Annotated in this window: 60 protein-coding genes (1 of these 60 running past the window's edge); 24 read left to right on the forward strand and 36 right to left on the reverse strand. The window is 70.8% G+C overall.

Annotation, left to right across the window (positions count from 1 at the left end):
* Positions 1 to 89: 89 nt before the first annotated feature.
* Positions 90 to 1016 carry an EamA family transporter gene (locus DEI96_RS01140; protein ID WP_111024031.1) on the forward strand — a complete coding sequence of 309 codons (927 nt, stop codon included), beginning with the start codon at positions 90 to 92 and terminating at the stop codon, positions 1014 to 1016.
* A 4-nt stretch (positions 1017 to 1020) separates the two neighbouring features.
* Here DEI96_RS01140 and DEI96_RS01145 read toward each other — a convergent pair whose 3' ends face one another.
* Positions 1021 to 1692, reverse strand: a complete 672-nt coding sequence (locus DEI96_RS01145) for an HAD family hydrolase (protein WP_111024032.1) — start codon at positions 1690 to 1692, stop codon at positions 1021 to 1023.
* On the reverse strand, positions 1689 to 2636 hold the full coding sequence (locus tag DEI96_RS01150) for an NADP-dependent oxidoreductase (protein ID WP_111024033.1): 948 nt from the start codon (positions 2634 to 2636) through the stop codon (positions 1689 to 1691). The genes DEI96_RS01145 and DEI96_RS01150 overlap by 4 nt, the downstream gene beginning before the upstream one ends.
* A 206-nt stretch (positions 2637 to 2842) precedes the next feature.
* On the opposite strand from DEI96_RS01150, the gene DEI96_RS01155 reads away from it, so the two are divergent.
* The 9 genes from DEI96_RS01155 (at position 2843) to DEI96_RS01195 (ending at position 10609) form a co-directional block, all read left to right on the forward strand.
* Positions 2843 to 3433, forward strand: coding sequence for an AAA family ATPase (locus tag DEI96_RS01155; RefSeq protein ID WP_071404742.1), 591 nt, complete (start codon positions 2843 to 2845; stop codon positions 3431 to 3433).
* A 32-nt stretch (positions 3434 to 3465) separates the two neighbouring features.
* Complete coding sequence (locus tag DEI96_RS01160) at positions 3466 to 4233, forward strand: ATP/GTP-binding protein (RefSeq protein WP_071404743.1); 768 nt, start codon at positions 3466 to 3468, stop codon at positions 4231 to 4233.
* Between the two features lie 37 nt (positions 4234 to 4270).
* Positions 4271 to 5749 carry an MFS transporter gene (locus DEI96_RS01165; protein WP_111024034.1) on the forward strand — a complete coding sequence of 493 codons (1479 nt, stop codon included), beginning with the start codon at positions 4271 to 4273 and terminating at the stop codon, positions 5747 to 5749.
* Positions 5750 to 5761: 12 nt separating this feature from the next.
* Positions 5762 to 6406: a thioesterase II family protein gene (locus DEI96_RS01170; protein ID WP_071404745.1), complete on the forward strand. Its 645-nt coding sequence runs from the start codon at positions 5762 to 5764 to the stop codon at positions 6404 to 6406.
* A gap of 45 nt (positions 6407 to 6451) precedes the next feature.
* A complete protein-coding gene (locus tag DEI96_RS01175; protein WP_071404746.1) occupies positions 6452 to 7300 on the forward strand; it encodes a helix-turn-helix transcriptional regulator in 849 nt (282 codons plus the stop codon).
* Positions 7297 to 8124 carry an MBL fold metallo-hydrolase gene (locus DEI96_RS01180; RefSeq protein ID WP_111024035.1) on the forward strand — a complete coding sequence of 276 codons (828 nt, stop codon included), beginning with the start codon at positions 7297 to 7299 and terminating at the stop codon, positions 8122 to 8124. The genes DEI96_RS01175 and DEI96_RS01180 overlap by 4 nt, the downstream gene beginning before the upstream one ends.
* A gap of 130 nt (positions 8125 to 8254) precedes the next feature.
* Positions 8255 to 9226, forward strand: a complete 972-nt coding sequence (locus DEI96_RS01185; protein WP_181440555.1) for an AvrD family protein — start codon at positions 8255 to 8257, stop codon at positions 9224 to 9226.
* Entirely contained in the window at positions 9223 to 10284 is a 1062-nt protein-coding gene (locus DEI96_RS01190; protein WP_084740770.1) for a beta-ketoacyl-ACP synthase III, read from the forward strand. Before DEI96_RS01185 ends, DEI96_RS01190 begins: the two co-directional genes overlap by 4 nt.
* 79 nt (positions 10285 to 10363) lie before the next feature.
* Complete coding sequence (locus DEI96_RS01195; protein WP_111024037.1) at positions 10364 to 10609, forward strand: acyl carrier protein; 246 nt, start codon at positions 10364 to 10366, stop codon at positions 10607 to 10609.
* A gap of 103 nt (positions 10610 to 10712) precedes the next feature.
* Here the strand turns inward: DEI96_RS01195 and DEI96_RS01200 are convergent, their stop codons facing one another.
* From DEI96_RS01200 to ppk2, 13 genes are all read right to left on the reverse strand, one after another.
* A complete protein-coding gene (locus DEI96_RS01200) occupies positions 10713 to 11426 on the reverse strand; it encodes an NADPH-dependent F420 reductase (protein ID WP_111024038.1) in 714 nt (237 codons plus the stop codon).
* A gap of 26 nt (positions 11427 to 11452) precedes the next feature.
* Entirely contained in the window at positions 11453 to 12073 is a 621-nt protein-coding gene (locus tag DEI96_RS01205) for a TetR/AcrR family transcriptional regulator (RefSeq protein ID WP_111024039.1), read from the reverse strand.
* A gap of 104 nt (positions 12074 to 12177) precedes the next feature.
* Positions 12178 to 12519, reverse strand: coding sequence for a hypothetical protein (locus DEI96_RS01210; RefSeq protein ID WP_071404752.1), 342 nt, complete (start codon positions 12517 to 12519; stop codon positions 12178 to 12180).
* A 49-nt stretch (positions 12520 to 12568) separates the two neighbouring features.
* Positions 12569 to 13099 carry a DUF6611 family protein gene (locus tag DEI96_RS01215; protein WP_111024040.1) on the reverse strand — a complete coding sequence of 177 codons (531 nt, stop codon included), beginning with the start codon at positions 13097 to 13099 and terminating at the stop codon, positions 12569 to 12571.
* Positions 13096 to 13677 carry a hypothetical protein gene (locus DEI96_RS01220; protein ID WP_146246927.1) on the reverse strand — a complete coding sequence of 194 codons (582 nt, stop codon included), beginning with the start codon at positions 13675 to 13677 and terminating at the stop codon, positions 13096 to 13098. Before DEI96_RS01220 ends, DEI96_RS01215 begins: the two co-directional genes overlap by 4 nt.
* A gap of 85 nt (positions 13678 to 13762) precedes the next feature.
* A complete protein-coding gene (locus DEI96_RS01225; RefSeq protein ID WP_111024042.1) occupies positions 13763 to 14356 on the reverse strand; it encodes a biotin transporter BioY in 594 nt (197 codons plus the stop codon).
* A gap of 30 nt (positions 14357 to 14386) precedes the next feature.
* Positions 14387 to 15079 (reverse strand): TetR/AcrR family transcriptional regulator, encoded by a 693-nt coding sequence (locus tag DEI96_RS01230; protein ID WP_111024043.1) that lies wholly within the window; start codon positions 15077 to 15079, stop codon positions 14387 to 14389.
* Between the two features lie 26 nt (positions 15080 to 15105).
* Positions 15106 to 16854 carry an allophanate hydrolase gene (locus DEI96_RS01235; RefSeq protein WP_284183623.1) on the reverse strand — a complete coding sequence of 583 codons (1749 nt, stop codon included), beginning with the start codon at positions 16852 to 16854 and terminating at the stop codon, positions 15106 to 15108.
* Positions 16851 to 20570, reverse strand: a complete 3720-nt coding sequence (gene uca, locus DEI96_RS01240) for an urea carboxylase (protein ID WP_502866289.1) — start codon at positions 20568 to 20570, stop codon at positions 16851 to 16853. The genes DEI96_RS01235 and uca overlap by 4 nt, the downstream gene beginning before the upstream one ends.
* Positions 20567 to 21271 carry an urea amidolyase associated protein UAAP2 gene (locus tag DEI96_RS01245; RefSeq protein ID WP_111024044.1) on the reverse strand — a complete coding sequence of 235 codons (705 nt, stop codon included), beginning with the start codon at positions 21269 to 21271 and terminating at the stop codon, positions 20567 to 20569. Before DEI96_RS01245 ends, uca begins: the two co-directional genes overlap by 4 nt.
* Positions 21271 to 22110 carry an urea amidolyase associated protein UAAP1 gene (locus tag DEI96_RS01250; RefSeq protein ID WP_071404759.1) on the reverse strand — a complete coding sequence of 280 codons (840 nt, stop codon included), beginning with the start codon at positions 22108 to 22110 and terminating at the stop codon, positions 21271 to 21273. Before DEI96_RS01250 ends, DEI96_RS01245 begins: the two co-directional genes overlap by 1 nt.
* Before the next feature lie 15 nt (positions 22111 to 22125).
* The gene (locus DEI96_RS01255; protein ID WP_111024045.1) at positions 22126 to 23754 is read right to left on the reverse strand and encodes an APC family permease; all 1629 of its coding nucleotides are present in this window, start codon (positions 23752 to 23754) and stop codon (positions 22126 to 22128) included.
* Between the two features lie 172 nt (positions 23755 to 23926).
* On the reverse strand, positions 23927 to 24835 hold the full coding sequence (ppk2, locus tag DEI96_RS01260; protein WP_027467245.1) for a polyphosphate kinase 2: 909 nt from the start codon (positions 24833 to 24835) through the stop codon (positions 23927 to 23929).
* 177 nt (positions 24836 to 25012) lie between these two features.
* Between ppk2 and DEI96_RS01265 the strand changes: the two genes are divergently transcribed.
* Positions 25013 to 25372: a UBP-type zinc finger domain-containing protein gene (locus DEI96_RS01265; RefSeq protein WP_071404761.1), complete on the forward strand. Its 360-nt coding sequence runs from the start codon at positions 25013 to 25015 to the stop codon at positions 25370 to 25372.
* Positions 25373 to 25390: 18 nt separating this feature from the next.
* Here DEI96_RS01265 and msrA read toward each other — a convergent pair whose 3' ends face one another.
* Complete coding sequence (gene msrA, locus DEI96_RS01270) at positions 25391 to 25912, reverse strand: peptide-methionine (S)-S-oxide reductase MsrA (protein WP_111024046.1); 522 nt, start codon at positions 25910 to 25912, stop codon at positions 25391 to 25393.
* Positions 25913 to 26094: 182 nt separating this feature from the next.
* Between msrA and DEI96_RS01275 the strand changes: the two genes are divergently transcribed.
* The 5 genes from DEI96_RS01275 (at position 26095) to DEI96_RS01295 (ending at position 28077) form a co-directional block, all read left to right on the forward strand.
* Entirely contained in the window at positions 26095 to 26229 is a 135-nt protein-coding gene (locus tag DEI96_RS01275) for a hypothetical protein (protein ID WP_258372871.1), read from the forward strand.
* Complete coding sequence (locus tag DEI96_RS01280; RefSeq protein ID WP_111024047.1) at positions 26229 to 26444, forward strand: hypothetical protein; 216 nt, start codon at positions 26229 to 26231, stop codon at positions 26442 to 26444. The genes DEI96_RS01275 and DEI96_RS01280 overlap by 1 nt, the downstream gene beginning before the upstream one ends.
* Before the next feature lie 136 nt (positions 26445 to 26580).
* Positions 26581 to 26952 (forward strand): hypothetical protein, encoded by a 372-nt coding sequence (locus DEI96_RS01285; RefSeq protein WP_111024048.1) that lies wholly within the window; start codon positions 26581 to 26583, stop codon positions 26950 to 26952.
* 43 nt (positions 26953 to 26995) lie between these two features.
* Positions 26996 to 27583: a HEAT repeat domain-containing protein gene (locus tag DEI96_RS01290; RefSeq protein WP_111024049.1), complete on the forward strand. Its 588-nt coding sequence runs from the start codon at positions 26996 to 26998 to the stop codon at positions 27581 to 27583.
* 32 nt (positions 27584 to 27615) lie between these two features.
* On the forward strand, positions 27616 to 28077 hold the full coding sequence (locus DEI96_RS01295) for a DUF4265 domain-containing protein (RefSeq protein ID WP_111024050.1): 462 nt from the start codon (positions 27616 to 27618) through the stop codon (positions 28075 to 28077).
* Positions 28078 to 28399: 322 nt separating this feature from the next.
* On the opposite strand, the gene DEI96_RS01300 is transcribed toward DEI96_RS01295, so the two are convergent.
* From DEI96_RS01300 to DEI96_RS01350, 11 genes are all read right to left on the reverse strand, one after another.
* Positions 28400 to 28618: a DUF2283 domain-containing protein gene (locus tag DEI96_RS01300; RefSeq protein ID WP_111024051.1), complete on the reverse strand. Its 219-nt coding sequence runs from the start codon at positions 28616 to 28618 to the stop codon at positions 28400 to 28402.
* 294 nt (positions 28619 to 28912) lie between these two features.
* Positions 28913 to 29077, reverse strand: a complete 165-nt coding sequence (locus DEI96_RS01305; RefSeq protein ID WP_181422590.1) for a hypothetical protein — start codon at positions 29075 to 29077, stop codon at positions 28913 to 28915.
* Between the two features lie 30 nt (positions 29078 to 29107).
* Entirely contained in the window at positions 29108 to 29266 is a 159-nt protein-coding gene (locus DEI96_RS01310; protein WP_181422589.1) for a hypothetical protein, read from the reverse strand.
* A 73-nt stretch (positions 29267 to 29339) separates the two neighbouring features.
* A complete protein-coding gene (locus tag DEI96_RS01315) occupies positions 29340 to 29507 on the reverse strand; it encodes a DUF4175 domain-containing protein (protein WP_146237639.1) in 168 nt (55 codons plus the stop codon).
* Positions 29507 to 29929: a hypothetical protein gene (locus tag DEI96_RS01320; RefSeq protein WP_110863537.1), complete on the reverse strand. Its 423-nt coding sequence runs from the start codon at positions 29927 to 29929 to the stop codon at positions 29507 to 29509. The genes DEI96_RS01315 and DEI96_RS01320 overlap by 1 nt, the downstream gene beginning before the upstream one ends.
* A gap of 173 nt (positions 29930 to 30102) precedes the next feature.
* The gene (locus DEI96_RS01325) at positions 30103 to 31917 is read right to left on the reverse strand and encodes an alpha/beta fold hydrolase (RefSeq protein WP_111024052.1); all 1815 of its coding nucleotides are present in this window, start codon (positions 31915 to 31917) and stop codon (positions 30103 to 30105) included.
* On the reverse strand, positions 31917 to 32648 hold the full coding sequence (locus tag DEI96_RS01330; protein WP_111024053.1) for a class I SAM-dependent methyltransferase: 732 nt from the start codon (positions 32646 to 32648) through the stop codon (positions 31917 to 31919). Before DEI96_RS01330 ends, DEI96_RS01325 begins: the two co-directional genes overlap by 1 nt.
* A gap of 94 nt (positions 32649 to 32742) precedes the next feature.
* Complete coding sequence (locus DEI96_RS01335) at positions 32743 to 32994, reverse strand: hypothetical protein (RefSeq protein WP_111024054.1); 252 nt, start codon at positions 32992 to 32994, stop codon at positions 32743 to 32745.
* 436 nt (positions 32995 to 33430) lie between these two features.
* Positions 33431 to 34252, reverse strand: coding sequence for an aldo/keto reductase (locus DEI96_RS01340; protein ID WP_111024055.1), 822 nt, complete (start codon positions 34250 to 34252; stop codon positions 33431 to 33433).
* Between the two features lie 201 nt (positions 34253 to 34453).
* Positions 34454 to 34915 (reverse strand): DUF4383 domain-containing protein, encoded by a 462-nt coding sequence (locus DEI96_RS01345; protein WP_027467234.1) that lies wholly within the window; start codon positions 34913 to 34915, stop codon positions 34454 to 34456.
* A gap of 78 nt (positions 34916 to 34993) precedes the next feature.
* Entirely contained in the window at positions 34994 to 35638 is a 645-nt protein-coding gene (locus DEI96_RS01350) for a TetR family transcriptional regulator (RefSeq protein WP_181440556.1), read from the reverse strand.
* Positions 35639 to 35726: 88 nt separating this feature from the next.
* Here DEI96_RS01350 and DEI96_RS01355 point away from each other — a divergent pair, with 88 nt between their 5' ends.
* Both DEI96_RS01355 and DEI96_RS01360 read left to right on the forward strand, forming a co-directional pair.
* Positions 35727 to 36341 (forward strand): GNAT family N-acetyltransferase, encoded by a 615-nt coding sequence (locus DEI96_RS01355; RefSeq protein WP_111024057.1) that lies wholly within the window; start codon positions 35727 to 35729, stop codon positions 36339 to 36341.
* Between the two features lie 84 nt (positions 36342 to 36425).
* Positions 36426 to 36782 carry a VOC family protein gene (locus tag DEI96_RS01360; RefSeq protein ID WP_110863529.1) on the forward strand — a complete coding sequence of 119 codons (357 nt, stop codon included), beginning with the start codon at positions 36426 to 36428 and terminating at the stop codon, positions 36780 to 36782.
* An 84-nt stretch (positions 36783 to 36866) separates the two neighbouring features.
* On the opposite strand, the gene DEI96_RS01365 is transcribed toward DEI96_RS01360, so the two are convergent.
* Positions 36867 to 37889, reverse strand: coding sequence for a LacI family DNA-binding transcriptional regulator (locus DEI96_RS01365; RefSeq protein ID WP_111024058.1), 1023 nt, complete (start codon positions 37887 to 37889; stop codon positions 36867 to 36869).
* Between the two features lie 215 nt (positions 37890 to 38104).
* Between DEI96_RS01365 and DEI96_RS01370 the strand changes: the two genes are divergently transcribed.
* The 4 genes from DEI96_RS01370 (at position 38105) to DEI96_RS01385 (ending at position 43396) form a co-directional block, all read left to right on the forward strand.
* Positions 38105 to 40138, forward strand: coding sequence for a beta-galactosidase (locus DEI96_RS01370; RefSeq protein WP_111024059.1), 2034 nt, complete (start codon positions 38105 to 38107; stop codon positions 40136 to 40138).
* A complete protein-coding gene (locus DEI96_RS01375; RefSeq protein ID WP_027467229.1) occupies positions 40135 to 41049 on the forward strand; it encodes a carbohydrate ABC transporter permease in 915 nt (304 codons plus the stop codon). Before DEI96_RS01370 ends, DEI96_RS01375 begins: the two co-directional genes overlap by 4 nt.
* Positions 41046 to 41996 (forward strand): carbohydrate ABC transporter permease, encoded by a 951-nt coding sequence (locus tag DEI96_RS01380; protein WP_258372873.1) that lies wholly within the window; start codon positions 41046 to 41048, stop codon positions 41994 to 41996. The genes DEI96_RS01375 and DEI96_RS01380 overlap by 4 nt, the downstream gene beginning before the upstream one ends.
* Positions 41997 to 42058: 62 nt before the next feature.
* Entirely contained in the window at positions 42059 to 43396 is a 1338-nt protein-coding gene (locus tag DEI96_RS01385; protein WP_111024060.1) for an ABC transporter substrate-binding protein, read from the forward strand.
* A gap of 142 nt (positions 43397 to 43538) precedes the next feature.
* On the opposite strand, the gene DEI96_RS01390 is transcribed toward DEI96_RS01385, so the two are convergent.
* From DEI96_RS01390 to aztB, 4 genes are read right to left on the reverse strand one after another with little or no spacing between them, the layout of a single operon-like run.
* On the reverse strand, positions 43539 to 44717 hold the full coding sequence (locus DEI96_RS01390; RefSeq protein ID WP_111024061.1) for a hypothetical protein: 1179 nt from the start codon (positions 44715 to 44717) through the stop codon (positions 43539 to 43541).
* Between the two features lie 26 nt (positions 44718 to 44743).
* Positions 44744 to 45646 carry a metal ABC transporter substrate-binding protein gene (locus DEI96_RS01395; RefSeq protein ID WP_258372874.1) on the reverse strand — a complete coding sequence of 301 codons (903 nt, stop codon included), beginning with the start codon at positions 45644 to 45646 and terminating at the stop codon, positions 44744 to 44746.
* On the reverse strand, positions 45643 to 46842 hold the full coding sequence (locus DEI96_RS01400) for a YncE family protein (protein ID WP_111024062.1): 1200 nt from the start codon (positions 46840 to 46842) through the stop codon (positions 45643 to 45645). Before DEI96_RS01400 ends, DEI96_RS01395 begins: the two co-directional genes overlap by 4 nt.
* The gene (gene aztB, locus DEI96_RS01405; protein WP_111024063.1) at positions 46839 to 47732 is read right to left on the reverse strand and encodes a zinc ABC transporter permease AztB; all 894 of its coding nucleotides are present in this window, start codon (positions 47730 to 47732) and stop codon (positions 46839 to 46841) included. The genes DEI96_RS01400 and aztB overlap by 4 nt, the downstream gene beginning before the upstream one ends.
* Positions 47733 to 47782: 50 nt before the next feature.
* Here aztB and DEI96_RS01410 point away from each other — a divergent pair, with 50 nt between their 5' ends.
* Positions 47783 to 48427: an ATP-binding cassette domain-containing protein gene (locus DEI96_RS01410; RefSeq protein ID WP_258372875.1), complete on the forward strand. Its 645-nt coding sequence runs from the start codon at positions 47783 to 47785 to the stop codon at positions 48425 to 48427.
* Between the two features lie 96 nt (positions 48428 to 48523).
* Here the strand turns inward: DEI96_RS01410 and DEI96_RS01415 are convergent, their stop codons facing one another.
* From DEI96_RS01415 to DEI96_RS01430, 4 genes are read right to left on the reverse strand one after another with little or no spacing between them, the layout of a single operon-like run.
* Positions 48524 to 49756, reverse strand: a complete 1233-nt coding sequence (locus tag DEI96_RS01415) for an MFS transporter (RefSeq protein ID WP_111024064.1) — start codon at positions 49754 to 49756, stop codon at positions 48524 to 48526.
* A 53-nt stretch (positions 49757 to 49809) separates the two neighbouring features.
* The gene (locus tag DEI96_RS01420; protein ID WP_111024065.1) at positions 49810 to 50547 is read right to left on the reverse strand and encodes a copper homeostasis protein CutC; all 738 of its coding nucleotides are present in this window, start codon (positions 50545 to 50547) and stop codon (positions 49810 to 49812) included.
* Positions 50544 to 52100 (reverse strand): M81 family metallopeptidase, encoded by a 1557-nt coding sequence (locus tag DEI96_RS01425; RefSeq protein ID WP_111024066.1) that lies wholly within the window; start codon positions 52098 to 52100, stop codon positions 50544 to 50546. Before DEI96_RS01425 ends, DEI96_RS01420 begins: the two co-directional genes overlap by 4 nt.
* Positions 52093 to 53277: an ROK family protein gene (locus DEI96_RS01430; protein ID WP_083404204.1), complete on the reverse strand. Its 1185-nt coding sequence runs from the start codon at positions 53275 to 53277 to the stop codon at positions 52093 to 52095. Before DEI96_RS01430 ends, DEI96_RS01425 begins: the two co-directional genes overlap by 8 nt.
* A 227-nt stretch (positions 53278 to 53504) precedes the next feature.
* On the opposite strand from DEI96_RS01430, the gene DEI96_RS01435 reads away from it, so the two are divergent.
* On the forward strand, positions 53505 to 54898 hold the 5' portion of the coding sequence (locus DEI96_RS01435; protein ID WP_111024067.1) for a peptide ABC transporter substrate-binding protein. Its footprint extends 400 nt past the window's final position; only the first 1394 of its 1794 coding nucleotides appear in the window; the start codon lies at positions 53505 to 53507; the stop codon falls past the right edge of the window.

The following is a 54898-nucleotide window of genomic DNA, read 5'->3' on the forward strand; positions in this document are numbered from 1 at the left end:
CTCCTTCACGCTGAACTGTTTGACGCGAGTCTATCGGGGCCTTAATGTCTCAACGTTGAGAAGTTCAGCATGAAGGAAACGAGGCTCCGATGACCGATCGCTCGCTGTCCACGTCGGCGGCGGCCGGCCTCACGCTCAGCGCGGCGGTGGCACCGATCGTGTGGGGGTCGACCTACGTGGTCACCACCGAGCTCCTGCCCGCCGATCACCCGATGACGGCGAGTGTCCTCCGTGCGCTCCCCGTCGGCCTGCTGCTGCTCGCGCTCCGGCCGGGAGTCCCACCGCGGGGCTGGCGCCTCCGGACGTTCGTGCTCGGCATGCTCAACATCGGGTGCTTCTTCCCGCTGCTGTTCGTCGCGGCCGACCGGTTGCCGGGTGGCCTGGCGGCCATCGTCGGTGCGCTCCAGCCGCTCGTCGTCGTGGCACTGACCCTGGCGCTGCGGTGGGGACGGCCCGCGATCACCCACGTGGTGTGGGGAGTCGTGGCCTTGGTGGGCGTCGCGCTCGTCTCCCTCAGCGGAGGTGCCGTGTTCGACGTGCTCGGGCTCGCGGCCGCGGCGCTCGGGACGGTGTCCATGGCACTGGGGCTCCTGCTCACTCGTCGGTGGGGCACCCCGGAGGGCACACACCCCCTGACCTCGACCGCATGGCAGCTCATCGTCGGGGGCGTGGTGATCGCCCCGCTCATCCCGATCGTCGACAGCGGGCCGTGGCAGCCGACCGCCGCCGGGTACGCGGGGTACGCCTGGCTCACGCTGGTCGGTGGAGCCCTGGCCTACAGCGTCTGGTTCCGAGGCGCACGGGCGCTGCCGTCGGCCCGGATTGCGTTGTTGGGCGTCCTCAGCCCGTTGACCGCTGCGGTGCTCGGGTGGGTCGTCCTCGGCCAGGCGCTGTCGCCGCTGCAGATCGTCGGCTTCGTCGTCGCGCTCCTCGGCTCCCTGGGTGGGCAGCTCGGACGAGCGGGCTCTCGGGGACCTTCTTCCGAGACGCTGAGCCGTCGAACGCCTCGGTCGTGATCCGTCAGTCGTCCAGGAGCAAAGTCGCCCAACCCCTTCGCTGTGCCAAGCGCCACTCGGTGCTGCCAGGCACGCCACAGATCACGGGCTCGCCGACGAGTTCCAGGAACGGCACGTCCGACAGGTGGTCGCCGTAGGCCGCCGACGCGGTCAGGTCGATGTGCTCCTCGTCCGCGAGCTGCTGGATGGCATCCGTCTTCCGGCTGCCGATCATCGGGACGTCAACGTCGCCGGTGAAGACCCCGCCGGCCACGGACATGCTGGTGGCGAGCACGTGGACAGCTCCGAGCTGCTCGGCGAGGTCGTCGAGCAGCAGCGGCACGGAGCCGCTGACGAAGACGACGAGGTCGCCTCGTTCACGGTGCCGATGCAGCTGCTCGAGCGTCGACCGGTGGAAGTACGCGGCTGCCCGTTGGGCACACCAGCGCGCGATGAGGTCCGCAAGCTGGTCGCGGGAGCGGCCGCGCCACCATGAGAAGTAGTGGCGGTTCGCCGCTTCGCGAGAGACGCCGTCCTCGACCTGCATCCGCCGGAGTGCGTCGATGAACTCGTCGGCACGCTCGCCGCTGCCCTGCTCGATGGCGTCGAAGTGCAGGAGGTCGAACATCGTGGTGGTGCGCGTGAGGGTGCCGTCGACGTCGAAGAACGCGGCACGACGCAGGAGCCGCTCGGTCACGCCAGGGCGGCGAAGTCGAGGACGATGCGCCCCCGGACCCCGCCCAGTCCGAGCCGCGTGTGGGCGTCGTGCGCTCGGTCAGCCGGGACGACGTCGGCGATGCGCGCGGTGAGCACGCCGGCGTCGATGTGTTCCGCGATCTGCCGCAGCTTCTCCGACTCCTGCGTGTAGTCCGAAACCATGATCGGGTGGGCGACGATCCCGCGCGGGATCGGTTCGTCCCACCCCCTGAGCGGGACGAAGTGTCCACCGTCGCGGATCGCGGGGAACACCGCGCTCGTCTGGACCGCAGCATCGACGACGGCGTCGACACCCTGGGGGACGAGTGCTCGCACCTCGGCGGCGAACTCGTCGCCGCGGGGGACGACGTAGTCAGCGCCGAGGGACTTGACCAACTCGACGTCCTCGCCGCGGGCGTCCGCGATCACGGTGAAGCCCTCGTGCTTCGCGAGCTGCACCGTGAAGCCGCCGGCCGCACCAGCCGCGCCGGTCACCGCGAGTGTTCCGTGGCGCAGCTCGGGCAGCGAGTCCAGCGCGAGTCGTGCCGTCAAGGCGTTCATCGGGACAGCCGCTGCTTCGTGCAGGCTCAGTCGTTCCGGGCACCGCGTCACCGACCGTGCGGGGACGACGACGAACTCGGCGTACGCGCCCGAGACCAGAGGGGCGTCGACCACCGCCATGACGCGATCTCCGGTGTTCCAGCCCACGACGGACTTGCCGACCGCGTCGATGATGCCGGCGGCGTCCATGCCGGGAACGAACGGCGGGGTGCGTTCCTGGAGGACCGCGCGGTAGAAACCTGCCCGGAACGCGAGGTCCGTGGGGTTGACGGCGGCCCCGTGCACGCGGATGCGCACTTCGTCCGCTGCGGGGTCCGGGCAGGGGACCTCGTGCAGTCCGAGGACCTCTGGTCCGCCAAAGGAAGTGGTGCCGACGAGCTTCATGCGTCCATCCAACCCGGGGAAGCCGCTCCGAACCAGGTGCTCTCACCACCAGTCGACGCGATCCGGGATGCATGAACCGGGTGGTTGCACACCCCGGATAACGCAGCCCTGTCGGGGGAGCGCGGAGGTCGTTGACCATCGGAGTGCGGACCGGCGAGGGGGCCGGTCCGCACCCACGACGATTCGACCTCGACGACAGGAAGTGCATGCGACTCGCGATCACCGGTGCGTACGGCTCGGGCAAGTCCACCCTGGCCAAGGCCGCCGCGGAGCGCTTCGGGCTCCAGGCCGAGGCACTGCCCCCGATGCAGGACCCGTTCGGCTCCCGCAAGGCGGCGACCGGCTGCAGCCCGGCACAGCTCGTCGAGCTGGTGGTGCGACGCCTGATCGAGCGCAGCGCACGCGAGTCCGGTGACCTCTGGGTCTCCGACGGGTCGCTGGTGCACGACTGGGTCTTCGCGAAGACGCTGCTCCTGCACGGGGTCGACCCGGATGCAGCACCGCGCCCGACGATCGCGGGTCGCGGTCTCGTCAACGGGCTCCTCGAGCCGTCCCGGCGAGCCGTGCGGTCCTCGCTGCACGATCGTTACGACGTCGTGGTGCACCTGCCGATCGAGTTCGCCATGACCGAGCCGGCACCTCCGGTGTCCGAGTCGTTCCGGACACGGTCGGAGGAGTACCTGGCCGAGGAGCTCGCTCTTGCGGGGCTGCGACCGAAGACCGTGACCGGCTCCGTCGAGGACCGCCTCGAGCAGATCGCGGCGCTCGTCGCCGTGCCCACCGCCACCGCCGCCTAGTCCGCATCCACCCCTCACCGAACGGAACCCTCATGCAAGAGAACCTGAAGCTCGCCATCTCCGGCACCTACTCGACCGGGAAGAGCACGACGACCGAGGCCCTGTCCATCGCGACGGGGCTGCCGAGGACCCATGCGATGACGTCCCGGGAGATCCTGATCGACCTCATCCCGGGCAAGACCGTGATGGACCTCAACGCCATGGAACTCATCAAGCTCGGGCTCCGGCGGTTCGAGGAGCGGGTCCACAACGAATCCGGACCCGGCCCGTTCATCTCCGACGGTGGGGTGTTCCACGAGTGGGTCTACTTCGAGGCACGCATGCGCGTCGGCATCAACCCCGGCGCACCGAAGTGGTTCCAGGCGGTGAAGAAGGTCACCGGCCTGCCCGTCAAGCACTTCTACCAGCGGTACACCGACACCCTCGGGGACGTCACCCGCTCCCGGGCGAAGCGGATCTACGACGCGTACGTGCACCTGCCCGTCGAGTTCGACATGCACAAGGACGGTCACCGCCCCGTCTCCGAACCCTTCCGTCGACTCTCCGACGATCTGCTCATCGAGGCCCTGCAGGACCTCGGGATCCCGTACCACGTGGTCGGTGGTCCGATCCCGGAGCGGGTGGACCGGATCATCGAGCTCTTCGACATGCCGCAGGTGGTTCCGACGGCCGAGGCGATCGAGCTCGCTCAGGCCCGGGTCCGCGCGGCGACCGACGTGCTGGAGCAGGACGCGCGCTTCCACGAGGCACAGCGGCAGAAGACCTTCGGACGCCAGCTCAAGTACGCCCTCCGCTACTGACACCGCCACCAGCTCGCACCCCTCGAAAGGACCGACCATGCTCACGACCGCGGAAACCGTCCGGAACGGCGCACGGGTGACGAGCCCGGCACTGCTGCTCGCACTCCTCGCCTTCGCTCAGCTCATCATCGCGCTCGACTACAACATCGTGTTCGTCGCCCTGCCCGTCATCGGAGAGGGACTGCACTTCTCGGAGTCCGCCCTGCAGTGGGTGGTGAGCGCGTACGCCGTCGCCTTCGGGGGGTTCCTGCTCCTGGGGGGCCGTCTCGCGGACCTCATCGGGAAGCGGCGGGCGTTCGTGATCGGCCTCGCGCTCTACGCCGTGGCGTCGCTGGTGGGTGCCGTCGCATCCGATCCACTCGTCCTCGTCATCGCGCGCGCGTTCCAAGGACTCGGCGGGGCGTTCCTGTCCCCGGCCACGCTGTCCCTGGTGACGACCAGCTTCCCGGAAGGGCGCTCCAGGAACACTGCGATGTCCGTCTGGGCCGCCGCCGGCAGCACCGGCATGGTCCTCGGCTCGCTGCTCGGCGGTGTCCTGACCGGCAGCCTCGGTTGGGAATCCGTCTTCACGGTCAACGTGGTCCTGGCCGTGGTCGCGATCGTGGGTGCGTTCCTGCTCATCCCCGCCGATCGGCGATCGGTGGCCGCTGGTCGGCCTCGGCTGGACGTCCCGGGTGCCGTCACCGGGACGATCGGTGTCCTCGCCGTCGTCTTCGCGCTGGTGCAGGCACCCGAGTCCGGGTGGGCGGCGCCGGTGACCTTCGGGCCGGGCGTGGTCGGCATCGTGTTCCTCGTGGCGTTCGTCCTGGTGCAGCGTTCGACGCGTGAGCCGCTGGTGCCCCTGACGCTGTTCCACTCGGGCAACCTCGGCGTCGGAACGTGGGTGACGTTCCTGTTCATGGCCACCTTCGGTGCCATCCCGTTCTTCCTGACGATCTACCTGCAGCAGCAGCTCGGTTTCTCGCCGCTGGTGACTGGGCTGGCGTTCATCATCCCTTCGGCGTGCGTGCTGATCGGGGCGACGTGGGCTGGTCGGCTCGGCAACTCCCATGCCCCCCGGTCCGTCCTCGCCGTGTCCTTCACAGTCGGTGCCGTCGGGACGGCGGCGCTGGCTGCCGGGTTCGCTGCGGGGCTGTCCCCGTACGTGCTCGTGGTGCCACTGGTCGTGCTCAGCATCGCCCAGGGCGTCGTCTTCACCACCATGTTCACCCTCGCGACGAGCGGCGTGCCCGGGGAACACCAGGGCACTGCGTCCGGAATCGCCACGGCTGGGCAGCAGGTCGGCGGCGCCGTCGGACTCGCGCTCCTCGTCCTCGGGTCGTCGGCCGTGGCTGACGGAGACCTGATGGGGCAGATCGTGGTCGCTACCTTCCTCATCGCCGCCGGGCTGGTGATCGGTGTACTCGTGTCGCTGACGGCGTCACGTCGACGGTCCGTGGTCGCGGCGGAGGACGCAGCCGCGGACGGCATCGCGGCTTCTCCGGTGACCGCGGGTGGACCCGCGGCCACCAGCTGAGGACGTCCGCACGTGGGGGCTGCGTCGGGCCGTTCACTGCTGTACTTCCACCACGCCGGCGGTCTGGCCACCGTGCCGAAGGGAGTCCGGGCAGCGGCGACCGCCGCCGGACTCGAGCAGGTCACCGCCGTCGGTTTCGAGCGCGCTGCCCTCGGCACGACCTGGGCGACGATCGAGATGCTGGCGGCGCTCTCGGTCCGCGCCGTGCAGGAGGCGCTTCCCGGCGCGCTCCTGTACGGCCATAGCATGGGCGGCCTGATTGCGTTCGAGGTCTGTCGGCAACTCGCCGCGGTCGGGTCACCGATGCCGTCCGCGCTCGTGCTCGGCGCGACCGCACCGCCTGGCGTGCTCCCCGCGACGAAGGACACGTGCTCGATCCTCGGGACCGAGTCGTCCGGTCGCGCGGCCAGCGTCCGGACCCGAGCCGGCATCGACCGGTCCCGCGCCTACGCACCACGGCCCGTACCGATCGGCGTCGCGGTGCACGTGGTCTGTGGGAGGGACGACGAGATCGTGACGCCGGAAGCCATGGAACGGTGGTCGGATCTGGGATGTGAGACGCTCGCCGTGCACGCGATCGACGGCGCCCACCTGTTCCATCAAGCCGCGCACGAGCAACTCACCGAGGTCCTCGTCGCGATCGCCCGATCCGGTTAGAGTTGCCCGTCGCAACACCATTCGTCGACCATCAGGGGGGTCTTCATGCAGGATGACGCGGGCGTGATCGTCGCGGAGAGTGAACACGGGCAGGGGCGACGGGCGTGGTTGGGGGAGTTCCTTCGCGCTCGACGAGAGGCACTGCAGCCGGAGGACGTCGGGCTCCCGCGCTCGGCCCGCCGTCGGACTCCCGGACTGCGCCGCGAGGAGGTCGCCGTGCTCGCGAACGTCGGTGTGAGTTGGTACACGTGGCTCGAGCAGGGGCGGGACATCGGTGTCTCGACGGTCGTCGTCGATGCGATCGCCAACGCGCTCCGGCTCGAGGGCGCCGACCTCGAGTACTTCTACGAACTCACCGGCAAGGTGCCGGCGTCACGCCGAGCCGCGGCCGACGACTTGAAGGGCTCGCTCGAGCGCATGCTGTCGAGCATCCAGGACATGCCTGCCTACGCCGCCGACCGGTACTGGAACGTGTTCGCGACGAACGAGCTCGCGGCGAAGACCTTCCAGACGCAGGTCGGCACCAACTGCCTCATCCGGTACTTCACCGACGAGGACTACGCGACGCACTACCCGCATCGTGACCTCGCGGCCCGGATGATGGTCTCGCAGTTCCGTCGGCAGGCGACGGCCTTCGCCACCGATCCGATGTTCGAGTCGATCGCCACCGACCTCTCCGAGCGCTCGCCGGAGTTCCGACGGCACTGGGGGGAGCACTCCGTCGGGCAGGAACCCCACGTCGCGACGGTGTTCGACCATTCGCTCGGCCGGATGTCCTTCGAGACCGTGGTGCTCACACCCGCTGTGGGTGGAGACGACCTGATGCTCTTCCTGTACTCGCCGTCACCGGCCACCGCGCCGGCGACGATGGCCGTGCTCGAACAGATCCGATGATCGACGAGCGGCGCCGAGCCCCGGCCCGGGTGCGCTCGCTGGAGGTCGGTGACGTCCGGGTGACCTCGGTGCCGGACGGCCGCATCCAGTTGCACCCCGCTGGCTGGTACGGGCGATCGGAGCCGCCGAGGCCGGCCGCCGAGGTCCGACCACTCCTCGATGTCGACGGGTACCTGGTCGCATCCGTCGGATCGCTCGTCATCGAGTCCGGCGACCAGGTCATCGCGCTCGACACCGGACTCGGCCCCGTCGACGTGCCGCGTGGCGGAGGGCGCCCAGCGATCGGCCGGATGACCGGCGGGACACTGCCCGTCGAGTGGCAGACCGCTGGCTTGCCCGAGCCGACGCAGGTGGTCATCACCCACCTGCACGAAGACCACAGCGGCTGGTGGAGCAGCGATGGCCCGTTCGGTACCCGTCTCCGGAGCCTCCCGACCACGGCCGGTCGCCTCGACCTCGAACGGAGTGCCCTGGCGGAGCGATCTGACCGGTGGCAGCCGGCGGACGGCGGCGAGCAGTTGGCACCCGGTGTGACCGTCGTCCCGATGCCCGGCCACACGCCGGGGCACATCGGGCTGCGGATCGAGTCACGGGGCAGGGTCCTGATCGCCTTCGGTGACGCCCTGCACAGCCCGCTGCAGGTCGGTGACCCCACGATCAACGCCTTCGTCGAGCACGACCCCGTCATGGCGATCACAACGAGGGCCGCGCTGCTCGACGAGCTGGAGCGTCACGATGCTCTGGCCTACGGCAACCACTTCGCCGACGTCGTGTTCGGACGGGTCGAGCACCGGCGATGGGTCCCGGTCGCCGAGTCAGGCTGATCGGTCGGGACGCGGCGACCGCATGACTGGTGGTGTTGCTCCCACCATAACCGACGCCTGGTCACGTCTTCCGTCACGGTGGATCGTGGTCCTGCAGGACGCCACTCCTCCACCGACAGGAGACCGAACCGTGACACCCGACACCATCGAACGCCACGAATCCATCGACGACCTCCTCGGCCCGGCAGCCGGACGGTTCTTCGGACTCGGCTACCGACTCACGGACCCACGACTCCGCGGCGCCGTGGTGCGGGCGGACGACACGACGTGGCGGCTCTCCGCCACCGCCGACGCGACCGCCGGCGCGGCCTGGTCGCGCAAGGGCGACGACGTGCAGGAACCACACCTCAGCACCACAGACCTGATGGTGTTGGGCATCGCGAGCGCCTACGAACTCGTCGCTCAGGAGCTCGATGCCGAGTCGATGACCGCGTGCTCGATCGCCAGCATCGACATCCGGTCCCCGCGTCGCCCGATCGAGGGGGACCTCGCGGTGCTCCCGGTGACGGGACATGCACCCCGGGGCGCGGCGGCAACCGGCGGGGACGTGCCGATCACGGTTGACGTCGCCGGTTTCACGATCGCACTCGTCGTGCGCCGGTCATGCACCGTGCAACCCGTCGCGGGCCAGGCGCGGGTCGAGGACCGCCCGGGCGACGGCGTGTACTGCGGCGTGTACCGCAGCCGCTCCCCGTTGGTCGAGGAGGTCGAGCTCGCCTGGGACGAGGCGCGCGCGACCGTCGTCGTGCCTCCGCTCGGCCGACGTCCCGCCGAGGAGCTGTGCGGCTTCGAGGCGGCGTTCCAGCCCGGCCTCAACCTCGTCGACACGTTCGTCGCGACTCTCCAGCTCGGACAGGTGCTGCTCTACCGACTGGACACGCTCGCCCGAGCTGAGAGCGACACGCTCTGGATGCGCCGGACGGTGATCACGGTCCCGGGGTCGCCGCACCCCTCGGTGCGGAGCGACGCGCGTGTCCGGCTGGACCGCGCACGCACGCTCGAGCAGGATGGCCGCTCCTGGCGCCTCGCCGACATCGTCGGGACCTTCGACACCGGTGTGCGCGTGTCGTGCTCCGTCGCGCACGTGGTCGGTGCCGCATGACCGCCCTCGACGAGATCGTCGTCGACGCGACGCCGGAGCGTGACCCCCACGCGACGACGACCCGAACGGTGCTGCAGGGCCTCGGAGGTGCTCTCCCGCGCCGGGTGGTGACGAACGACGACCTCGCCGCCACGCTCGACACGACCGACGAGTGGATCCGGTCGCGAACCGGTATCGGCGCGCGGCACCAGGTCGACCCGGGTACCTCGACGAGCGACCTCGCGGTCGCCGCCGGCCGACGGGCCCTGGAGAACGCCGGCGTCGACTCCGTGGACATGGTGATCGTCGCGACGTCGACCCCTGACCATCGGTGTCCCGCCACCGCACCTGACGTCGCGGCACGCCTCGGCCTGGGCACGGTGCCGGCGTTCGACCTCGCCGCCGTGTGCTCGGGCTTCGTGTACGGGCTCGCGCAGGCCGACGCCCTGATCCGATCCGGCGCGGCCAGGCGGGTCCTGCTCATCGGAGCGGACACGTTCACGACCCTGGTCGACCCGGGTGACCGGGCCAACGCCGTCATCTTCGGGGACGGCGCCGGTGCGGTCGTGCTGGGTGCCGGTCAGGCATCGGACGCCGGCGCGCTCGGGTCCGTCACCCTCGGCTCGGACGGCACCGGACTCGATCTGATCCGGGTGGAGGCCGGCGGATCACGCCAGCCCGTCGTCGACCGGGGGGACCCGACGGCGTGGTTCGCGATGCAGGGCCGTGCGGTGTTCGCTGCCGCCGTGACCGCGATGGCGGACTCGTGCCGCTCTGTCCTCGACGCCGCCGGATGGGCCGTGGACGACGTCGACCACCTCGTGGCGCACCAGGCGAACCGGAGGATCCTGACCATGGTCGCCGCTTCGATCGGCGTTGCCGCCGACCGAGCCGTCCTGCACCTCGACCGCGTCGGCAACACCTCGGCCGCGTCGATCCCACTCGCCCTCGCCGCGCATGCGACCGAGATGCGGACGGGGGCCCGGGTCCTGCTGACCGCGTTCGGCGGTGGGGCGACCTGGGGTGCCGGCACACTCACGTGGCCGACCCTCACCGCGCCGGTCATCGACCTCGTTTGAGGGGTCCGACCACGACGTTCCACCCCATCGGCTCCTCGCGCAGCGGGGGCCGGCTCACCCGACCAGGAAGGCCACAGTCATGACCGCAACCGTCCCCTCTGCCGAGGCCCTCGTCGAACTCATCCGAACGAGTGTCGAGGAACTGTCCCACGTCAGCGGCGTCGACAAGACGTTCGAAGAACTCGACCTCGACTCGCTCTCGATGGTCGAGATCGCGACCATCGTCGGGCAGACCTACGGTGTCCCGCTCGGCGAAGAAGAGGTCGTCGAGGCCGGTAACTTCATCACGCTGACCGAACTCGTGCAGGCGCGCGTCACGGCGTAGCCCTGACGGAGAGACCGCCTGATCGGATCAGGCAGGCGGACGGCCTCGCGTACACCCCCTGTGCGCGAGGCCGCTGCACGCGGTCATGCGCAGGGGTGACGACTCAGAACTGCCGGTTCGCCACATCCGCCCGGTGCGACACCGCCAGTATGTCCCGCAGCCGCTCGGCGGGCAATGGTGCTCCCTGATCCGCCAGGTAGTCCGCCGCGAATCCCTCGGCACTCGCCGCGTAGATCCCCGTGTACGCCCCGGACTCCGGCTCGAAGCGCCACGACTCGGCCAGGGTCCCGGCGTCCACGGTGTCGAACCCGAGCAGCTGCACGAGCTCGGCGACCACGGCCTTGGCCTGCTCGTCGTCGCCCGCGATCGGCAGCGCCGTGAGAGGCGCGGAGTCGGCGAGGTTCGGGATGTGGTGCGCGACGATGTTGTTGAACGCCTTGACGATCCGCGTGCCGGGCAGGAGCGTCTGCTCGTACTCCGCCGTGGTCGTCGCGAGGGTGTCGAGCTGCTCGATCCTGCCGTCGCGACCGGGGTAGTAGTTGCCCGTCGACAGCACGGTCCGCCCGGCGAAGGCGTCGAGGTCGGGGGCGAGTGCCGGGTAGGCGGTGAGCGGGATCGCGAGGACGGGCACGTCGCCGAATTCGACGGCCTGTCGCACGGTGCCGGCCTGGGCCCGCGGGCCGAGCTCCGCGACGAGGTCCTGCAGCGACTCGGGGCCGCGCGAGTTCGCGATGAGGACGTCGAGGTCGGCTGCGACGGCCAGGCGTGCGATCGCGGTGCCGATGGCGCCGCTGCCGATGATGCCGATGCGGTTCATGGTGTGCCCTTTCAGGGAGGTGGATCTCAAGGAAGAAGCGGGGCTTCCCAGCCCCGCCGAGACAGGGCGGAGAGTGCCGCGGACGACAAGCCGTCGGCCATCGCGGCACCCCGGACCCAGCTGGTCGCCAACGCGGCGAGGAACAGGTCCCGCGCGCGGACGTCGGCACGCGCACGACCGGAACGCTGGGCGGCGCGGAGGAACTCGTCCGTGGTGGTGATGAACCCCTGGCACGTCAGGGCGAGCGGTGACGAGTCGGACGAGGCGGCGGCGCGGAGCGGTTCGGGCAGCCCGTCGAACGTGCCGGCCCACTCGGTGACCGCGTCGAGCCAGCCGTGCAGGGCGTCGGCGGCGTCGACGGAGCCGTCGCGCAGGGCTTCGCGACGGGCCACCAGGTGTTCGTCGCGCGCGGCGAGGAGCTCGGCGAGCAGGGCCTCGCGCGTTGGGAAGTGCCGGTACAGGGTGCCGGCGCCGACGCCGGCCCGCTTGGCGATCGCGTCGAGCGAGCCGGTCACGCCGTGCTCGGTGAACGCGCGCTCGGCGACCCGCAGGATGTGGTCCCGGTTCCGCAGCGCGTCAGCGCGCGCGGGACGCGGGGAGTGCAGTGAACGCGGTGCGCGCCCGGCGGGAGCGGTCTGCTCGGGCATGGCGGCCCTCCAGGCTGTGGCGTCGAGTACCGGAGAAGCTCTCCGGAACAACCACCGTACAGGAGACCCTCTCCGTTTCGACGCTGCAGCGCGACGCCCGGGCGTCAGGACTCCTCGGCAGCCTCCGCCGCGTCCGCCAGGTCCGACCGCGTGTTCGCGTGGATCGGCTCGCTGTGCCCGAAGGTCTTCGCGGCGGCGCGCAGCCGCCCGACGAACTCCCCGTTGTCCATCTCGAGTTCGTCCTCTTCCGCGTCCTCGATGACGATCTCGCTCGACGGCCCGATGAGGATCTTCGTGGTGGTCATCGTCCCGTCGTCGGCGACGGCGGGCACGTCGACGGTGTCCGCTCGGTCCCCGCCTGCGAGAGCCGCGGCGTACTCGATCACGGCGTCGGCGACGTCGTCACCGACCAGGATCGTGGTGGCGTCGTAGTGGATGTGCTTCATCGCGTACTCCTTCCCGGACCCATACAAACGCGCGGCGCGGGAACCGGCTTCAGGATGACCGCTGCACGCGGTGGTCCGGGTCCGGGGACTCCAGGGCGTTCCACACGTCGCCCCAGATCAGCTCGAAGTCGACGGGGCGGATGCGGTCGGCCCGGAGCGCCTGCTCCAGGATCGACAGCGCGTCCAGGGAGCCGGTGAGCAGACGCTCGTCGCCGTGGACCTCGTGGCGGCCGTCGCCCAGGAACGTCGTCACGGTGACGGACCGCACCCGTGGTCGCAGCGAGCGGGTGGCGCGGGCGAGGACCGCGAAGCCACCGCCGTAGACGAGCAGCGCGGTGGTTGTCCCGACGGCGGGGACCGAGACGGCGAGCACCAGGGCGGCGAGGGCGACGACCGCCCCGACGGCCGGCCAGACGTGCCAGGCACGCAGCAGCAGGCGCTCGCCGGTGGTCGTGCCGGGCGGGAACACGACGAGGGTCCGCGAGCTCCACAGCGTCCGCCCGACGGGTCGGATCGTGTACCGGCCCCACAGGTGGGTGCCGTCGAGCAGCCGGGTGCGGACCGGCAGCGCGACGGTCATCGACCCACCGGCGCGAGTTCGGTGCGCGCCGGCGCGCGTTCCGCCCGGACCGGCGCGAGTTCCGCCCGGACCGGCTCGACGACGTCGCGGTGCCGGACGGTCGCCAGGCACGGGAAGCAGACCAGGTCGCCTTCGCGGACGTCGGCCGGCAGCGGAGCCGGGAGGCGGTGGAACGGACCGTCGGCCTGACCGTCACAGCGTGTGACGACGTACATCGGGGACAGGGGAGCGGTGCTCCGGCGTCCGATCAGGCGCACCTGGTCGAGCACGGCGCAGGTCGGCAGGACCGCGTCCAGTTCCAGGAGCACCACCCCGGTGCGCGGTCGCCGCACACGGGTGACCGACGCGACGGCGACGCTCACGTCGCGGGGCGCCCACCCGCGCGGACGGTACCGGGGCGGGGACTGCTCGGCGGTGTGCACGGTCGGGGTGCCGGTGAGGTCGGCGAGCCGGACCATCGAGATCGCCGAGACCAGCAGGTCGTCGGTGGTCGCGACGGTGTGGGCCGGCCAGAGGAACGGGTCCATCGGATCGGGGAGCGACGCGCGGAGCGTCGGCATGATCGCAGTCAGTGTCACGACCTCACGCTCTCGCGGGCTCGCGCAGCGCGGAAGGCCTCCTGACGGAACCCCTACGGTCGGCGGCGGAGTCCTGACGGAGCGCTCACCGGCGGGTGGCCGAGCGGAGGGCTGCGGTCCACCCGAGGGAGATCACGCCGGCGCCGATCAGGGTCTTCACCACACCACCGAGGACGAACGGGTACAGCCCGTACTGCAGGGTCTGCTGCAGGTCGAGGCCGAGTGCCACCGCGAGCCAGGCCATCCCGGCGACGAAGGTGACGACGGTGCCGAGGGTGAAGGACAGCAGCGCGTTCCGCAGCGGGCGGTCGCCGAAGCGTTCGGCGACCCAGCCGACCAGGGCGGCGGCGACGACGAAGCCGACGATGTACCCGCCCGAGGGGCCGACGAGCACGCCGAACCCGGCCGAACCGTCCGCGAAGACCGGCAGCCCGACGACGCCGAGCAGTGCGTAGACGAGCATCGACAGGGCACCGCGCCGGGCACCGAGGGCACTGCCGACGAGCAGCACGGCCAGGGTCTGCCCGGTGATCGGGACGGGCCAGATCGGCACGGCCACCTGCGCGGCACCGGCGGTCAGCAGCGCGCCGCCGATGACCAGGGCGGTGCTGACGACGGCGGTGCGGGGGAGCAGGGCGTCGGCGAGCGGACGGTGTGCGGCGGGGGTGATCGTGGTCATGGTGACTCCTTGCAGAGGGGAGAGGGAGGGTCAGACCGCGACGGCAGCCAGCAGGGCCTCGGCGTCGCGCCGGGCCTCGGCCACGGCGGCGGTGTCGAGGCCGCAGGCGCGCAGGCAGGTCGCGACGAGGGCGTCGCGGTCGGCGTCCTGCACGGGGCCGGACCGGCGGAGCTGGATGACGGTCTCGGTGATCTGGATGAGCACGGCACCGAGGCGCGACGGCGCGACACCGGCGGCGACGTCCGGGGTGGCAGCGCGCGAGCCGAGGCGCCCGTAGGCCTCCTGCAGTTCGACGCGCTCGGCCCGGAACCCGTCGTAGCGCTCGCCCTGCACCTCGGGCAGCAGGTACAGCGTGCCGATGTTGTGCGGCGTGCGGGCGAGGGTGTCCACGTCGGCGACGACCAGCGCGGCCAGGGCACCGGCTGCCGAGGCCGACTCCGGCACGAGCTGCTCGAGCCCGCGGACCAGCTCGAGGCTCGGGCGCACCGAGGTCGTGAGCAGCTCGACGAGCATGTCGTCCTTGCCGGCGAAGTGGTAGTACAGCGAGGCCTGCCGGATCCCGACCCGTTCGGCGATCGCCCGGGTCGAGGTCGCGCTGATGCCGTTCTCGACGAACAGCGCGGCGGCGGCGTCGAGGATCTGGTCGCGCGGGCTCAGCGCGGAGTCGGCGTTCGGCACGACCCGCGGTCGGCCGGGGCGCACGGGCCGGTCGTCGGGGGACATGCCCCCATCCTGACAGCCGGTGTCCGTCACGACTGCTCCCGGTACGCGCGCCAGCCGCCGTGGTGGGTGATGTCCTCGGCCCCCTCGACCGCGAGCGGCTCGACCAGGAACCCGGTGACCTCGGTGCCGTCGTCGAGCGCCACGGTACCGATCGCCATCGGTGCCGGCAGGGCCGCGACGAAGGTGCCGAAGCCGGCGGCGGGCAGACGCCAGACCTCCCCGACGATGCCCGAGCCCGGCGCGGCGGCGCCGGACGCGACCGGACCCACGCGGACCAACCCGGGCTTGGGCGGCACCGTGTCGAGGGCGTACAGCCGGTAGTCGGACGCGGTGCGGGCCTCCCGGACGAACGATCCGCCGGATGCGACCAGCTGTCCGTTCAGCAGCTGCCCGCGCAGGTGCGCACCGACGACCAGCAGGTCGACGGTCGGGGCGGCGAACGCGGCCGCCAACGCCGCCAGGCGCCGGTCGCTGAACGCCGGACCGGTGAGCATGACGCCGAACGGCAGGCCGTCGACGAAGCCGGCGGGCACAGCGAGCGAGGCCATGTCGAGCAGGTTCGCGAAGTTCGTGTACCGACCCATCCGGCTGTTCGCACCGATCGGATCGGCCGCGACCTGCTCGAGCGTCGGGTGCCACGTCGTCGTCGGGGTGAGCAGGGCGGTCGTGCCCTCGAGTGCGGCGCGACCCGCTGCCCCGAACGCGTCGAGTCGTTCCTGGTCGGCGAAGAGCTCCGCGGCGGTCGGCCGTGCGCCACCGAGCACGATCGCGGCGACCGACGGGTCGAGGTCGGCACCGACCTCGTCGCGGTGGGCCTCGATGTGGGCGCCGACGGCCGCGTACCGCTCCGCGACGAACGCGCCGTCGTAGAGCAGCGACGCGGCGTCGAGCAGGGGTGCGATGTCGACCTCGACCACCTGGTGTCCGAGCGCACGGAACCGGTCGACGGCCGCGGCGAACGCCTCGGCCCAGCCGGGTGCGAGCCCGTCGAGCTGCGACGGCATCGGCACCGCGATGCGCGGGACGGCCGGCAGGTCGGCGAGGGCGAGGTCGGGCCGCGCGAGCGGGTCGACGCCGTCCGGACCGGCCATCAGCTCGGCCGCCGTGCGCGCCAGGTCGAGCGACCGGGCGAACACCGTGACGCAGTCCTGCGAGCGACAGGCGGGGACGACCCCGGTGTTCGGCACGACCCCCTTCGTCGGCTTCACCCCGACCAGGTTGCCGAGCGCGGCGGGCACCCGGCCGGACCCGGCGGTGTCGGTGCCGAGCGCGAAGTCGACGATGCCCAGGGCGACCGCCGTGGCGGAACCACTCGACGACCCGCCGGAGATCCGCGTCGGGTCCCAGGCATTCCGGACCGCGCCGAAGGGCGAGCGGGTGCCGACCAGGCCGGTGGCGAACTGGTCGAGGTTCGTCTTGCCGACGACGACGGCGCCGGCGGCGCGGAGCCGGGCGACGGCGGTGGCGTCGGCGGCGGGGTCGTGGGCGTAGGAGCGGGCGGCTGCGGTGGTGGGCAGGCCGGCGACGTCGATGTTGTCCTTCACGGCGAACAGCAGGCCGGCCAGGGGCAGGGACGGGTCCACGGCGAGGGCCTCGGCCAGCACGTCGGTGCGGTCGCGCAGGGTGATCCAGACCTCGGGCCGGTCGACGGCGTCGATGCGGGCGAAGGCGTCGCGGACGCGGGCCGCGGCGGACGTGGTGGCGGTCGCGGTGGCGGCGGTCGGGCCGGCGCTCGCCGCGCTCGTCCCGCTCACGCCGGCGCTCGTCCCGCTCACGCTGCCGCTCCGATCGCGGCGAGGACCTGGCCCGGCGCGACCTGGTCGCCCGGCTTGATGTACACCTCGAGCACGTGGCCCGGAACGGGTGCGTGCACCATCGACTCCATCTTCATCGCCTCCACGGCCAGCAGCTTCTGCCCCTCGTCCACGCGGTCACCCGGGCGGACGTCCACCTGCCACACGGTCGAGGTGAAGGGGGCGTACACGGCGGTCGACCCCTCGGGCACGGTCACGGCGTCGGCCACCACGGCGGCCGGTTCGTCACGGACGTCGAACTCGCCCGATGCCCGCCACCGCTCCTTCTCCTCGCCGAACGCCTGCGCCTGCTGCGCCCGGAAGTCCGCGATGGACCCGGCGTTGTCGGCCAGGAACCGGTTGTACGACGCGATCGAGAACTCGCCCTCGACGGTCTCGAACGAGCCCCGTCCGGCGTCCGTCTCGGCGCGCAGCTCGAGCAGTTCGTCGGCACCGACCGGGTACCACTCGATCCGGTCGAAGAACCGCAGCGCCCACGGGTTCTCCTGGAACAGCGCTCCGCGTCGGAACCGGTTCCAGATCTGCACGGTGCGGCCGACGAACTGGTAGCCGCCCGGACCCTCCATGCCGTAGATGCACAGGTACGCGCCACCGATGCCGACGGAGTTCTCGGCGGTCCAGGTGCGGGCCGGGTTGTACTTCGTCGTGACCAGGCGGTGCCGGGGGTCGAGCGGGGTCGCGACCGGGGCACCGAGGTACACGTCGCCCAGGCCGAGCACCAGGTAGCTCGCGTCGAACACGGTGCGGAAGACGTCGTCGACGCTCTCGAGGCCGTTGATGCGACGGATGAACTCGATGTTCCACGGCGTCCACGGGGCGTCGTTCCGGACGCCGTTCATGTACCGCTCGATCGCCAGGCGGGTGGCCGGGTCGTCCCACGACAGCGGCAGCTTCACGGTGCGCGACGGCACGACGAGCTGGTCGGTCGGCGGGATCTCGTCCTCGAGCTCGCGGAGCAGCCCCGCCACGTCGCGCGCCTTGAGCACGGACGCGTCGGTGTGCACCTGCAGCGAGCGGATGCCCGGCGTGATGTCGAGGATCCCCTTCGGCGTGTGCTCCTGCAGCTTCGTCATGAGCGCGTGCACGCGCATCCGCAGCGCGATGTCGAGGGTCATGTCGCCGTACTCGACGAGCACGTTGTCGTCGCCGTCGCGTCGGTACGCGACGCTCGGCCGTACGTCGGTCGCGTCCAGGCGGGCGATCACGCCGTCGTCGCCGTCGCCTCCGGTGCTGCCGTCGGTCCCGGTGCGCGGCACCGTCCTGGAGGCCCGGTGCGCGTCGAGCGCGGCGGCGTCGGCTTCGCGGACGGGGACGAACCGGACCGTGTCACCCGGTCGGAGCTGGCCCAGCTTCCACAGGTCGCCGCTGGCGACCACGGCGGGGCAGACGAAGCCGCCGAGCGACGGCCCGTCCGGTCCGAGGATGATCGGGGTGTCCCCGGTGAAGTCGATCGCACCGACGGCGTACGGGGTGTCGTGGATGTTCGACGGGTGCAGGCCGGCCTCGCCGCCGTCGGTCCGCGCCCACTCCGGCCGCGGCCCGATGAGGCGGATGCCGGTGCGCGCCGAGTTGTGGTGCACGGCGTAGTCGGTGGCGTAGAAGACGTCGAGGTCGGCCCGGGTGAAGAAGTCCGGTGCGGCGTGCGGCCCCTCGGTGACGGCGATCTCCCACGCGTCGGTGAGCGCGGTGCGGCGGTCGGCCGGGGTCGGACCGCCCACCAGGCCCAGACGGGTCCCGGACGGGAACGCCGGGTGCGGGGCGTCCGAGTCCGGGGAGCCCGGGCGCAGGACGTCGCCGGCGAGCAGGGCCCGCCCGGCGTGGCCGCCGAAGCCACCGAGCGTGAAGGTCGCGGTCGAGCCGAGGTACGTCGGCACGTCGAAGCCGCCCCGGACCGCCAGGTAGGTGCGGAGGCCCGGACCGGGTGCCGTGCCGATCGCCAGGGTCTGGCCGGCGCCGACCTCGACGGGCTCCCACAGCGCCACGGGTTCACCGTCGAGGGTGACCGGCGCCGGCGCTCCCGTGAGCGCGACCACCGCGGCGGCCGAGAACCGGAGCGTCGGGCCGGTGGCGGTGACCTCGAGCGCGGGGGCACCGTCCGGGTTGCCCACGGCGCGGTTCGCCTCGGCGAAGGACGCCGCGTCGAACGGGCCGCTCGGCGGGACGCCCACCTGCCAGTACCCGACCCGGCCGGGCAGGTCCTGGATCATCGTCATGGTGCCCGGGGCGACGACGTCGATGCGCGGGTCCGGGTCCTCGGTCGCGTCGAGCGTCGAGGTGGAGTGCGTGGCGGTGCGGAGCTCGAGGTCGTCGGTCAGCGCGCGGAGCAGCCCGGCGTTCGTGACGATGCCGTCGATGCGGGTGGCCGCGAGTCCGTCGCGCAGCAGGTCGAGGGCGTCGTCGCGGGTCTCCCCGGTGGCGATCACCTTGGCGAGCATCGGGTCGTAGAACGCGGACACCTCGGAGCCGGTCTCGACCCAGCCGTCGACGCGGATGCCGGTGCGCTCGCCGGATGCCGTGGTCGCGCTCGGGAACACGGCCTGGGTGACGAGGCCGCTGGAGGGCAGCGAGCCCTTCGCCGGGTCCTCGGCGTAGACACGGGCCTCGACGGCGTGGCCGTTCGGGGTCCAGGTGCGGTCGAACACGTCGGGGTCGATGCCGGCGGCACCGTCGCGGGCCAGGCGGAGCATGAGCTCGACGAGGTCGACGCCGAACACTTCCTCGGTGACCGGGTGCTCGACCTGCAGGCGGGTGTTCACCTCGAGGAACGACGCCTCTTCGCGCACCGGGTCGTAGACGAACTCGACGGTGCCGGCGCTGCGGTACCCGACGCTCTCGGCCAGGCGGCGGGCGGACGCGTGCAGCTCGGCGCGGACGTGCTCGGGGAGCGCCGGTGCCGGGGCCTCCTCGATGACCTTCTGGTTGCGGCGCTGCAGGGAGCAGTCGCGGTCGCCGATCACCGCGACGCGGCCTTCGCCGTCTCCGAAGAGCTGGACCTCGACGTGCCGTGCCGGCCGCACGAGCCGCTCGAGGAAGATGCCGGCCGACCCGAAGTTCGCGGTCGCCAGGCGGACGACGCTCGTGTACGCCTCGCGGACCTCGTCGAGGGTCGAGCACGCCTGCATGCCGATCCCGCCGCCACCCCCGGTGGCCTTGAGCATGACGGGCAGGCCGATGCGCTCGGCCTCGGCCACGGCGTCGTCGACGCTGGCGAGCAGCCCGGTGCCGGCGAGCATCGGGACCCCTGCGGCGGCGGCCAGCTCGCGGGCGGTGTGCTTCGCGCCGAACCGGACGATCTGGTCGGCGGTCGGCCCGACGAACCGGATGCCGGCGTCCTCGCAGGCCCGGGCGAAGTCGGTGTTCTCGGACAGGAACCCGTAGCCGGGGTGCACGAGTCCGGCGCCGGTGTCCTTCGCGGCCTGCACCACCGCGTCGATGCGCAGGTAGGAGTCGCGGGCCGGTGCGGGTCCGAGCCGGACGGCGGTGTCGGCCTCGCGGACGTGGGGTGCCGCGCGGTCGGCGTCGGAGTAGACGGCGACGGTGCGCATGCCGAGCGCCTTCGCGGAGCGGATGATGCGACGGGCGATCTCACCGCGGTTCGCGACGAGGACGGTGTCCGTGCTGAGGGCGGGGGTCTGGTTCACGGTGGCGGTCCCGGTGGGGTCGGGCGCGGCGGTCACGGCTGGACCACGATCATGCGCAGCGGTGTGCAGGAGAAGTCGTTGCAGGGGTTGTTCATCTGCGGGCAGTTCGAGACGACGACGAGCACGTCCCGCTCGGCACGGATCGCGACCCGCTTGCCGGGGGCGCTCATGCCGTCGACGATCCCGAGGGCGCCGTCGGCCTCGACCGGCACGTTCATGAACCAGTTGAGGTTCGACACGATGTCGCGGGCACCGAGTCCGTGGCGGCCGGCCTCGGCCAGGAAGTTCTCGCGGCAGCCGTGCTGGTACTGGGTGTGGTGCCCGTACCGCAGGGTGTTCGACTCCTTCGAGCACGCGCCGCCGATGGTGTCCTGCCGGTCGATCTCGTTCGCGACGACGGTCATCAGCGGGTGGCCCTCGTTCGACATCAGGACGGTGCCGGTCCGGACGTACGCGTTGCCCTGTGCGGCGAGGGTGTCCGGCACGCTGTACCGCTCGTCGGGGTCGTGGGCGTCGTAGAGCAGGCAGTCGGCGCTCTGGTTGCCGCCGACGTCGACGATGGTGAGCACCTCGCCGGCGCGCACCACGGCGGACCACGGCGCCAGCGGGGCGACCCGGTCGTCGCGGACCACGGTGCCCGGCACCAGGGACTCGCTCCAGTCGAGGGCGACGTCCGGGTCGTGGACGGCTCCGACCGGGACGGTGGAGGTGGGGGTGTGGGTCGTCGTGTCGGTCATCACAGGCCTCGGGCTTCCGCGTGGTCGATCGAGTTCAGGTAGGCGCGGGTGAGCTCCGGCGTCGCGGTGAACCGCTCGTCGGCCGCGGTCGTCGGGGCACCGCGCCAGGCGTGCACCCGCAGGGGTCCGACCAGGTAGTCCGGGCGCGGGTCGATCGGGTGCGCGACGTTCGCGACCAGGACGAGCAGCGGCAGCTCGGCGACGAGCGTGACGTGGGTGCCCGCCCCGGCCGAACCGGTGAAGGTCATCGCCCCTTCGGCGTCGATCCGCACGCCCTGGAAGAACGAGATGCTCGGCGGCAGGTCCCGCTTGGTGAGCCCGTGCTTCGCCGCGGCCTTCGCGAACAGCGACCGACCGCTCGGGGTGCGCCCCTCGGGTGCCGCGTCGCCGTACTTCCGCTCGTTCCAGGCGTCGGTCGAGGTGCCGCAGAACGCGTCGTGGTGCCCCGAGGTGTCCTCGAGCACGGTCGCCAGCGCCCGACCGTCCCCGCTCAGCAGCGGCGAACCCTGGCCCAGGTACGCCTGCCACGGGATCTTCTGGGTGTCCGCGACGTTGAGCCGCTCCCACGGTTCGAGCGCGTTGAACACCAGGACGTTGGCGCAGGCCTGACCCGTCGGGTCGTCGAACCGCAGCCGTGACCCGCGGGCCAGCACCTTGTGGGTGTACCCGCCCGGTGCCACCGTCTCGGCCCAGACGAGTTCTGCGGGGTCGACCCCCTCGGGGGCGAACGGTGACGACGACGCCGGCAGGTACGGCATGTACTCGGACTGCGAGCCGGCCTGGGCACGTGCGTCGGATCGGGAGGCGAGCACGCTGTCGGTCTGGTGGAGGTCGCGCATGGGGTTCCTTCCGGATCAGGCTTCGACGGAGGCGGCGGTCGGGCTCGCCGCAGTCGCGGCTGCGGGGACGGGCACCGCCGCGGTGGTGGGGACCTCGGCCAGGGTGATCGGCCCGTGGGTGCGGTGCCGCCAGCTCGACCACGCCCAGCCGACGAGCAGCACGCCGCCGATGAACAGCAGGGCGCTGTACTGCAGCCACCACGAGGTGCCGGTCAGGTCGTAGATCTCCGGCCGGGGCCAGATGAGGTTGATCGCCATGCCGATCTGGAACGCCACCGCCAGGGCGTTGAGCGGGATGCCCCAGCGACCGAGGGTGAACAGCGGCTTGCCGTCCTCGTCCACCCCGGTCGGCAGCCCCGTGCGACGGAGCTTGATCCGCTGGACCAGCAGCGGCCCGGTGACGCCGAGGTAGGCCAGGTAGAGCATCGCGATGCACAGGCTCGACAGGGCGGTGAAGATCGCGGACTGCCCGATGTTGACGGCGAGGGCCAGCCCGGCGCCGACCCCGACGACGATCGACGCGGCGATCGGGGTGCCGGTGCGGGGCGAGACCCGGGCGAGGGTGCGGTGGAAGGGCAGCGCCTTCTCGCGGGCCATCGAGTAGACCATCCGGGCACCGGCGGTCTGCACGGCGAGGGTGCACGCGAAGACGGCGACGGCGACGGTGCAGAGCAGGAGCCGGCCGAAGACGTCGCCGAGGGTCGAGGTGATCACCCAGGCGAGACCCTGGGTGGCGAGCTTGCCGTCGGTCAGGCTCGGGGCGGCGACGAGGGCGCCGATGATGAGCAGCCCGCCGCCGAGGCCGGAGACCGTGAGTGCCCGGACGATCGTCTTCGGGGTGGTCCGGCGCGGGTTGTGGGTCTCTTCCGCGAGCTCACCGGCCGAGTCGAAGCCGACCATCACGTACGCGGCCATCAGCGAGGACGCCAGGAACGCCCACACGTACGGCTCGGTGCTCGTCGACCCGGTGGTCGTGAACACCACGGAGGCGCTGCGGTGCGGCAGCAGGAACAGGGCGCCGATGAGCACGACGACGCCGATGATCTCGATGAGCACGCCGAAGCTCGTCACGCGGGCCATCAGCCGGACGCTCGTGATGTTCACGATCGTCGTCACGGCGAGCATCACCAGCCCGAGGACCACCGCGTTCGCGGCACCGGTCGGCGACGCGACGGACGGGTCCGCGCCCGGACCGCCGACGACCTGGAACCCGTCCCAGATCGCGGGGAGCACGGCCTGCACGGCGATGGCCGCCACCGCGACGGTGAGGATCTGGCCGATGATCATCGTCCAGCCGGTGAACCACCCGAACCGGGCTCCGGCCAGGCGGCTCGACCACTGGAAGATCGCGCCCGAGATGGGCCAGCGGGCCGCGAGCTGCGCGAAGTTCAGCGCGACGAGCAGCTGGCCGCCGAAGACGAGCGGCCACGCCCAGAAGAACGCAGCACCGCCGAGCCCGAAGCCGAGTCCGAACAGCTGGAAGACCGTGGTGAGGATCGAGACGAAGGAGAAGCCCGCCGCGAAGGAGGAGAACGAGCCGACCCCGCGGTGGAGTTCCTGCTCGTAGCCGAGGCGGGCGAGCCCCTGGGTGTCGACGTCGGACGTGGCGCGCGGTGCGTGGAGCGGTGCTTGCGGAGAACGCATGACTGCAGACCTTTCGCGGAGTACCTGTCGGTTGACAGGTAGTGCGACAAGTGTCTTGCGGCCCTGTGTCGGCGCCGTTGCCCGTCTGTTTCGAGTGCGTGACGGCAGGCCCCGGCGTGTAAACGTTCCGAGTCGGCGGGCGGATCAGCGGCGGGGGATCACCGGCGGGGGATCACTCGACGTCCACGTCCCGCTTGCCGCGGCGGACGATGAGCGGGTCCGGCTTGCCGATGACGTCGGCGGCCTTGTCCGGGTAGTCGAACTGCGTCAGGAAGTACCGCATGGCGTTGAGCCGCGCGCGCTTCTTGTCGTTCGACCGTACGATCGTCCACGGCGCGTAGCGCTTGCTCGTCCGGGTGAACATCGCCGTCTTCGCCTCGGTGTAGTCCTCCCACCGGTCGAGCGACAGCAGGTCGATGTCGGACAGCTTCCACCGTCGCACCGGGTCGAGCTGGCGCATCGCGAACCGGGTCCGCTGCTCGCGCCGGGTCACCGAGAACCAGAACTTCGTCAGGTGGATGCCGGAGTCGACGAGCATCCGCTCGAACTGCGGCACCTGGGTCATGAACGACTCGTACTCGTCGTCGCTGCAGAACCCCATCACCCGTTCGACGCCGGCACGGTTGTACCAGGAGCGGTCGAACAGGACCATCTCACCGGCGGCCGGCAGGTGCTGCACGTACCGCTGGAAGTACCACTCACCACGCTCGCGCTCGGTCGGCTTGCTCAGCGCCACCACCCGCGAGGTCCGGGGGTTGAGGTGCTCCGTGAACCGCTTGATCGTGCCGCCCTTGCCCGCGGCGTCACGCCCCTCGAAGAGCACGACGACCTTCTGACCGGTGTCCTCGAGCCAGTACTGGCACTTCAGCAGCTCGATCTGCAGCAGGTACTTCTGGTACTCGTACTCGTCCCGCGGCAGGCGCTCCGAGTACGGGTAGTCGTCCTGCCAGGTGAGCACCGGGTTGCCGTGCGGGTCGATCAGCTCCGGGTCGGCCGTCTGACCGTCCGCGACGCTGTACCCCTCGGTCCGCAGCTGTTCGATGTACTCCCGCAACGGCTGCGAGTACGGCGCTGTGTCCACGGTGTCCTCCCTCTGCGAGCCGATCGGCTGTCGGCCCCAGGGCCATCCTGGCCCGGCCACCCGCACGACCGCCCCACGCCTCGCCCTGGACGCGACCCGATGACGGCCTGGAGGCGCGGTGCGGGCCCGCCCCGTGCCTCCCGACCGCATGTGGCCCTTCACAGGCATGATGGGGCCATGACGGACCAGGCCGAGATGATCCACCCCGAGATCGCACCGAGCGGAGACGGGTGCGTCGAGTGCGACGCGACCGGCTCGTGGTGGGTGCACCTGCGCCGCTGCGCGGCGTGCGGCCACGTCGGCTGCTGCGACGACTCCCTCAACACGCACGCGACGCGGCACTGGGAGGAGACCGGGCACGCGGTCATCCAGAGCTACGAGCCCGGCGAGACCTGGGCCTGGGACTACCGCGACGACACCCGCTCCGAGGGGCTCGAGCTCGCTGCCCCCACCAGCCACCCCGTGACGCAGGCAGTCCCCGGGCCGGCGGATCGCCTTCCCGGGGACTGGTTGGAACTGCTCGGCGGATCGCGCTGATCCGCGGCGGTCGTCAGGTCAGACGGCCGCGGTCGCCTCGTCGCGGTGCGGGAGCTTCCAGCCCGGACGCACGAAGTGGCAGGTGTAGCCGTGCGGGTTCTTCTCGAGGTAGTCCTGGTGCTCGTCCTCGGCCTCCCAGAACGGGCCGGCCGCGGTGACCTCGGTGACGACCTTGCCGGGCCAGATGCCCGACGCGTCGACGTCCGCGATGGTGTCGAGTGCGACCTGCTTCTGCTCGTCGGTCGTGTAGAAGATCGCCGAACGGTAGCTGCGACCGATGTCGTTGCCCTGGCGGTCCTTCGTCGACGGGTCGTGGATCTGGAAGAAGAACTCCAGCAGGTCCCGGTACGAGATCTGGGACGGGTCGAAGACGATCTCGACCGACTCGGCGTGGTCGCCGTGGTTGCGGTACGTCGCGTTCGGCACGTCGCCGCCGGAGTAGCCGACGCGGGTGCTGACGATGCCGGGACGACGACGGAGGAGCTGCTGCGCTCCCCAGAAGCAGCCGCCGGCGAGGATGGCGGTCTCGGTGGTGGTCATGGTGGCCTCCTGGGCTCTCGTGTCACTGGCTGCGACACCGTGTGGTGCAACCGGCAACAGGGACGATCTGTTCCCGTCGTCAGGTCCGCTGTGGGGCACGGACCCACCCGGGTGTGCGGTCGGTACGACTCGACCCTACGAGTCCGTGCTCCGTGTCACCCCTGCGGTACGGTCGGGCTCACATGAAGAGGTCATCCATCGACGAAGTCCAGCGCCGTCGGGAGACGAACGCGTGCGGCAGCGGCTCCGTCGCTGAGCTCCTCGGCGACGCCGGTACCGCAGACGGCGACCTCACGGCACGGCTGCGATTCCTCTGATGAGCCAGCAGTTGTGGCAGGTCTTGTTCAGCATGCTCGTGTTCGGGGGCGCTGTTTCGTCGGGTATCGCGGTCCTGAGTTCCGCTCGGCGCGCACGGAGTCGGCCACGAGGGCAGAAGCATCGCAACACCCCGATCGAGATCGTGCTGATCTGCCTTGGGTTCCTCTTCATCGTCACGGCGTTCTCCGTCGCGGTGACGAAGGCCTACGCATGACACCCTCGACTCGACGTGATCAGCATCGCAGCGGAATGACCTTGCTCGTGGAAACACGTGGACGTCTGTCGCGTTCGCGGTCGAGGGTGCCCAGAGACTCTCTCGGGAGACGTCGGCGCGGTACGGTCAGGGCCACATGAAGCGGTCGTCCATCGATGAAGTCCAGCGCCGTCCCCGTGGTTGGTGGCTGCTCGGACTCGCGTTCTGTTTCCTCGTGTTCCTCGAGGTGTTCGTGGCGATCGGCTCGCTGCCGGGGATGCTCGCCGCGCAGCTGCTGTACACGCCGTGTGGCTCCGACGAGACGATGCGGTGTTCGTACGCGGTCGGCGATGTCGCGGAGTTCCTCGTGCCGTTCCTCGCACTCGTCGTCGCGATCACGACCTGGGTCATCGGGGCGTCTGGTGCTCCCACGGTGCGGCGACAGTTGCTGATACCCACGATCGGCCTCGTGGTCATCGTCCTGATCTTCGCGCTCGGTGTCGTCGCGATCAATCTGTCGATCCGATGACCGTCGTCAAGCGAGCTCGCCCCCCTGCGCTCCGGAGGACCTGATGCCGTTCACTCCAGAAGAAGCCGCCGAGCAGTCGGCGATCCTGGCCGACCTCCGAGCGCTGGGGTACGACTTCTCGAACCTGTCCGTCTTCGCCCAGGCCGGTGTCCGGTACAAGGACGCGGTCCCCCTGCTGATCGAGTGGCTGCGGAAAGCGACGACGCCAGCGATGCAACAGGATCTCGCTCGGGCGTTGAGCAATCCATCCGCGAAGGGGACCGCGATGCCGGCGCTGGTCGAGGCGTTCCGGAACTTCACCGACGAAGCGGGCACGCGCTGGGCGGTGGGGAACTCGATCGAGACCGCGTACGTGGACACGTACTTCGATCACGTGGCAGCGCTCGCGCTCGATCCGCAGTACGGACGCGCACGGCAGATGGTGGCCCTTGCGCTGGGGAAGTCGAAGCGGCCCGAAGCGGTCGACGTCCTCCTGCAACTCATGGACGACCACGACATCAGCGGGCACGCGGTCTTCGCGCTGAGCAAGCGGCCGAACCCGCAAGCGCGCGAAGCGTTCGAGGAGAAGTTGACCGACGACCGCCCGTGGGTGCGGAAGAAGGCCGCGCTCGGGCTGCGGAAGATCGGGTGAAGCCCGCCGCTCATGCGAAAGGAACCGTAGGAATGCCGGATGACACCGTCGTCACGCACGAGAACCCAGTGCTGGGAGTCGAGACGGTCGTCCGTGTGGAGCTCGACCCGTCGTGGGACCCGATCCGCTACGAAGACCTGACGATCATCGTCCTCGACGACGGCCGCAACGTCGTCAGCTGCGTCCCCTTCTTCGCGAAGGACGTCCATCTCGGAGACATCATCGACACGGTCGAGAACACTTCGACCGGACAGCTTGAGTACGGAGGTCGTGTCGAACGGGGACAGTCGTGGGTCTTCAGGATCAGTCCTCGTGATGCAAGCGCCTTCCGCATCGCTCACGACGTCATCCACGAATTCGGCGGCGCCGTCGAGACGTGGGGCTCGATCACAGGAGTAGCGATCCGAGGGGATGTGGCTGCCGACCAGTTCGCGGACCGGTTGCAGCGGCTGGAAGACGACGGACTCCTCGAGTACGACACCGCAGAGCGCTGAGCGGGCGAGCGTGTCATGGGGTGGCGAATCCCTGACGCGGGACAGCATCCGATGCTCGCGGCCCCGCACCCGGCGAACGATCGACCGGTTCCGGACACCGACCTGGAGGCGCGACGTACTGCCGCTGTTGTCGCGGCTGCGGGGCTACTGTCGCGCAGGGTCTCACCAGCTCCTGCGCGGGCCTGAGTTGAGACGAAGCTCCTCAACCATCGACCATGAGAGACAGCCGGTCGTTCAGCAGCACGCCCGTCGGGGCTCACACGCTCAGTTGAAACACCGAAGGGGCCACGACAGGAGGTTGTCGCGGCCCCTTCGGATCGCGTCAGACCTGAGCGGCCGCGAGGACTTCCTTCGGCAGCACCTTGGTGGCACCCAGAACCTCGATCCCGAGGAGCAGCCCGTTCTCGTCGAAGTCGAGCGTCACCTCCCCGAGCTCGCCGGGAGTAGCCACGGAGTGCAGCTGCCGTGCACCAGCTCCGTCTGCGATCTCGTCGACGGAGCTGTACGCCGCCTCCACGGTCTGGTCGTAGGTGATGCGCATGGTCTAGCCCTTCGTGACAGTGATGACGTTGCCGGTCTTGTTGTCAACGATCACCCGAATCTTGTTTCTACCCGAGCCCTGCGTGAAGACGGAGGTGCCCTTGTTCCCCGCCGTCTTCTTGACGATCGGCTGTCGAGACGCAGAGAAGCCCGGGCACAGGTGCTGCGGCGGGGCTCTTGCCTGTTCTCTTGGAAGAAGGTGGCCCTCGCGCCGGGGCCGTCCTCATGTTAATGCACACGGAAGGCGCGGTACCAGCTGGCACCGCGCCTCTCGTGTGGTTCCCGAGTACGTTGCTCAGTCCACCGCGTCGCCGATGGCGGCACCCACGCCGCCGGCCGCGACCACAGCTGCTGCCCACGCCACGGCGGCCGGGGTGGCCGCCACGGGGCGGAGCCCGCGGAATGCGGTCGCGTCATCGGTGTCGAACGGGATGTCGTTGAGCTGTGGGATCTGCTGCATGGTGCTGGTCCTTTCTCGTGGGTCGGGGGTTCAGTTGCCCACGGTCTCTTCGACCGCGTACGCGGCGACAGCCCCGGTGAACACGGAGGTCGCAGCGAGTGCTGCGAGCGGGGTCGCTGCGAGGGGCTGCTCCGGCGCGAACCGCTGCCCGCGGTCGCTGTCGAAGGCGATGTCGGCGATGGTCGTCATGCTGGTGTCCTTCCGTTGCATTGCGTTGATGGCCGGACCACGGTGGTCCGGCCGCCGGTCCTGCGGACCGGGGTCACTCTCGTCGGGCTGAGACGACGAAGACTGCGGCGGCGATGGCGAGGACGACCGGTACCGAGAGCCACACCAGGCCCGGCAGGTCGAACAGGAGTATCGCCACGACGAGTGCGATGAGCACGATGGGGGCTGCGAACCAGAGCGTGGCGCGCGAGTTGACGTTCATCAGGTCTCCTCCTTCGATCGAGCGGACGCCGTCGGCGGAGCCGCGGCTCGACGGGGCTCGTGCCCGTCGGTCATGGGTTCCCGACGAGAGGCGAAGAGCTCCTCGACGGGTACGTCGTCGTCGTGGCCACCGGTGCGCACGATCGCGAACTGCACGGCGTCTGCGCGACCACTCGTCTCGGCAGCCACGGTTCGGCGCACGAAGGCGAGCAGCGCCCGGTAATCTGCTCCGGCTTCGTAGCCGTCTGGCTGTTGCTCAGCGGCGACCAGGAAGCGGCCGATGACGTCGAAGAGGCCCTTGTCGATCCGGCGGCCGGGGAACCAGGCCATGTGCGCGAGGCGGCGCGCGGCGGTCTCCTTCGTCCGGCCCCACTCGCTCACCTCGCCGTCCACTCGGAATCGGTGCAGCAGCTCGAAGTCCATGGACGCCGGTACCGGTGCGAAGAACCTCCAGTTGGGGATCAGCAGGGCAGCTGTGTCCACCTGGCGAACCCGGTCGAATCGACGGTTGGGGTGTTGCCCGATGACCGTGGCGATCAACCACAGCGCAAGTCCTGCGGCCAGCGGCAGGTGGCCTCTGCTGTTCCGCCGGCCCATCACTGCTTCGTTCCGATCATGTCGCGAACCAGTTCGCCGACGCGTCGGACCGGGCCGGAGTGGATGAGCAACCCGTCGTGGGTCGAACGGACGATGGCTCGCTGCCCGGCGTGCTCGCGCGCTACTCGCTGATGGGCTGCGCTCACCGCTGGCTGGAGTTCGTCACTCGTGCTGGCAGTCACGACCAGGACCTGCGTCGCTTTCGGGAATCGGGGACCGGGTCGGTCGTCGAGGAGATCCACCTCCGCCGCCTGCCACTCCGCGCGGCCGGTGCGCCACAGTCGGGCGTTCCGGTACACGGCGCTGAGGTCCTTGGTGGGCGCACCGCGGGCTGGTATCGCCCACGTGGACGCATCGAGCAACCAGCCCCAGCCCGTCCGCAGCGACCACTCCATCAGCGGGAACCCCTCGGTGAGCGACCGGACCGCCGACAAGACATCGTGGTCGGGCTGGTCGATGAATCCTGTGGTCGGGTCGAGCAACACGACTCCGGCGACTTCGCGTCCGAGGGAGGTGACGTGCTGCCGGAGGAGGTACCCGCCGAAGGAGTGTCCGATGAACCAGATTGGCCCGTCTCCGGCGTATCGGTGCACGAGTTCACGCAGGTCGTCCGCATAGCTGCTCAGGGGCGCGGTGGGACTCGTGCTCGCCCCCGTCCCGGGCCGGTCGTAGGTGAGTGTCGCGATGTCATCGCCGAGTTCCGCGATGAGTGGTTCCCAGTACTCCTGGACGGCGACGAGCGAGTTCTCGAACACCACCAGTGGTGCACCTGCCCTCGCCGCCGCCGCCGCCGCCGGACGGTACCGGACGGCCAGCTTCGACCCCGCCGCTGTCTCGACCAGCTCTTGCTGGGCTCTCGGACGCCGGCTCCGCCGAGCGTCGATGACCTGCCGCGCGATCGCCTGGACGCCGACCGCCGTACCGATCGTTCCGAGCACCAGCGGGAACCCGTCGTTGCGGGCGGGATGGGTCGACGTGCGATCTGCCGTCACGAAGAGGACCGCGGGCTGCAGAGCGAGGAACGCGGGCAGGAAGCGACCGAGTCCCATCGTCGCGGCGATGGTGAGGTGCATACCCGCGATCGCCGCCAAGTAGGCGATCCGCATTCTCGGTCCCGAGACGAAGACCACCGGGAAGGCGCACTCGAGGATGAGGGTCGCAACCTCACCCGTTCGAGCAAGGGCCGGCCGGTCCCGGAGGATCCGCCACATCACCTCCGAGCCGTACGTCCTCGTCCGCATGACTCCCAGGAGCGCGGACCCGTTCCGCCAGGGCGCTCCGAGCAACTTCACCCATCCGGACACGAGGTACGACAGCGTCGCTTGGCTCGCGATCGCCCACAGCGCCGTGTCGACGGTGGCGACCCGTCCCGAGCTCCGGGCCACGCCAGAGAGTGCCTGCGTGAAGAATGCGGCTTGGTCGCTGCCGTCGCCACCGTTGTGGTGCAACGGGCCGAGTGCGTAACCGGTGACCACCGTCACAGCGGACGCGGCAGCGCGGACGCGGTTGTCCTTGATCGGCGAGAGGTGGACCAGTGCAGCAGCCACTCGCATCACATGCATCGCGGTCACTACTCGTGGCCGGTACACCTGATCGAGCACGCGCTTGAGTGGTTCGTTCCGGACCAGCGCCGACCCGCGCAAGACAGCCCAGTCGTTCAAGCCGCCCGATCGTCGGTTCTCCGCGTTCGCGAGGTGTTCCAGGCTGCCGAGCAGCACCACGAGCGCTGAGGCGCGTTCGGTCGCCTCGACCACAGCGGTGCGGTCGGTTGCGCGATCCAGTACGCCGCGCACGACGCGATCGACGATGCGCATCACCGCGCCACCTCGAACTCGATTGTGTAGGTGGGCGACTCCGCGGTGACCGGACCACCGGCCCGGTCTCCGGTCACCGAACGGACATCGAGACCGACCTCGGCTGCCATGTCAGTCAGGACGTCGACCGGAGTCAGGAGACTCGTCTCGGTCCCGATGATCGTCCGTCCACAGTCGTGCCACAGATGGCTCACCTGCCACAGCCCGGCCTCCTCGTCGAGCATCGAGTAGGTCTGCAGGCCCCGTCCTCTGCCCGGATAGGGAACGAACCAGCTCGCTCGGCGGCGGCCTTCGTGTAGTCCCAGCACCACCTCGGGATTGTGCGTCTCAACCACCAGCCGACCATCGTCTGCGAGGTGTTCACGCGCGGTCGCGAAGGTGGCCCGCTGTTCGTCGCGGCTCAACAGCATCGAGAGCGACGCACACACGCTGAAGACCAGATCGAAACGCCGCTCGAGACGCACATCCGTCATGGACCCCTGGATGAGCTCGACATCGACGACGGCGTCCTGCGCACCTCGGCGGCACCGTTCGAGCATCTCCGGCGACAGGTCCACCCCGGTGACCGCAACTCCGGCATGAGCAAGCGGAACAGCGATACGACCGGTCCCCACCCCGAGCTCGAGTGCCGTGGTCGGCTGGGACTGCGTCAGCAAGCCGACGAGGTCCGGATCGGGCGGGAACACGTCATCGTAGATCGCCGCGAACTGCTGACCGTACGTCTCCTGCATGGTCTGATCCCCCGATCTCGGACTCCCTCGGCCCTCTTTCAAGACGGTAGACCTGTGCGTCTACTCAGGCCCGAAAAGGCAATCAGTTCTCAGTTTATTGTGAGCTTGCCTCGGTCCTCTCGCGCTTCCGCTTGATCCAAGTGCCGAGCCCTTGCGCGAACACGACGACCCCACACACGACGAGCACACCGACCAGCACCGGCGTCGGAATCATGTTCAGAGGCCCTTGATTCACGCGATCTTCCGGAGCGGCAACCACCGGTCCGACGACGACGCCCATGATGACGAAAACCGCCCCGAGCCCCATCTCTGCGACTGGATGAGGCGAGTTGAAGAACTTGGCCATCCGACGCGTTCCCATCCTCGAACTTCGCGCACGTGCGAGCGCACGACTGATCGAACCATGGAGTCCCGGTAGCCGGTGGATCACCGCTACACGACAGCTGTCACCTTCGACGCCTTCCGTTGCCTACTGCCGTCTGACCAGGGGTATTCCCGTATACCTGTCCCGCAAAAACGCCCGGTGAAGGGGTGCCAAACGCTCCATGCCACCCCGGGCGACGAAGGCCAAGGAACCCGCGCCGGCATCCTTCTCGACCCCGGCATCGCCGTGACGGTCACGGACGCCCCCGACGACAACCTCGAGCACGAGGACCGGAACTTCGTAGCCGAGATCACGGTGCGTCCGCACGGTGGCGGAGCCTCGCCCGTGACTCGGCCGTGTACCGACCGGAGGCGCGGTGCCAGCTGGCACCGCGCCTCCGGTCCGGGGTGGGGCCGCGTCAGCTCGCGGTGTCCTCGAGCGCGTCGAGCGCGGCCACGTCCTCGGCGGCGAGCACGAAGTCGACGTCGGCGTTCTCGGCGATGCGCGACGGGGTCGTGGACTTCGGCAGGGGCAGGACGTTCTTCTCGAGCAGGTAGCGGATGGCGACCTGGGCGACGGTCTTGTCGTACTTCGCCGCGATCTCGGCGATCTGCTCGTTCTCGAGCAGGCCGCCGGTGGCGAGCGGGGAGTAGCCCTCGGTCAGGATGTCGTGCTCGCGGTCGAAGGCGGTCGTCTCGTCCTGGGTGTTGCCGATGAACCAGCGGATCTGGTTGGCGTGCGGGACGACGTCCGTGCGGCCGAGCAGGTCCTCGAGGTCGGTGACGGCGAAGTTCGAGACGCCGATGCTCTTGGTGCGGCCGGCGTCGTAGAGCTCCTCGAAGACCTTCCACACCTCGACGTTGCCGTCACGGTGGTCGGAGCCCATGTCGCTCCAGGGCCACGGCGCGTGGATCAGGTACAGGTCGACGTGTCCGAGGTCGAGGTTGCGGCTGGACTCCTCGAAGGCGTCGCGGGCGCCGGACGCCGTCTTGATCTCGGCCGGCAGCTTCGTGGTGATGAAGAGTTCGTCGCGGGGGATGCCGCTGTCGCGGACGGCCTCGCCGACGCTCGCCTCGTTGCCGTACGCCAGGGCGGTGTCGATGTGGCGGTAGCCGAGCTCGAGGGCGGTCTTCGTGGCGTCGTACGCGTCGGAGCCGGACGGGATCTGCCAGGTGCCGAAGCCGATCTTCGGGATGTGCAGACCGTTGGACAGGGTGAACGTGTCGATGAGTGCGGGCATGCAGCGGACAGTACGCCGGTCGGGTTCAGCCACGGTCACGGTGCGGAACGCGGCTCCGCCGCGCGTCGCGCCCCTGTTCGGGCATCGCGCCCCGACTCACAGGGGCGCGATGCCTGCCAGGGGGCGCGAACGGGGCCAGCAGACGGACGGGAGGCCCGTGGCGGTGTCGCCACGGGCCTCCCGTCCGGTGTGTGCTGCGGTTCAGCGCGCGGTGCGCGTCCCGATCCGCGGCAGGACGAACCCGAGCACGATCATCGCGACGGCCAGGAAGGCGTGCAGGACGTTGTCCGCGCTGTTCAGCGGCACGAAGTTCGCGCCACCGGCCATGCCCGCGGTGAAGAGCCCGTAGACGAAGAGCACCGCGTAGACGATGCCGCCGGCGACCAGGTACAGGCGTGCGGAGGCTGCACGGCGGGCGGCGAGCAGCCCGACGATGCCGAAGAGCAGGTGCACGATGTTGTGCAGGACGGACACCTGGAACAGGCCCAGGAGCAGGGCCATGGAGCCGTGGCCGGCCATGGACATCGAGCCCATGTCCATGGTGAGTCCGGGGATGAACCCGGCGATGCCGACGATCAGGAAGACGACACCGAAGACGAACGCGCCCCGCTGGGTCCACGTCGAACCGGAGGTGGTGCGTGCGGTTGCTGCGCTGCTGGTCATGATCAGCCCTCTTTTCTGTACGCGCCGCAGTGTGCGGCACACATGACATTCGGAGCGCTTCCCCGGTCGGTTTGCAGGTCAGTGCTCGGCGGTCACGGCGGCGGTCACCGCCGTGGTCACCGCGGTGGTCAATCCGCGCACCAGCAGCGCCCGCGATCGGGCGGTCGCGGTGCCGTCCGGATCGCTCCACGCGGCGCGGGCGAGCCCGTCCACCAGGGTGATCACGGCGTCGGCGACGATGGGTACCGGCTCGGACGGCGTCGCTCCGTGCCGTGCGGTCCAGCGCTCGATCCCGGCGACCACGCCGTCGCGCCAGAGCCGTCGTTCGGCGTCGAGCAGGTCCCCGTCGCCGTCCGGGGCGAGGGCCGTCGCGCTGAGGGCCTCGAGCACCCGGAACCGCTCGGGCTCGCGCCGCACCAGGTCGAGGTACGCCGAGATCCCCGCCTCGAGCGCCGCGGCGAGGTCGTCGTGCTCGTCGGCGGCCGCGAGCACCGGCGGCAGGACCGCACGCGCCTGCCGTTCGAGCAGCGCGACGACCAGGTTGCGCCGTGCACCGAAGGCGTAGTGCACGACACCGTGGGCGACGCCGGCTCGAGCGGCGACGGCCCGGGTGGTGAGGCCGCGCAGGCCGTCGTCCCGCACGACCAGGGCTGCGGCGTCGAGCAGTTCCGCACGCCGGTCCTGTCGGCTGCGGTACCCGCGCGACTGCTGGTCCTCGGTCATCACAGGAAGCGTACGGGGCGCGTGCAGGACCGGCCGTGAAGATGAAGTCGGCCACGTGGCCAAATCATCGAGCACCCGAGGAGTCACCATGGAGACCGTCGTCCGAGCAGCAGGACCCGCCGAGCTCGAGGCGGCCGCAGCCGTCCTCGCCGAGGCCTTCGCCGACGACCCGGTCCTCGCCGAGTTCCGGCCACCGCGACCCGGCGAGGACCGCCCCGCCGTGCTGACCGGACTGTTCGCCGCGCTCATCCGGTCGGTGCCGACGCCCGCCCGTCGGGTGGACGTCGCCACGATCGGTGACCGCGTGGTCGGCGCCGCCTTCTGGCAGGCACCCGGTCGGCAGCCCGGTGGCGTCCGCGCCTTCGTACGGCAGGTGCCGGCGTTCCTCCGGACCCTGGGGCTCGGCGGAGCGCTCCGTGCGGTGGCGCACCTGCGCCGCATGGAGCGCGCCCGACCGGTCACCCCGCACTGGTACCTCGCCGAGATCGGGGTGTCGGCTTCAGCACGTGGTCGGGGCATCGGCGGACTGCTGCTCGGCCACGCACTCGAGCGCGCGGACCGGACGTCGGACGGCGCGTACCTGGAGTCCTCCACCCCGGTGAACCGCCGGCTGTACCGACGGCACGGGTTCGCGGACGGCGCGCCGATCGCGGGGTTCCGCGCGGCGACCCCGATCAGCATGTGGCGTCCGGCCGCCGGCTGACCCGACGCCGGGGACACCGACCCTGTACCGGCATGCACGAGCCCTGCCTACCGTCCACGGCACACCACGACGAGAGGAAACACCATGGCAAGTGGAGTCGCAGCAGTCTGGGTCCCGGTCAGCGACATGGAGCGCGCCGTCGCGTTCTACCGCGACACGCTCGGTCTCACCGTCAAGGACCAGTCCGACGACTGGAGCGAGATCGACGCCGGCGGCCTGATGATCGGCCTGAACGGGCGCGAGTCCGCCAGCCAGGCGAGCGAGGGCGGCGCCGTCGTGTCGTTCCAGCCGGACGGCAGCATCGAGGACGAGGTCGCCGCGCTCAAGGAGCGCGGTGCGGACATCCAGGGCGAGATCAGTGAGCACCCGTGGGGCAAGATCATCCCCTTCAAGGACAGCGAGGGCAACGACCTGCAGCTCTACTCGCCGCCGCAGGGCTGACCTAGCGGGTGCGGGACGCACCCACGGACGGACTGGAGGCCCGTGGCGACGCCGCCACGGGCCTCCCGTCCGTTCTGCGGCCGGCTACGCGGACCCGCGCCAGACGACCTCCGTCGGCAACAGCAGACCGCGTGGACCGTCGTCGGTGCCGCCGATCTGTTCGAGGACCTGGTGTGCCGCCTGCTCGCCGAGCAGGCGCGCCGGCTGCCGTACCGTCGACAGCTGCGGGTCGCACCGCAGTGCCCAGGCGCTGTCGTCGAACCCGACCACACCGACGTCCGACGGCACGCTCCGGCCGCTGCGCTGCAGGACGTCCATCGCACCGGCGGCGACCGCGTCCGACGCGGCGAACACCCCGTCGATGTCCGGGGCTCGCTCGAGAAGCTCGCGCATGCCCTCGGCGCCGGCGGTGTAGCTGAACAGGGGGTTCCGGGCGACGAGGTCGGGGTCGAAGCGCTCGCCGAGTGCCGCGGTGAACCCCGCCAGGCGGTCCTGCCCGGAGTCGCGGTCGAGCCCCGACGCGAGCATCCCGATCCGGCGTCGACCGGTGTCGATCAGCCGCCGGGTGATCTGCTCGGCGGCGGCGCGGTTGTCGATGCCGATGTACGAGATGTTCGCGGCGTCGGACGGGTGCCCGACGAAGCACGCGGGCATGCCGATCTCCTCGATCGCGCCGGTGATCGGGTCGCCGTCGCGGGCGGACAGCACGATGGCGCCGTCGACGAACCCGCCACGCAGGTACTCGACGACGCGTTCGCTGTCGCGGGCGGAGTCGACCATGATCGTGACGAGCTGCTGGTCGGCGTCGGACAGCACGGCGTTCGTGCCGATCAGGATGTTGCCGATGTTGGGGTCGTCGAGCACCACGACCGAGGGTTCGTGGACGATGAGCGCGATCGCCCCGGACCGCCGGGTGACCAGGCTGCGGGCGGCGGCGCTGCGCACGTAGCCGACACGTCGGACGGCGTCCTGCACGGCCTCGCGCGCCTTCGGCGACACGTACGGCTCGTCGTTGAGCACCCGTGAGACGGTGCCGCGCGACATCCCCGCTTCGTCGGCGACGTCCTGGATCGTGGCGCGCTGACGAGCGGATCGGACCTCGGACATGGGGCAACCATATCCGCCACTGAGGAGCCCTCGGAACGCCTCGCAGTTGACAGGGTGCAGCCGCTGGTGTTTGATCTGGGAGCGCTCCCAGAAACATCCGGCCCGATCGGCCGGTGCGAACTGGGAGCGCTCCCAGAACAATGGGTGGCCTTCGCCGTCGAAGGGGTCGCACGCGACCGAGGCGGCCGGGGTCGCCCCGATCAGCGAGGATCCCCGTGACGACCACCACCCTGCCGACGACCGCCACCGGCGCGCTCGGCCTCGGCTCGACGGGCCTCGCGTTCGGGTGCGACTACAACCCCGAGCAGTGGGACCCCGAGGTGTGGGTCGAGGACGTCCGGCTCATGCGCGAGGCCGGCGTGAACCTCGTCGCGATCAACGTCTTCGGCTGGTCGCACGTCGAACCGCGGCAGGGCGAGTACGACTTCGCCGCGCTCGACACCGTCATCGAGCTGCTGCACGGCGCGGGCATCGGGGTCGACCTGGGCACCGGCACCGCCTCGACCCCGCCGTGGCTCACCACTCGGTACCCCGAGGTCCTGCCCGTCGTCGCCGACGGCACCACCCGCTGGCCCGGTGGCCGCCAGGCGTTCTGCCCGAGCTCGCCGATCTACCGCGAGCACGCCCTCGCCCTGGTCCGCGCCACCGCCGAGCGCTACGGCGACCACCCCGCCGTGCGGCTCTGGCACGTGTCGAACGAACTCGGCTGCCACAACGCGCACTGCTACTGCGACGTCTCCGCCCAGGCGTTCCGCGGCTGGCTGCAGGCCCGGTACGGCACGGTCGACGCACTCAACGCGGCCTGGGGCACCTCGTTCTGGAGCCAGCGCTACTCCGCGTGGGAGCAGGTGCTGCCGCCCCGCGCGACGCTGTCGTTCACGAACCCGGCGCAGACCATCGACTTCGACCGGTTCTCGTCCGACGAACTCCTCGGCCACCACCGTGCCGAGGCCGCCGTCCTGCGCGAGCTGAGCGACAAGCCCGTCACGACGAACTTCATGGTCGCCGCGCACATCACGGCGCTCGACTACTGGTCGTGGGCCGGCGACATGGACGTCATCGCGAACGACCACTACCTGGACCACCGCCTGCCCCGGCCGCACGTCGAGCTCGCCTTCGCCGCCGACACCACGCGTGGCCTGGCCGGCGGCGCCCCCTGGCTGCTCATGGAGCACTCGACGGGTGCCGTCAACTGGCAGCCGCACAACGTCGCGAAGGCCCCGGGCGAGATGCTCCGGAACACCGCGGCGCACATCGCCCGCGGCGCCGACGGGGTCTGCTTCTTCCAGTGGCGCGCGTCCGTGCAGGGCAGCGAGAAGTTCCACTCCGCACTGCTGCCGCACGCCGGCACCGAGTCGGGGACGTGGCGCGACGTGGTCGCGCTCGGCGCCCTGGTCGAGCGGCTCGGCGAGCTGCGCGGCTCACGCGTGGTCGCCGACGTGGCGCTCGTGTTCAGCTGGGAGAACCAGTGGGCGGCCGACCTGGAGGCCCACCCCAGCACCGCGCTCCGCTACCTGGAGCAGGTCCACGCCTTCCACGCCGCGCTCTGGGACCTCGGCGTGACCGTCGACGTCGTCGCCCCCGGGGCACCGCTCGACGGGTACGCGCTCGTCGTCGTCCCCGAGCTGTACCTGGTGCGCGACGAGCACGCGGCCGTCATCGCCGACCACGTCGCCGGCGGCGGGCACGCGATCGTCAGCTGCTTCAGCGGCATCGTCGACGAGCGCGACCGGGTCCGCACCGGCGGCTACCCGGGCGCCTTCCGTGACCTGCTCGGCGTGCGGGTGGACGAGTTCCTCCCGCTCGCCGCCGACGCCACGATCGCGCTGTCCGACGGCACGACCGGCAGCGTCTGGTCGGAGCCGGTCGAGCTGCGCGGTGCGACGAGCATCGTCGACTACGCCGAGGGCTCGCTCGCCGGGCGTCCGGCCGTCACCCGCAACGAGCACGGCGCCGGGACCGCCTGGTACACGTCCACGGTGCTCGACGCCGGGGCGCTGGGCGGCTTCGTCCACCGCGTCCTCGACGAGGCCGGGGTGCGCGCCGACCCCGCAGTCCGCTCCGGACTCGAGGTCGTCCGTCGCCGGGACGACACCCACGAGTGGGTCTTCCTGCTGAACCACTCCGACCGCACCGTCGAGCACCACGAGGCCGGCCACGAGCTCGTCGCCGACCGCCCCGTCACCGGGACCACCGCCATCGCCCCCGGCGGGACCCAGATCATCCGCACCGACAGGAACCGCTCATGACCACCACCGCACAGTCGCCCAGCGCGACCCGACGACGCCGGGGCGGCGGGTTCCGCTACCGCCGCGCCATCGCGATCTTCGTCCTGCCGTTCGCCGTCCTGTTCACGGCGTTCTACCTGGTCCCCATCCTCTACGCCGTGTGGGAGTCGCTGCAGAAGATCGAGCGGCAGGGCACGTTCGGCGCCCCGACGCAGGTCTTCGGCGGTCTGAGCCAGTACGCCCTGGTGTTCCAGGACGGCGAGTTCTGGAGCTCCGTGCTCCGCGTGCTGCTGTTCGGCGTCGTGCAGGTGCCGGTGATGCTCGGGCTCGCGCTCCTGTTCGCCCTGCTGCTCGACTCCCCGCTGCTGCGCGGCAAGCGGTTCTTCCGCCTGGCGTTCTTCGCGCCGTACGCGGTGCCCGGCGTCATCGCCGCGATCATGTGGGGCTACCTCTACGCCCCCGACCTGTCGCCGTTCTCCGCGGTGACCTCGCGGGTCGACCTGCTCGGCGGCAGCACCGTGCTGTGGGCCGTCGCCAACGTCGTGACCTGGGTCTACGTCGGCTACAACATGCTCATCATCTACTCGTCGCTCCTCGCGATCCCCGCCGAGGTGTACGAGGCGGCGAAGCTCGACGGTGCGTCCCAGCTCCGGATCGCCCTGTCGATCAAGATCCCGCTCGTGGTGCCGGCGATCGTCCTCACCGCCGTGTTCTCCGTCATCGGCACCCTGCAGCTGCTGACCGAGCCGACCGTGTTCCGCCAGTTCACCTCGACCATCTCGTCGACGTTCACGCCGAACATGCTCGTCTACTCGACGTCCTCGGTGCCGAACTTCAACCTCGCCGCGGCTTTCTCGGTCGTCCTCGCCGTCGCCACGTTCGTCCTGTCGATCGGGTTCCTCCGACTGACCCAGCGGAAGGCCGCCGAATGACCGTCAACGCCCCGTCCCAAGGTGACCTCGTCCGCGACGTCGGCCGACCGCTCGAGCCGAACCGGGCCTCCCGTCCGCCCCAGCGCGGAGCGCGCGGTCCCCGTGAGAGCGTCATCTCGCGCAGCGCCGCGATGATCGTGATGGGGGTCTTCACCCTCTACTTCCTGCTGCCGATCTTCTGGCTGCTGGTCTCGTCCACCAAGACCGCCGCGAACTTCAACTCGACGTTCTCGCTGTGGTTCAGCGCCACCTCGGTGCAGGACTTCTTCGGCAACCTCGTCGAGCTGTTCACGCGGCAGGACGGCATCTACCTGCGCTGGCTGCTGAACAGCATCGCCTACGCCGGGGTCGCCGGCCTGCTCGGCACGGTGCTCTCCGCGATGTGCGGGTACGCCCTGGCCAAGTACCGGTTCCGCGGCCGCGAGGTGCTGTTCAACGTGTTCCTCGGCGGCGTGCTCGTGCCGGCGACCGCCCTGGCCCTGCCGCTGTTCCTCATCTTCAGCCAGGTCGACCTGACCGACACGTTCTGGTCGGTGTTCCTGCCGAGCATCGTCAGCCCGTTCGGCGTCTACCTGTCGCGGTTGTTCGCGGCGTCGAGCGTGCCGGACGAGATCATCGAAGCGGCCCGCATCGACGGCTCCGGCGAGGTCCGGACGTTCTTCACCGTGGCCGTCCGACTGATGTCGCCCGCGCTCGTGACGATCTTCCTGTTCCAGTTCGTCGCCGTGTGGAACAACTTCTTCCTGCCGCTCGTGATGCTCCGCGACTCGTCGCTGTTCCCCGTCACCCTCGGCCTCTACACGTGGAACTCGAGCGTGAACCAGTACCCGGACCTGCGCACCCTCGTGCTCATCGGGTCGTTCGTCTCGATCATCCCGCTGCTCATCGCCTTCCTGAGCCTGCAGCGCTTCTGGCGCTCCGGCCTGGGCTCCGGCGGCCTGAAGTAGCCCCTCGACCCGCACCCCTTCCCGCACCAGCTCTCCCCACACCACATCCGAACGGAAACAGCATGAAGACAACGAAGTTCCTCAGCGTCGCCGCGATCGCCGTGGCCGCCTCCGTGGCCCTCGCCGGCTGCAGCACCGGCGGCAGCAGCAGCGGCGGTGGATCCGACACCGCGGCCGCCAGCTGCAAGCCCTCGGGCGGCAAGGTCACCCTCGACTTCACGACCTGGGTGCCGAACATGGACAAGGTCGTCGCGATCTGGAACAAGGCCAACCCGGACATCCAGGTCAAGGTCTCGATCGTCGCGAACGGCAACAGCGGCACCTACCAGAACTTCTTCAACCAGCTGAAGGCCAAGCAGGCGCCGGACATCGGCCAGGTCGAGTACGACACCCTGCCGGCGTTCCGCGTGCAGGGCGGCCTCGAGGACATCGGCGCGTGCGCCGGCATCAGCGACGCGAAGAAGGACTTCTCCGACGGCCTGTGGAACCAGGTCACCTTCGGCGAAGGGAAGTCGGTCTACGCCGTGCCGCAGGACTCCGGTCCGATGGCGCTGTACTACCGCAAGGACCTGTTCGAGAAGGCAGGCCTCGACGCCCCGAAGACGTGGGAGGAGTACGCCGAGGACGCCGTGAAGATCAAGAAGCTCGGCGGCAACATCACCAACTTCGCCAAGGGTGACGTCAACCAGTTCGCCGGGCTCGTCTCGCAGGCCGGTGGCCAGTGGTTCGAGAACTCGGGCCAGGACTGGAAGGTCAACCTGGACGACGCCGCGTCGAAGAAGGTCGCCGACTACTGGCAGGACCTGATCGACAAGAAGCTCGTCAACACCCTGCCGAGCTTCACCGACCAGTGGAACAACGCCTACGACAGCGGCAAGGACTGGACCTGGGTCTCCGCGGTCTGGGGTGCGAACACCATCTCGAGCGGTGCTCCGTCGACCTCGGGCAAGTGGGCCGTCGCCCCGATGCCGCAGTGGAAGTCCGGCGAGACCAAGTCGGCCGCCTGGGGCGGTTCGTCGAACGTCGTCTTCGCGGGCAGCAAGCACCCGGCCGAGGCGTCGAAGTTCCTGGTCTGGCTGAACACCTCGACCGAGGCGCTGTCCGCACTGAACAAGGAGGCCAACCTGTACCCGGCCTCGACCACCGGCGCCGACCTGCCGGCCCTGACCGAGGGGCTCGACTTCTACGGTGGCCAGAAGATCTACGAGGAGTTCGCGACCGCGGCGAAGGACATCCAGCCCTTCACCTGGGGTCCGACGATGACGCAGACCTACTCGGACGTGTCCGACGGCTTCGGGCAGGCGGCGTCCGGCTCGGGCACCCTGAGCGAGGCGCTCGAGTCCGGGCAGTCGAAGACCATCGCGGCGCTCAAGGCGCAGTCGATCCCGGTCAAGGGCTGACGGACGGCGGCTGACGTCGCGCGGTCCACGCGCTGACAGCGGACAGGAGGCCCGTGGCGGGATCGCCACGGGCCTCCTGTCCTTCTCGGGGTCGTGTTCCGGACCCCGTCGCGCGCTCGCAGCGCGCTCGTCTTGCTCGTCGCTACGCGACCGCGATCTCGTTGGGCACGCCCGGCAGCTCGTCGCTCGAGGCGATGACCTTCCCGGTGGTCAGGTCGACCGCGTGGACCTTCCGCTCGGCGGGGTCGGTGACGTAGGCGATGTCACCCTCGACCTTCAGGGCCGGGTGGGCGTCCTGCCACTCGGCCGGGCCCTCCCACGCGTCGATCACCGGGTACGACTCCAGCTGCTCGCCGGTGGTCTCGTCGAAGGTGTGCAGGGCACCGTCGTCGCCGAGCACGACGGCCTCGTCACCGGGGCCGCGGGCCAGGTCGCGGAACGTGAAGCCGACGCCGTCGGGCATGTCCGCGACGGTGTACTTCCCCGAGGCCGCGTCGATCAGGGCGATCTGGTCGAGCAGGTAGCCCTCGCTGTCGGGGTCGTCGTTGTAGTCGCCGACCGCGACCGACGAGTCCTCGGTGGTGAACAGGTTGCCGGTGCGGCCGTACTCGGTCGGGGCGTCGATCTTCTCGAACGCGCCGTCCTGGTAGACCAGGGCGCCGTCGGTGCAGCCGAACACCGCGACCTCATCCTTGACCGCACCCTCGCCGTGCACGTCGGGGCACTCCTCGGACCGGGTGATCTCCTCGCCGTCGGCGTCCAGGGCGCGCACGCCGGAGCGGCTCTCCTCGGTGCCGATGGTCGTCAGGAGCGTGCCGTCCTCGAGCTCGATCGCGACGCCGTGGTGGGCGGCCTCGGACTTCGTCGTCTCGACCTCGGGCAGGTCGGCACCGTCGAGTTCGGTGTGGTCGAACGTCGTCACGTCCCCGGTGCCGTCGGCGAACAGAGCGGTGCGGTCGCCGTGGACGACCGCGTGGCCGCCGGTGTCGGCGGGGAACACCGCGTCGGTCAGGGCCGGCTCGGCCTGGGTGTCGAGGACTCGGAAGCCCTCGGGCACGGTGACGAGCACGTGGCGTCCGTCACCGACCGGGTTGACCCGGGTGAAGCCGTCGATCGCGTCGTCGGCCACCACCTGCAGGTCCTGGTCGAGGACGAGCAGGCCGCCGTCGTAGGTCAGGGTGATGCGCGTCCCGTCGGCCTTCGGGGTCGCAGTGGTGTCGGACCCGGCGTCGGTGTTCGTGGCGCACCCGGTCAGGGCCAGGGCGGCCGCGCCGAGCAGGGCGGCGGGCCACGCGGCCCGGAGCGTCTTCGTGTTCGTCATGTCGTTCACTGTATTGATTCTCATTCTCAATTACCAGTCGACAGGCCGTCGACGATGGCCTCGGTGTTCGAGCGCATCATGCCGAGGTAGGTGGAGGCGTCGCCGTCCGCGGTGAGGGACTCCGTCGCCAGCGGTCGGATCTCGACGTGCAGGTCGACCTCTTCCGCGAGCACCTCGGCCAGTCGCGCGGGCTGCGAGGCGTCGGCGAAGATCGTCCGGACCCCCGCCTCGTCGATGGCATCGGCCAGGTCGCGCAGGTCGGCGGCGCTCGGGGAGGCCAGCGTGGTCCCGCTCGGGATCACCGCCCCGACGACCCGGAACCCGTAGTGGTCGGCCAGGTAGCCGAACACGTGGTGGTTCGTGACGAGCGCCCGGCGTTCCTCGGGCACGGTCCGGAACGCCGCCGTCATCGTGTCGTCCAGCTCGTGGAGCTCGTCCAGGTAGGCATCGGTGCCGGTCGGCTCGATGCCGGCGTCGCGCAGGTCCTGGTCGAGGGCCTCGACCACGTCGACCATCCGGGCGGGGTCGGTCCAGAAGTGCGGGTCGGGGCCGCTGTCGTCCTCGGTGGTCCACTCCAGCGGGTCGAACGCGTCCCCGGCGGTGGAGACCGGCACGCCGTCCTCGGCCGCCGCCGCGACGTGACGGGCGACCCCTTCTTCGAGCCCGAGCCCGTTCTCGACCACCAGGTCGGCGCTCCGCAGTCGTGCGGCTTCCTGCGCGGAGACCTCGAACGAGTGGGGGTCGGCGCCCGGGGGCATGAGGACCATGACGTCGGCCTGGTCCCCGACGACTTCGCTGACGACGTCGCCGAGGATGTTCGTCGTCACCGCGACGAGGGGCCGGTCCGAGCCGGCGGTGGTGCACCCCGTGGCGACGAGGGCGACGATCGCGGCGACGAGACCCGCGGTCAGGATCCTGGTGCCGGTCACAGTCCGACCTCGGCGAAGGCGACGGGGGCGACGGGGAGCTCGATCGTTCGGGCGACCCGGGCGCCGTCGGCGAAGTCGATCTCGTGCACGGTGCCGTCCGCGGGATCGGCCAGGTAGGCGCGCTGGGCGTCGAGCTGCAGCATCGGCGCGGGGTTGTCTGCGCCGATGTCGATGAGCGCCGTCGTCGTGGCCACCTTCCCCGTCGAGGCGGTCACGACGACCACCCGCCCGGAGTCGTCGACCCCGACCACGTGCTCGTCCTCGTCGTCCACCGCGACCACGGCGCGCAGGGGCCGTTCGGTCGGCACGAGCCGCCAGGAGCCCTGTCGCACGTCGAGCAACCAGAACCCGGTGGTGCCGGCCAGTCCGGCGACGGTGGGCCGGCCGGCGCGGGCGGCGAAGGCCGTCGGACGTTCGGCGCCGTCGGGCAGGTCGACGAACGAGGGCTCGCCGGTGTCGTCCACCACGACCGCTCCGTCGGCGCAGCCCACGACGGCACCGGCGCGGGTGACGATCCCGCCGGCGGGGTCGGTGCAGGTCTGTGCGGTACCGGCGGGGTCGGTCGCCTCGCCGTCCGGGTCGAGCACGCGGACCGTGTCGCCGTCGGCCGCTACGAGCTGCTCGCCCATCGGCAGCAGGACGCTCGCGTCGATCCGTGCGGTCTCGTCGACCTCGCCCTGACCCAGCGCCTCGCGGTCGAGCACGACGGCCTCGGTGCGGTCCGGCCAGGTGATCGTCGTCATGGTCTCGGACGAGTGCACCTCGACCCGGCCGCCGCCGTCGATCGTGCCCACCACCCGCGGCTCGGCGGCGTAGTAGTGGGTGTGGTCGCCGTGGTCGACGGTCCAGGACCCGCCGTCGACGATCGTCGTGCGGTCGGTGTCGCTGGTCACGAGGAACCGGCCGTCGGTCGCCGAGTGCTCCGGTGCGTCCACGTCGTCGAGTTCGGTGGTCTCCTCGGTGAGCAGGTCGTGCACCGCGGTCGCGCCGGATGCCGACACGGCCAGGAGGCGCACCTGGGGTTCCTGGGACTCGCTCGCGCCCGCCACGTAACCGTGGGGACGGGCGGTGCCGGTCGAGCCGTCGGCCGACGGGGTGCCCGTGGAACAGGCGGTGACGGTGAGGGCCAGGCCGGTGGCGAGGCCGATGGTGGACAGGAGGCGCGCGGGGGCGCGGCTGGTGGTCGAGTGCTTCATGCTCCCTCTCGAGACGGTGCGGCGGATCGTGGTGCTGCCGGCGCGGCCGCGCGCGCCGGGGTGGGGATCGGGGTGCGCCGCAGGACGACGGCGGCCAGGGCGCGTGAGACCACGACGCCGCCGACGGCGACCGCGGCGATGCTCGCGCCGGCGGCGGTGCCGGCGTGCCAGGAGACGAGCAGCCCGACGAGGACGGCGGCGGCACCGATGCCGGCACCGAGGAGCATCGTCGAGGCCACGTGCCGGGTCCACGCGCGGGCGGCGGCCGCCGGCGCGAGCAGCAGGCCTACGACGAGCAGGGTGCCGACGGCCCGGTACGAGGCGACGACCGCCAGGGTGACGAGCCCGATGAGCACGACCTCGGCCAGGCGTGGGTGCAGGCCGAGCGTCGCGGCCTTGCGGGTGTCGAACGCCAGCGCGGTGAAGGGCCGGTGGAACGCGACGGCGACGGCCAGGGCAACGGCTGCGGCGATCGCGAGGCCACCGACGTCGGCCCGGGTGACGGCGAGGACGTCGCCGAACAGGATCGCGGTGACGTCGGTGGCGAACGACCGCGAGGACGACACGATGATCACGCCGAGTGCGAGCATCCCGACGAAGAGCAGGCCGATCGAGGTGTCGTACGACAGTCGGGCACGACGACGCAGTGCCCCGACGCCGAGCACCATCACGCCCGCGCTCACCGCGGCACCGAGCACCGGCGGGACTCCGGTCAGGGTGGCGATCGCGACGCCGGGCAGCATGCCGTGCGAGAGCGCCTCGCCCAGGAACGCCATGCCCCGGACCAGTACCCACGTGCCGACCACGGCGCAGAGGACCGCCGCCAGGGAGCCGCCGACCAGGGCGCGCACCATGAAGTCGACGGAGAACGGATCGGTCAGCCAGGTCACGGTCGGAGACGCTACATGAAAACGAGTATCGATACTGATAGCGTGCTCAGGTGCCTGCGACCGAGCCGACCGACCCCGCCGAGCCCCGATCTCCCGTCCACCTGGACCGGGTGACGGCCGTCCTCGGCGGCCGGACCGTCCTCGACATGCTCGACGTGACGTTCCCCGCCGGGGTCGTGACCGCGCTCACCGGACCGAACGGATCCGGCAAGTCGACGCTGCTCGACGTGGTCGCGGACGTCGTGCGGCCGACCGTCGGGCGGGTGACGGGCCTCCCGTCCGACGGCGTCGCCTACGTGACCCAGTCCGTGCCGCCGACCACGCTCCCGCTCACCGTCCGCGCGGCCGTCACGATGGGGCGGTGGCGGCACCGTTCGTGGTGGCGGCCGCTCGGGCGCGCCGACCGGGCGATCGTCGACGCGCAGCTCGAGCGGATGGCGATCACGGACCTGGCCGACCGGCCGATCGAGGAGCTCTCGGGCGGGCAGCGTCAGCGGACGCTCGTCGCGCTCGGGCTGGCCCAGCGGGCCGGGGTGCTGCTGGTCGACGAACCGACCGCGGGGGTCGACGCCGAGTCCGCGGCGCTCGTGGTGGCGGCGCTCGCCGACGAGGCCGCGGCAGGGGTCGTGGTCGTGCACGCGGCCCACGACCCGGTGGCGATCGCCGCGGCCGACCGCATCGTCACCCTGACCTGACCGATTCCGCAAGACACCGGTGTTCACCCGTTGAACCGCGGTCTGCGCGTGTTCAGTGCGCGAACACCGGTGTCTTGCGACCCATCCCGACCGGGGTCAGGGGCAGGCGACGGCCACCGGGCCGGTCGGCGTCGGCTCGGCCGCGACCGGCTCGACCACCGGCACGGCACTCGACTTCCGCAGCCCCATCGCGACGAGCACGACGGCGCCGACGATCGCGACCCCGCCGGCCAGCCAGAAGTCAGCAGCCAGGCCGAACGACGACACCGCGGCGCCACCGAGCACCGAACCGGCGGCGATCGCGAGCTGGATCGTCGTGACGAACAGCGCGAGCCCGGTCTCGGACCCAGCCGGCGACGCCGTCGACATCCACGTCTGCATCCCGAGCGGCAGCGCACCCCACACCAGGCCCCACACGACGAGCAGCACGAAGACCCCCACGACGGAGTGGGCGAGCAGCGGCAGCAGCACGACGGCCGCCGCGAGCACGAACTTCGACGCCCCGATGGTGCCGAGGACACTGCGGTCGAGGGTGAAGCCCGCGGCGAAGTTCCCGATGATGCCCGCGACGCCGAACACCAGCAGCGCGATCGTCACGGTGTCCGGGCCGACGCCGACGAGCTGCTGCAGGTACGGCGCGATGTAGGTGTACGCGGCGAACTGGGCCGCGAAGACGAAGGCCGCGGCGATGAGCCCGACGCGGGCGCGGGGCACGCGGAGCAGCGACCCGAGCGTCGCGAACCGCACCCGCTGCTGCGCGGGGATCCTCGGCAGCATCGCGAGCTGCAGGACGAGCGCGACGAGGCCGAGCGCCCCACCGATCACGAAGCCGAGGCGCCAGCTGGCGAGCGACGACACCAGGGCGCCGAGCGGCAGGCTCACGACGGTCGCGACGGAGACGCCTGCCGTGATGAGCGAGGTCGCACGGATCGTCAGTTCCGGCCGGACGAGTCGCCCGGCGATCCCGGCGCCGATGGCCCAGAAGCCCCCGATGCCGACACCGAGCAGCATCCGTGCGATCAGCAGCACCCAGAACGAGGGCGCGATCGCGGCGAGGCCGTCGGCGACCACGAGCAGCACGGTCAGGGACACGAGCACCACCCGACGGTCGAGTCGCGAGGTCAGGACGGTGACGACCGGTGCCGCGACGGCGCCGACGAGTCCGGTGGCGACGACCATCAGGCCGGCGGTGCCGATGCCGACGTCCAGGTCGTCGGCGATGGCGGGGAGCAGCCCGATGGGCAGGAACTCGGACAGGACGAGCACGAACGACCCGAGTGCGACGGACGTGACGCTGAGCCACCCGCGGCGCGCTGCTGACGATGTCATGGGGGCGTCAAGCGGCTTCCGACGGCCGCCATTCCCGTGTGACGGCGAGCGGGTCAGGCGTCGAGCGCGCGCCGTGCGGCCGCGACGACCTCGGCGTCGGTGACGAAGTGCGCGGAGCCGTCGTCCCCGGCGCCCATCGGCACCCCGGCGTGCGTGCTGTCCGCGGCCGGACGCTTGGCCGACAGGTGCACGGCGGCGGCGCCGGTGGCGAGCAGCGCGCGGACGTCGGCGGGGGTGACCCCGGCGCCGGCCATCACCTGCACGGGCCCGGCGGCCTCGACCATGCGGGCGATCGTCTCGGCGCCGGCGACCGCGGTGGGGGCGGCGCCCGAGGTCAGGACGCGGGTGAAGCCGAGCGCGGCGAGCGATCCGGCTGCGGCGACGGGGTCGCTCGCGTGGTCGATCGCGCGGTGCAGGGTGACCTCGGCGGTGGCGCTGACCGACCGGGCGGCGTCCACGAAGCGGCGGAGGGCGTCCTCGTCCAGGGTCCGGTCGGGGCGCAGGGCACCGACCACGACACCGGCGGCCCCGGAGCGCAGGACCGTGCGGACCTCGCGCACCATGAGCTCGACCTCGTCGGGGGAGTGCACGAACCCGCCCGGGCGGCAGCGGACCAGCGCGTGCGCCGGGATCCCGGTCTCGTGGGTCGTCTCGACCAGTGCCTGCGACGGGGTGAGGCCGCCGAGCTCGAGCCCGACGCAGAGTTCGACGCGGTCGGCGCCGCCGTCCCGCGCGGTGATCGCACCAGCCGGAGAGGTCACGGCGATCTCGAGTGCGGCGGTGGTGCTCATGCAGGGGCTCCGAGCGGTTCGTTGGAGGCGGGGACGATGCGGGCGCGGAGGTCCGGTGCCGTCGGGAACACTCGATCGTAGGGGAACATCGGCCGCTCGATCCTGTGGTGCCCGAGGCGCAGCAGGTCCTGGTCGACACCACCCGGGGTGAGCGCGAGCATCCAGTCGGCGGACATGTCGAACAGCTCCGGTTCGAGGTACCCGATCTTCACGATGACGACGTCCGCCTGCCGCGGCGCCAGGTCGAGGTCGGTGAAGTCGTGCTCGTGGTGGTACGGCTTCCGCAGCTTCGTCAGGATCGCGAAGACGCTGCCGACCTGCAGCACGACCTCGGTCTCGGCGTCTCGGTCGCCGTGCTTGATCGCGTGCACCCGCCCGGTCATCGTGATCGGGCCAGCGTGCACGTGGTCCACCGACGCACCGGCGGTCACGGTGATCGTCGCACCGACGCCGGCCTCCACCGCCGCGGCGACCGCGGCCGGTCCGGGCACGCTCGCGTAGATGACGGTCGGGCCGGACGGGTCCTGGAACTCCGGGCGGGCGAGCACCTGCGTCAGGCCCCAGGTCATGTCCCCGGAGCCGCCGGCCGTGGGGTTGTCGCCGGAGTCCGAGACGAAGTACGGCTTCGCGGCGCCCGGGGCGAGCGCGGCGTCGAGGCACTCCTCGAACGTGCCGGTGGGGGCGACGAAGACGAAGTCCTCGCGGACGTCCCAGAACGCGCGGGCGAGCCGTTCGGCACCGGCGGCGACGGCGGCCTCGTCCCACCCGGTGACGACGGTGACGGCCTGGTCGCGGGGCTGGTCGGCCCAGGCGTACCCGACCCAGATCGCGGCGTCGAGCACGCCCTCGGTCTGCTCGACGAGCGGGACCTGCGCGTACAGGGACTTCGCCGGCTCGAGGCGGGTCGAGGTCTGCTCGCCGGGCAGCAGGACGGGGATCGGGATCCAGGCCTTCACGGGTCGCTGCGCACCGACGGGGCGTTCGGTGAGCACGTCGACGAGGTTCCGGACGGCACGCTCCTTCGTCTCGAGGGTGTCCTCGTGCGGGGCCATCCGGTAGCAGGTGACGAGGTCGACCTGGTGGGCGAGCTCGCGCGTGACGTTGCCGTGCAGGTCCATCGACGCGGACACGATGACGTCGGGGCCGACGACCGCGCGGATGCGACCGAGCAGGTCCGTCTCGGCGTCGTCGAGCCCCTCGACCACCATCGCACCGTGGATGTCGTACCAGAGGCCGTCGACCGGACCCAGCGCACCCAGCCGCTCCACGATCTCGTCGGCCAGGGCTTCGTACGACGCCCGGTCGACGATCCCGCCGGGCAGCGCGTGCCCGATGAGCGCCCCGCGGAAGTCGGCCCGGTCGGCCATGGTCGCCAGGAACGGGTACCGGGCGACGGCCTCGTCGCCGCGGTCCGGGTGGAACGCGGGGGCGTGCGTCCGGGTCGGCGTGAACGTCGACGTCTCGATGGCGAGCCCGGCGATGGCGATGACCGGGCGACGGGCACCAGCGGTGCTGGCGGGGGCGGCGGGGGTGACGGGACCGGTCTCAGACACGGACGCTCCTGTTCCTGGTGGTGGACTGGGGGATGGGCGCGGAGAGCTCCTCGAGCGAGGCGGCGAGGCCCCGCTGCAGCGCGAACTGCCCGGCGCCGACGAGCCCGGCATCGGCACCGAGCGACACCGGCTCGATGGCCAGGTGCTGGGTCATCAGCGGGTGGCAGCTCTCGTAGAGCTGGCTGCGCACGGCGGCGATGAACGGGTCGAGGGTCGACAGGATGCCGCCCAGGTAGACGGCGTCCGGGTTGAAGAAGTTCACGTTGGCGGCGAGCACCTCGCCCAGGTACTTGCCCGCCATCCGCACAGCACGGGTGGCCTCGGGGTGCGCGTCCGAGGCGAGCCGGACGACGTCGGCGGTCGAGGCGACGTCGACCCCCGCGTTCGACAGGATCCGGACCAGGGCAGCCCCGGACGCCACCGTCTCGAGGCACCCGGTGTTGCCGCACGAGCACGGGGTGTCCCCGGCGGCGTCGATCCGCACGTGCGTGATGTCCCCGGCCGCCCCGGTCGACCCCCGGTAGAGCCGACCGTCGATGACGATGCCCGCGCCGATCGCCGAGCCGGCCTTGATCGTGATGGTCTGGCGTCGAGCGGGATCCTGCACGGTCTGCTCACCCGCCGCCATGCAGTTCGCGTCGTTGTCGACGATCGCCGGCAGGCCGAACCGGTCGCTCAGCCACGCGGCCACGGGGAACCCGTTCCACCCCGGCATCCGGCTCGGCAGGTCCACGACCCCGGCGACGACGTCGACGGGACCGGGCAGGCTGAGCCCGACGCCCCGCAGTCCCTCGCGACCACGGTCGTCGGCGAGCCGCTCGAGCAGCGCGGCCAGGCGCTGGAGCCCGGCGGTCGGACCGTCGGAGAGCGCGAACGGGACGTTCGCGACCGACTCGAGCGCGCCTCCAGGCAGGACCACGCCGATGCGCGCGTGGCCGCCACCGACGTCCGCGGCGACCGCGTACTCGTCGACGCCGCCGATGCGGAGCACCTTGCGGGGGCGACCGCCGGTCGAGACGTCGGTGCCCTCCTCGGCGAGGATCCCGTGCTCCAGGAGCTGGCCGACGACGTGCGACACGGTCGACGGGGCGGCTCCGAGCACCTTCGCGATCTCGGTCCGGCTGGCGGCCTGCCCCGAGGCGACGAGCTCGAGGACGCGGGCGCTGAGATCGGCCACGACTTTCTCCAATCCGGGCGGAACGGGAGCGGAACACCGGTCGGTGGTCCGTTCTGCCGCGAGCCTACGGGGCGGATCGAGCGGTCCACCCTTTCGTCCGTTCCGCAGTAACGCAGTTTTTACATCGAGATGTTTGTTTTTCCAATCGCTTTGGTCCTTGACTGTCCTCGTGCCGCTCGGCACCCGTGCTCCACCTCCCCGAAGTCCCTCGCACAAGGAGACACCGCATGTCCAAGCCCCGTCGCTGGGCGCTCCTCACCGGAGCTGCGATCGCCGTGAGCGCGCTGCTCGCCGGCTGTTCCGGAGGCGGCAACGCCTCGCAGGGATCGACCGACGAGATCGACTACGCGCTCCCCGCCAACTTCACGCCGAACTGGATCCTGCCGATCGGCACCGCCGCGCACCTCAACACGAACAACGGCTCCATCGCCCAGTCGCTGTACGAGCCGCTCGTCGCGTACGACGGCTCCACCGGCAAGATCGCGTGGAACAAGGCCGGCTCCGTCGCCACCGACGCGAAGTTCGCCGACGACGGCAAGAGCGTGACCATGACGCTCGGCGACCGGCACTGGTCGGACGGTGAGGCGATCACGAGCCGCGACGTCGGGTTCTGGTTCAACCTGATCAAGGCGAACAAGGACCAGTGGGGCTCGTACTCCAAGGGCAAGGCACCGGACAACTGGACCTCGTTCAAGGCCGTCGACGACACGCACTTCACCATCACGTTCGACAAGGCCTACAACTCGGACTGGATGCTCGCCAACCAGCTGAGCCACATCATCCCGCTGCCCCAGCACGCGTGGGACAAGACCAGCGCGACCGCGAAGGTGACCGACGCCGACGAGACCACCGCCGGCGCGAAGCAGGTGTGGAAGTACCTCAACACCGCCGCCGGCAAGATCTCCGACTACGCCACCGACGACCTGTGGAAGACCATCTCCGGCCCGTACGGGGTCAAGACCTTCACCACGGCCGGCAAGGTCACCCTGACGGCGAACAAGAAGTACGACGGTGGTGAGAAGCCGTCGATCACGACGGTGAACCTGCTGCCCTTCACCACGGCCGACGCCGAGGTGAACGCCGTCCGCTCGGGCGAGGTCGACTACGGGTACATCAACGCCACCGACATGGACCAGAAGGCGTCCTTCACCGGGAAGGGCTACGAGGTCGAGCCGTGGACCGGCTGGGCGATCACGTACATGCCGTACAACTTCAACAACCCCGACATGGGCGCCGTCTTCAAGCAGCTGTACGCCCGTCAGGCCGTCCAGATGTCGATCGACCAGACGTCGCTGTCGAAGGTGGTCTTCAACGGCACCGCCACCTCGACCTACGGTCCGATCCCGCAGGCACAGGAGTCCGACTACGTCTCCGACGTGCAGAAGTCGAACCCGTACCCGTTCAGCACCTCGAAGGCCAAGGACCTGCTGACCAGCCACGGCTGGGATGAGCAGGGCGGCACGATGGTCTGCACCGACCCGGGCACGTCCGCCAGCCAGTGCGGCGAGGGTGTCAAGGAGGGCACGAAGTTCTCGATGCAGGTGCTGTCGCAGTCCGGTTCGACCGTGACCGACAACATGATGAGCGCGATCCAGTCCTCGCTCGCGAAGACCGGCATCGA

It is taken from the genome of Curtobacterium sp. MCLR17_031, from assembly GCF_003234775.2.
Lineage (GTDB): Bacteria > Actinomycetota > Actinomycetes > Actinomycetales > Microbacteriaceae > Curtobacterium > Curtobacterium flaccumfaciens.

Coding starts and splice junctions, on each gene's coding strand:
- DEI96_RS01140 (WP_111024031.1), top strand. CDS start 90: ATGACCGATCGCTCGCTGTCCACGTCGGCGGCGGCCGGCCTCACGCTC.
- DEI96_RS01150 (WP_111024033.1), bottom strand. CDS start 2,636: ATGAAGCTCGTCGGCACCACTTCCTTTGGCGGACCAGAGGTCCTCGGA.
- DEI96_RS01155 (WP_071404742.1), top strand. CDS start 2,843: ATGCGACTCGCGATCACCGGTGCGTACGGCTCGGGCAAGTCCACCCTG.
- DEI96_RS01160 (WP_071404743.1), top strand. CDS start 3,466: ATGCAAGAGAACCTGAAGCTCGCCATCTCCGGCACCTACTCGACCGGG.
- DEI96_RS01165 (WP_111024034.1), top strand. CDS start 4,271: ATGCTCACGACCGCGGAAACCGTCCGGAACGGCGCACGGGTGACGAGC.
- DEI96_RS01175 (WP_071404746.1), top strand. CDS start 6,452: ATGCAGGATGACGCGGGCGTGATCGTCGCGGAGAGTGAACACGGGCAG.
- DEI96_RS01180 (WP_111024035.1), top strand. CDS start 7,297: ATGATCGACGAGCGGCGCCGAGCCCCGGCCCGGGTGCGCTCGCTGGAG.
- DEI96_RS01190 (WP_084740770.1), top strand. CDS start 9,223: ATGACCGCCCTCGACGAGATCGTCGTCGACGCGACGCCGGAGCGTGAC.
- DEI96_RS01195 (WP_111024037.1), top strand. CDS start 10,364: ATGACCGCAACCGTCCCCTCTGCCGAGGCCCTCGTCGAACTCATCCGA.
- DEI96_RS01200 (WP_111024038.1), bottom strand. CDS start 11,426: ATGAACCGCATCGGCATCATCGGCAGCGGCGCCATCGGCACCGCGATC.
- DEI96_RS01205 (WP_111024039.1), bottom strand. CDS start 12,073: ATGCCCGAGCAGACCGCTCCCGCCGGGCGCGCACCGCGTTCACTGCAC.
- DEI96_RS01210 (WP_071404752.1), bottom strand. CDS start 12,519: ATGAAGCACATCCACTACGACGCCACCACGATCCTGGTCGGTGACGAC.
- DEI96_RS01215 (WP_111024040.1), bottom strand. CDS start 13,099: ATGACCGTCGCGCTGCCGGTCCGCACCCGGCTGCTCGACGGCACCCAC.
- DEI96_RS01225 (WP_111024042.1), bottom strand. CDS start 14,356: ATGACCACGATCACCCCCGCCGCACACCGTCCGCTCGCCGACGCCCTG.
- DEI96_RS01230 (WP_111024043.1), bottom strand. CDS start 15,079: ATGTCCCCCGACGACCGGCCCGTGCGCCCCGGCCGACCGCGGGTCGTG.
- DEI96_RS01245 (WP_111024044.1), bottom strand. CDS start 21,271: ATGACCGACACGACGACCCACACCCCCACCTCCACCGTCCCGGTCGGA.
- DEI96_RS01250 (WP_071404759.1), bottom strand. CDS start 22,110: ATGCGCGACCTCCACCAGACCGACAGCGTGCTCGCCTCCCGATCCGAC.
- DEI96_RS01255 (WP_111024045.1), bottom strand. CDS start 23,754: ATGCGTTCTCCGCAAGCACCGCTCCACGCACCGCGCGCCACGTCCGAC.
- DEI96_RS01265 (WP_071404761.1), top strand. CDS start 25,013: ATGACGGACCAGGCCGAGATGATCCACCCCGAGATCGCACCGAGCGGA.
- msrA (WP_111024046.1), bottom strand. CDS start 25,912: ATGACCACCACCGAGACCGCCATCCTCGCCGGCGGCTGCTTCTGGGGA.
- DEI96_RS01275 (WP_258372871.1), top strand. CDS start 26,095: ATGAAGAGGTCATCCATCGACGAAGTCCAGCGCCGTCGGGAGACGAAC.
- DEI96_RS01280 (WP_111024047.1), top strand. CDS start 26,229: ATGAGCCAGCAGTTGTGGCAGGTCTTGTTCAGCATGCTCGTGTTCGGG.
- DEI96_RS01285 (WP_111024048.1), top strand. CDS start 26,581: ATGAAGCGGTCGTCCATCGATGAAGTCCAGCGCCGTCCCCGTGGTTGG.
- DEI96_RS01290 (WP_111024049.1), top strand. CDS start 26,996: ATGCCGTTCACTCCAGAAGAAGCCGCCGAGCAGTCGGCGATCCTGGCC.
- DEI96_RS01295 (WP_111024050.1), top strand. CDS start 27,616: ATGCCGGATGACACCGTCGTCACGCACGAGAACCCAGTGCTGGGAGTC.
- DEI96_RS01300 (WP_111024051.1), bottom strand. CDS start 28,618: ATGCGCATCACCTACGACCAGACCGTGGAGGCGGCGTACAGCTCCGTC.
- DEI96_RS01305 (WP_181422590.1), bottom strand. CDS start 29,077: ATGCAGCAGATCCCACAGCTCAACGACATCCCGTTCGACACCGATGAC.
- DEI96_RS01310 (WP_181422589.1), bottom strand. CDS start 29,266: ATGACGACCATCGCCGACATCGCCTTCGACAGCGACCGCGGGCAGCGG.
- DEI96_RS01315 (WP_146237639.1), bottom strand. CDS start 29,507: ATGAACGTCAACTCGCGCGCCACGCTCTGGTTCGCAGCCCCCATCGTG.
- DEI96_RS01320 (WP_110863537.1), bottom strand. CDS start 29,929: ATGGACTTCGAGCTGCTGCACCGATTCCGAGTGGACGGCGAGGTGAGC.
- DEI96_RS01325 (WP_111024052.1), bottom strand. CDS start 31,917: ATGCGCATCGTCGATCGCGTCGTGCGCGGCGTACTGGATCGCGCAACC.
- DEI96_RS01330 (WP_111024053.1), bottom strand. CDS start 32,648: ATGCAGGAGACGTACGGTCAGCAGTTCGCGGCGATCTACGATGACGTG.
- DEI96_RS01335 (WP_111024054.1), bottom strand. CDS start 32,994: ATGGCCAAGTTCTTCAACTCGCCTCATCCAGTCGCAGAGATGGGGCTC.
- DEI96_RS01340 (WP_111024055.1), bottom strand. CDS start 34,252: ATGCCCGCACTCATCGACACGTTCACCCTGTCCAACGGTCTGCACATC.
- DEI96_RS01345 (WP_027467234.1), bottom strand. CDS start 34,915: ATGACCAGCAGCGCAGCAACCGCACGCACCACCTCCGGTTCGACGTGG.
- DEI96_RS01350 (WP_181440556.1), bottom strand. CDS start 35,638: ATGACCGAGGACCAGCAGTCGCGCGGGTACCGCAGCCGACAGGACCGG.
- DEI96_RS01355 (WP_111024057.1), top strand. CDS start 35,727: ATGGAGACCGTCGTCCGAGCAGCAGGACCCGCCGAGCTCGAGGCGGCC.
- DEI96_RS01360 (WP_110863529.1), top strand. CDS start 36,426: ATGGCAAGTGGAGTCGCAGCAGTCTGGGTCCCGGTCAGCGACATGGAG.
- DEI96_RS01365 (WP_111024058.1), bottom strand. CDS start 37,889: ATGTCCGAGGTCCGATCCGCTCGTCAGCGCGCCACGATCCAGGACGTC.
- DEI96_RS01375 (WP_027467229.1), top strand. CDS start 40,135: ATGACCACCACCGCACAGTCGCCCAGCGCGACCCGACGACGCCGGGGC.
- DEI96_RS01380 (WP_258372873.1), top strand. CDS start 41,046: ATGACCGTCAACGCCCCGTCCCAAGGTGACCTCGTCCGCGACGTCGGC.
- DEI96_RS01385 (WP_111024060.1), top strand. CDS start 42,059: ATGAAGACAACGAAGTTCCTCAGCGTCGCCGCGATCGCCGTGGCCGCC.
- DEI96_RS01390 (WP_111024061.1), bottom strand. CDS start 44,717: ATGACGAACACGAAGACGCTCCGGGCCGCGTGGCCCGCCGCCCTGCTC.
- DEI96_RS01400 (WP_111024062.1), bottom strand. CDS start 46,842: ATGAAGCACTCGACCACCAGCCGCGCCCCCGCGCGCCTCCTGTCCACC.
- DEI96_RS01415 (WP_111024064.1), bottom strand. CDS start 49,756: ATGACATCGTCAGCAGCGCGCCGCGGGTGGCTCAGCGTCACGTCCGTC.
- DEI96_RS01420 (WP_111024065.1), bottom strand. CDS start 50,547: ATGAGCACCACCGCCGCACTCGAGATCGCCGTGACCTCTCCGGCTGGT.